The organism is Streptomyces chattanoogensis (assembly GCF_001294335.1).
Classification (GTDB): domain Bacteria; phylum Actinomycetota; class Actinomycetes; order Streptomycetales; family Streptomycetaceae; genus Streptomyces; species Streptomyces chattanoogensis.
Window position 1 is genome coordinate 1 of the sequence record NZ_LGKG01000165.1, and the last position, 46,822, is coordinate 46,822.

General features: G+C 72.8%; 38 protein-coding genes. 20 read left to right on the plus strand and 18 right to left on the minus strand.

The window, feature by feature from the left end:
* Window positions 1–405: 405 nt before the first annotated feature.
* The 3 genes from ADL29_RS31085 to ADL29_RS31095 all read left to right on the plus strand — a co-directional run bounded on the left by ADL29_RS31085 (window position 406) and on the right by ADL29_RS31095 (window position 7,749).
* Complete coding sequence (locus ADL29_RS31085; RefSeq protein WP_053926894.1) at window positions 406–1,944, plus strand: hypothetical protein; 1,539 nt, start codon at window positions 406–408, stop codon at window positions 1,942–1,944.
* Between the two features lie 163 nt (window positions 1,945–2,107).
* A complete protein-coding gene (locus ADL29_RS31090) occupies window positions 2,108–2,995 on the plus strand; it encodes a hypothetical protein (protein WP_046931525.1) in 888 nt (295 codons plus the stop codon).
* Between the two features lie 65 nt (window positions 2,996–3,060).
* Complete coding sequence (locus ADL29_RS31095; RefSeq protein ID WP_053926895.1) at window positions 3,061–7,749, plus strand: coiled-coil domain-containing protein; 4,689 nt, start codon at window positions 3,061–3,063, stop codon at window positions 7,747–7,749.
* A gap of 7 nt (window positions 7,750–7,756) precedes the next feature.
* On the opposite strand, the gene ADL29_RS31100 is transcribed toward ADL29_RS31095, so the two are convergent.
* Window positions 7,757–8,842: an S-(hydroxymethyl)mycothiol dehydrogenase gene (locus ADL29_RS31100; protein WP_053926896.1), complete on the minus strand. Its 1,086-nt coding sequence runs from the start codon at window positions 8,840–8,842 to the stop codon at window positions 7,757–7,759.
* A 150-nt stretch (window positions 8,843–8,992) separates the two neighbouring features.
* Entirely contained in the window at window positions 8,993–9,805 is an 813-nt protein-coding gene (locus ADL29_RS31105) for an IclR family transcriptional regulator (RefSeq protein ID WP_078971427.1), read from the minus strand.
* 168 nt (window positions 9,806–9,973) lie between these two features.
* On the opposite strand from ADL29_RS31105, the gene ADL29_RS31115 reads away from it, so the two are divergent.
* A complete protein-coding gene (locus ADL29_RS31115) occupies window positions 9,974–10,303 on the plus strand; it encodes a bifunctional 3-phenylpropionate/cinnamic acid dioxygenase ferredoxin subunit (protein WP_046929347.1) in 330 nt (109 codons plus the stop codon).
* Between the two features lie 162 nt (window positions 10,304–10,465).
* Here the strand turns inward: ADL29_RS31115 and ADL29_RS31120 are convergent, their stop codons facing one another.
* From ADL29_RS31120 to ADL29_RS31135, 4 genes are all read right to left on the minus strand, one after another.
* On the minus strand, window positions 10,466–11,065 hold the full coding sequence (locus ADL29_RS31120; RefSeq protein ID WP_053926899.1) for a hypothetical protein: 600 nt from the start codon (window positions 11,063–11,065) through the stop codon (window positions 10,466–10,468).
* Entirely contained in the window at window positions 11,062–11,364 is a 303-nt protein-coding gene (locus ADL29_RS31125) for a hypothetical protein (protein ID WP_053926900.1), read from the minus strand. Before ADL29_RS31125 ends, ADL29_RS31120 begins: the two co-directional genes overlap by 4 nt.
* A 43-nt stretch (window positions 11,365–11,407) precedes the next feature.
* Complete coding sequence (locus ADL29_RS31130; protein ID WP_053926901.1) at window positions 11,408–12,619, minus strand: hypothetical protein; 1,212 nt, start codon at window positions 12,617–12,619, stop codon at window positions 11,408–11,410.
* A gap of 257 nt (window positions 12,620–12,876) precedes the next feature.
* The gene (locus ADL29_RS31135; RefSeq protein ID WP_425424297.1) at window positions 12,877–13,413 is read right to left on the minus strand and encodes a hypothetical protein; all 537 of its coding nucleotides are present in this window, start codon (window positions 13,411–13,413) and stop codon (window positions 12,877–12,879) included.
* Between the two features lie 220 nt (window positions 13,414–13,633).
* Here ADL29_RS31135 and ADL29_RS31140 point away from each other — a divergent pair, with 220 nt between their 5' ends.
* The 3 genes from ADL29_RS31140 to ADL29_RS31150 are packed head-to-tail and all read left to right on the plus strand — an operon-like array spanning window position 13,634 to window position 17,362.
* The gene (locus tag ADL29_RS31140) at window positions 13,634–16,471 is read left to right on the plus strand and encodes a sensor histidine kinase (RefSeq protein WP_053926903.1); all 2,838 of its coding nucleotides are present in this window, start codon (window positions 13,634–13,636) and stop codon (window positions 16,469–16,471) included.
* Window positions 16,468–16,920: a roadblock/LC7 domain-containing protein gene (locus ADL29_RS31145; protein WP_046929353.1), complete on the plus strand. Its 453-nt coding sequence runs from the start codon at window positions 16,468–16,470 to the stop codon at window positions 16,918–16,920. Before ADL29_RS31140 ends, ADL29_RS31145 begins: the two co-directional genes overlap by 4 nt.
* Window positions 16,921–16,948: 28 nt before the next feature.
* Window positions 16,949–17,362: a DUF742 domain-containing protein gene (locus ADL29_RS31150; protein ID WP_053926904.1), complete on the plus strand. Its 414-nt coding sequence runs from the start codon at window positions 16,949–16,951 to the stop codon at window positions 17,360–17,362.
* A gap of 32 nt (window positions 17,363–17,394) precedes the next feature.
* On the opposite strand, the gene ADL29_RS31155 is transcribed toward ADL29_RS31150, so the two are convergent.
* Window positions 17,395–18,408: an MASE1 domain-containing protein gene (locus ADL29_RS31155; RefSeq protein ID WP_053926924.1), complete on the minus strand. Its 1,014-nt coding sequence runs from the start codon at window positions 18,406–18,408 to the stop codon at window positions 17,395–17,397.
* 12 nt (window positions 18,409–18,420) lie between these two features.
* Complete coding sequence (locus ADL29_RS31160; RefSeq protein WP_053926905.1) at window positions 18,421–19,245, minus strand: PP2C family protein-serine/threonine phosphatase; 825 nt, start codon at window positions 19,243–19,245, stop codon at window positions 18,421–18,423.
* A 253-nt stretch (window positions 19,246–19,498) separates the two neighbouring features.
* On the opposite strand from ADL29_RS31160, the gene ADL29_RS31165 reads away from it, so the two are divergent.
* The 3 genes from ADL29_RS31165 to ADL29_RS31175 all read left to right on the plus strand — a co-directional run bounded on the left by ADL29_RS31165 (window position 19,499) and on the right by ADL29_RS31175 (window position 21,843).
* Window positions 19,499–20,368, plus strand: coding sequence for an alpha/beta fold hydrolase (locus tag ADL29_RS31165; RefSeq protein WP_107095133.1), 870 nt, complete (start codon window positions 19,499–19,501; stop codon window positions 20,366–20,368).
* Window positions 20,369–20,432: 64 nt separating this feature from the next.
* Window positions 20,433–21,068: a TetR/AcrR family transcriptional regulator gene (locus tag ADL29_RS31170; protein WP_053926906.1), complete on the plus strand. Its 636-nt coding sequence runs from the start codon at window positions 20,433–20,435 to the stop codon at window positions 21,066–21,068.
* Window positions 21,069–21,231: 163 nt separating this feature from the next.
* Window positions 21,232–21,843, plus strand: coding sequence for a GTP-binding protein (locus ADL29_RS31175; RefSeq protein ID WP_046929357.1), 612 nt, complete (start codon window positions 21,232–21,234; stop codon window positions 21,841–21,843).
* A gap of 65 nt (window positions 21,844–21,908) precedes the next feature.
* On the opposite strand, the gene glpK is transcribed toward ADL29_RS31175, so the two are convergent.
* From glpK to ADL29_RS31200, 5 genes are all read right to left on the minus strand, one after another.
* Window positions 21,909–23,426 (minus strand): glycerol kinase GlpK, encoded by a 1,518-nt coding sequence (gene glpK, locus ADL29_RS31180; protein WP_053926907.1) that lies wholly within the window; start codon window positions 23,424–23,426, stop codon window positions 21,909–21,911.
* A 130-nt stretch (window positions 23,427–23,556) separates the two neighbouring features.
* Window positions 23,557–24,324, minus strand: coding sequence for an MIP/aquaporin family protein (locus ADL29_RS31185; RefSeq protein ID WP_053926908.1), 768 nt, complete (start codon window positions 24,322–24,324; stop codon window positions 23,557–23,559).
* A 173-nt stretch (window positions 24,325–24,497) separates the two neighbouring features.
* Complete coding sequence (locus tag ADL29_RS31190; RefSeq protein WP_053926926.1) at window positions 24,498–26,231, minus strand: GGDEF domain-containing protein; 1,734 nt, start codon at window positions 26,229–26,231, stop codon at window positions 24,498–24,500.
* A 156-nt stretch (window positions 26,232–26,387) separates the two neighbouring features.
* Complete coding sequence (locus ADL29_RS31195; RefSeq protein ID WP_053926909.1) at window positions 26,388–27,578, minus strand: lipid-transfer protein; 1,191 nt, start codon at window positions 27,576–27,578, stop codon at window positions 26,388–26,390.
* Window positions 27,575–28,039: a Zn-ribbon domain-containing OB-fold protein gene (locus tag ADL29_RS31200; RefSeq protein WP_053926910.1), complete on the minus strand. Its 465-nt coding sequence runs from the start codon at window positions 28,037–28,039 to the stop codon at window positions 27,575–27,577. Before ADL29_RS31200 ends, ADL29_RS31195 begins: the two co-directional genes overlap by 4 nt.
* 132 nt (window positions 28,040–28,171) lie before the next feature.
* On the opposite strand from ADL29_RS31200, the gene ADL29_RS31205 reads away from it, so the two are divergent.
* The 4 genes from ADL29_RS31205 to ADL29_RS31220 all read left to right on the plus strand — a co-directional run bounded on the left by ADL29_RS31205 (window position 28,172) and on the right by ADL29_RS31220 (window position 32,265).
* Window positions 28,172–29,239 carry an ABC transporter ATP-binding protein gene (locus tag ADL29_RS31205; protein WP_053926911.1) on the plus strand — a complete coding sequence of 356 codons (1,068 nt, stop codon included), beginning with the start codon at window positions 28,172–28,174 and terminating at the stop codon, window positions 29,237–29,239.
* A 176-nt stretch (window positions 29,240–29,415) separates the two neighbouring features.
* Window positions 29,416–30,591: an ABC transporter substrate-binding protein gene (locus ADL29_RS31210; RefSeq protein ID WP_053926912.1), complete on the plus strand. Its 1,176-nt coding sequence runs from the start codon at window positions 29,416–29,418 to the stop codon at window positions 30,589–30,591.
* A 6-nt stretch (window positions 30,592–30,597) separates the two neighbouring features.
* A complete protein-coding gene (locus ADL29_RS31215) occupies window positions 30,598–31,437 on the plus strand; it encodes an ABC transporter permease (RefSeq protein WP_053926913.1) in 840 nt (279 codons plus the stop codon).
* A gap of 15 nt (window positions 31,438–31,452) precedes the next feature.
* Entirely contained in the window at window positions 31,453–32,265 is an 813-nt protein-coding gene (locus ADL29_RS31220) for an ABC transporter permease (protein ID WP_053926914.1), read from the plus strand.
* Window positions 32,266–32,349: 84 nt separating this feature from the next.
* Here ADL29_RS31220 and ADL29_RS31225 read toward each other — a convergent pair whose 3' ends face one another.
* Window positions 32,350–32,721 (minus strand): Mpo1-like protein, encoded by a 372-nt coding sequence (locus tag ADL29_RS31225; protein WP_053926915.1) that lies wholly within the window; start codon window positions 32,719–32,721, stop codon window positions 32,350–32,352.
* Between the two features lie 163 nt (window positions 32,722–32,884).
* Between ADL29_RS31225 and ADL29_RS46385 the strand changes: the two genes are divergently transcribed.
* From ADL29_RS46385 to ADL29_RS31245, 4 genes are read left to right on the plus strand one after another with little or no spacing between them, the layout of a single operon-like run.
* Entirely contained in the window at window positions 32,885–33,913 is a 1,029-nt protein-coding gene (locus ADL29_RS46385; protein ID WP_053926916.1) for an NUDIX hydrolase, read from the plus strand.
* Window positions 33,910–34,968 carry a protein kinase family protein gene (locus ADL29_RS31235; RefSeq protein WP_053926917.1) on the plus strand — a complete coding sequence of 353 codons (1,059 nt, stop codon included), beginning with the start codon at window positions 33,910–33,912 and terminating at the stop codon, window positions 34,966–34,968. Before ADL29_RS46385 ends, ADL29_RS31235 begins: the two co-directional genes overlap by 4 nt.
* A gap of 39 nt (window positions 34,969–35,007) precedes the next feature.
* Window positions 35,008–36,024: a hypothetical protein gene (locus ADL29_RS31240; protein ID WP_053926918.1), complete on the plus strand. Its 1,017-nt coding sequence runs from the start codon at window positions 35,008–35,010 to the stop codon at window positions 36,022–36,024.
* A 9-nt stretch (window positions 36,025–36,033) separates the two neighbouring features.
* Window positions 36,034–37,404 (plus strand): adenylosuccinate synthetase, encoded by a 1,371-nt coding sequence (locus ADL29_RS31245; RefSeq protein ID WP_078971425.1) that lies wholly within the window; start codon window positions 36,034–36,036, stop codon window positions 37,402–37,404.
* Here ADL29_RS31245 and ADL29_RS31250 read toward each other — a convergent pair.
* Together ADL29_RS31250 and ADL29_RS31255 are read right to left on the minus strand one after the other, a co-directional pair.
* Window positions 37,355–38,161: a M15 family metallopeptidase gene (locus ADL29_RS31250; RefSeq protein WP_053926919.1), complete on the minus strand. Its 807-nt coding sequence runs from the start codon at window positions 38,159–38,161 to the stop codon at window positions 37,355–37,357. The two genes, ADL29_RS31245 and ADL29_RS31250, sit on opposite strands and share 50 nt — an antisense overlap.
* A 52-nt stretch (window positions 38,162–38,213) precedes the next feature.
* On the minus strand, window positions 38,214–40,589 hold the full coding sequence (locus tag ADL29_RS31255; protein WP_053926920.1) for a glycoside hydrolase family 31 protein: 2,376 nt from the start codon (window positions 40,587–40,589) through the stop codon (window positions 38,214–38,216).
* A 304-nt stretch (window positions 40,590–40,893) separates the two neighbouring features.
* Between ADL29_RS31255 and ADL29_RS31260 the strand changes: the two genes are divergently transcribed.
* Window positions 40,894–42,963, plus strand: coding sequence for an acetoacetate--CoA ligase (locus ADL29_RS31260; protein ID WP_053926921.1), 2,070 nt, complete (start codon window positions 40,894–40,896; stop codon window positions 42,961–42,963).
* A gap of 128 nt (window positions 42,964–43,091) precedes the next feature.
* On the plus strand, window positions 43,092–44,054 hold the full coding sequence (locus tag ADL29_RS31265) for a hypothetical protein (protein ID WP_053926922.1): 963 nt from the start codon (window positions 43,092–43,094) through the stop codon (window positions 44,052–44,054).
* Window positions 44,055–44,142: 88 nt separating this feature from the next.
* Here ADL29_RS31265 and ptsP read toward each other — a convergent pair whose 3' ends face one another.
* Together ptsP and ADL29_RS31275 are read right to left on the minus strand one after the other, a co-directional pair.
* Window positions 44,143–45,813 (minus strand): phosphoenolpyruvate--protein phosphotransferase, encoded by a 1,671-nt coding sequence (gene ptsP / locus ADL29_RS31270; RefSeq protein ID WP_046929369.1) that lies wholly within the window; start codon window positions 45,811–45,813, stop codon window positions 44,143–44,145.
* Between the two features lie 80 nt (window positions 45,814–45,893).
* A complete protein-coding gene (locus ADL29_RS31275) occupies window positions 45,894–46,343 on the minus strand; it encodes a PTS sugar transporter subunit IIA (RefSeq protein ID WP_053926923.1) in 450 nt (149 codons plus the stop codon).
* Window positions 46,344–46,822 lie beyond the last annotated feature (479 nt).

The window sequence follows — 46,822 nt, forward strand, 5'->3', positions numbered from 1 at the left end:
CCCCCGCCCCCACCCTGCCCTCCCCCCGAAGGGGGGAGGGCAGGGTGACGGGGGGTGGGGGCGGGGGCGCGCCGTGGTGCCGCCCGAAGGGCACGGGACGGGTCCGTGCAAGGGCACGAAGCCGGGCCGCCCAAAAGACATGAAGCCGGGGCGTCCGAAGGCCACGTAGCCGGGCTGCCCGTAGGGCGCGAAGCGGGGCCGTTTGAAGGGCACGGGGGGGGGGCTGTGTGAAGGGCACAGTGCGAGGCTGATTGAAGGGCACAGTCCGGGCCTGTGTGAAGAGTGCGGTGCGGGGCCGTTCGCAGGGTGCGGGACCGGTGCGGGCAGGGCGCGGATTGCCCGCCGAAGTGTTGCCGGCCCGTGCCGTTTCGTCCGTTGTCAGTGTGACCGCCTACTCTGTGCGACGTGACTTTTCCCGCCCAGGGGGCCGCTGCGCCCCAGCTCAACGGGCCGAACCGGCCCGCGCCGGGCCCGGCCGCCGACGAAGGCCTGGCCCGTCGGCTGCGCGCCCTGGCGTGCACCGCGCCGTTGCACGACCTCGATGCGCGCAAGGCCAATCTCGCGGGCGAGTACGGCGTCTATGCGATGGCGGAGGTGGCGCTCGCCGTCATCGACCTGGTCACGCTGAACATGGACTTCGACACCGGCGCCGATCATGAGGAGATAGTGGCGAAGGTGCTCCCCCGGGTCGCCGCCCAGGCGCCCCGGCGGCCCCAGGGCGAGCATGAGCGGGTGGCCCGCTGGGTGCTGGAGAATCTGATCAACGTCGGGAGCGTGGACCGCGGCTTCCGGGCCGTCTACGGCACTTTCACCACCGACGGTGAGTATGTCCGGCGGGACTACGACTTCAAGCTGATCGAGGAGGTTCCGGGCCCCGGCGGCACGGTGTACCTCCGGGCGACCGACGAGGCGGTCAACGTCCTGGTCGGTGCGCTCGACACGGATGTCACCAGCGCGCAGATCGCCGCCGAGGTCAAGCTCGAGGTGCTGATCAACCGCGGCCGGCTGGCCGACGCCCAGCTCGCCGCCGAGCAGGCCCGTTACCGCACCGTGCAGTACGCGGAGACCCTGCGCAGGACGCTCGACGCCACCCGGCGCAATGTCCGTGCCGTGGACTGGCTGCAGGCCGTGCCCGACATGATCGCCGAGGCGCTGGACCACGTAGCGGACCGCTACCGCCACGAGAACGCCATCCTGACCAACATCCGCAAGGCCCGTGACGAGGCCGAGGCCGTCGACCAGAAGACCGGTGAGCACAAGCGGCGCGCCGCCGAGCTGGTCGACATCGTCAAGGACTGCATCCGGCGGCACACCCAGCTCCAGTCCCGGCTGCTGGAGGCCGGTCCGCTGTTCCGCGCCGAGCAGGACCGGCAGGCTTTCGCGGCCCCCGCCGCCCGTTCCGGGCTCGACCTCTACGGCCAGCTGGTCGCGCCGCTGCTGCCGCTGCCCACCGAGCGCGCCATCCGCGTCACCGACGCCTTCTTCGCCCGCGGTACGGGCCTGCGCACCCCGTCGGCGGTCCGCGTCGGCGATCTCGTCGAGGTGCTGCTCACCCCGCCCCTGGAGCGCGAGCATCTCGGCGCGGAGATGCCCGACCCCGATCTGGTGGCCACGCCCGACGACAGCCGCTTCAGCGAGGAGCAGCTGGACGCCGCGATGGAGCTGCTCGACCTGCCCGCCGATGCGCCCCGCCGGCTGTCCGGTCTGCTGGCCGAGGCGCGCCGCAAGGATCCCGAACTCCCGTATCTCGTCGCCCTGCTGGCGGTGCATGCGGCCAGTCCGCCGGTCGGTACGGCCTACCGTCAGGGCGAGTCGCAGCTGCTGTTCGCCGTCGACGACGGTACGGAGCTGGCCGACCCCGAGTTCGGCGGCGCCGACCTCATCGTCGGTACGGCCCTGCTGGACGCGGCCGGTATGGCCGCCGACCGCTCGGAGGTGGCCTGATGCCCCGGCGCCGCACGATGCCGCCGAGCTTCCGGATAGGCCGGCCGCACATCCGCCCGGCCGTCGTCCGGGCCCTGTACGCCCCGCACGCCCCGCACAAGGAGCTTCAACCGTGACCGAGTCCCTTGGGCACAACGCCGCCGGCGCGGTGGTGCCGGAGTCCCTGGGCGACACCGCGTCCTGGGGCACGCCCGCGGAAGAGACGCCCGCTGCCACCGCCCCGGCGCCGCTGATCCCCGCCGACGCCGCGGACGCCGCACGCCTGGTCTCCTTCGGGCTTCAGCCCAAGCTGCTGCCCGCCCGCGACGCGGAGTACGCCGAGCTGCTGCGCCGCTATCGGGACGAGCCCGCCTTCGCCCGGCTCGCCGACGCGGTGGCCACCGGGCTGGGCCTGGTCGTCCTGGAGGTCTCCACCCGCGCCGGGATGGCCGTCACCGCCGCCGAGGACTCCGTCTTCGCCGTACGGATGGGCGATTACGCCCGCCGCGCCTCGGCCGACTCCGCCGACCGGTTCCTGCACGGCCTGGCGCATCTCGCGGTTGCCGCGCTGGCGTTCCCGCGCCCCGAGGATCTCGCCGACGACGGCTACATCGGCCGGATCACCGTCAACGGCGTCGATGCGTTCGTACGGCAGGCCTGCCGCCGTCTGGAGGAGCGTGCCGAGCAGGACGGCGAGAACACCGACCCGGTCAGCGATGCGCCCGGCCTGGAGTCCGCCTGGCGGGTCTACGCGCGGCGCAGCGCGACCGGCGCGACCAAGGACGCCCGGCGGCTGGCCGGTTCGACCACCGGCATCATCGCCAAGGCCGTCACCTTCCTCGTCGACTCCGGGTTCCTGCAGCGCACGGGCGACGATGCCGGAGGCGCGTACCGCACCACCGCCCGCTATCAGCTGCAGGTCCGTGACATGGCCGGCAGCGCCGCCATGGCCGAGCTGCTGGAGCTGGGGGTGGTCCCCGTCGCCGACGGCAGCGGCTCCCTGCTGCCCGGCGAGGACACCGACGACCTCGATCTGGTCTCCGACGCCGGGCTGCCCTTCCACTCCGGCTGAGACACGGCCACCGCACGACCGCCACCGCACGACCACCGCCCACGCCACGACAACGAAAGTCCGCCATGTACGAGCTGTCCCGGGTCCGCCTCTACTCCATCGGGCCCGCCGGTGCGCGCTATGCCGACACCGTGCTGGACCTGCGCGGAGTCGGTGCGCCCGTGCCCCGACCGGCCCCGGCCCAGGCGGACTTCTTCGAGGACGAGCCGGTCGGCCCGCCGCGCCGCCCGGCCCCGGCCGGGGTGCTCTTCCTGGAGAACGGCGGCGGCAAGTCCGTCCTGCTCAAGCTGATCTTCTCGGTGATGCTGCCCGGTCACCGCAACACCCTGGGCGGCGCCAGCTCCGGCGTACTGCGCAAGTTCCTGCTCGCCGACGACTGCGGGCATGTCGCCCTGGAGTGGCAGCATGTGCTGACCGGCGAGAGCATCGTCGTCGGCAAGGTCAGCGAATGGCGCGGCCGCCAGGTCTCCAACGACCCCCGTAAGTTCGCCGAGGCCTGGTACAGCTTCCGGCCGGGCCCGGGGATGAGCCTGGACTCCCTCCCGGTGGCCGAGGCCACCATCGTCCGGCCCCGCCAGGAGAGCAGCGAGGGGACCTCCGGCGCCCAGGGCCGCCGCCGCACGATGAAGGGTTTCCGCGACGTCCTCACCGAGGCCGGGAAGAACTACCCGAACCTGGACGTGGTCTGGGAAGAGATCCACGAGCGCTGGAACGAACACCTCGGTGTGCTGGGCCTGGACCCCGAACTGTTCCGCTATCAGCGCGAGATGAACGCCGACGAGGGCGAGGCCGCCGGCCTGTTCGCGGTCAAGAACGACTCCGACTTCACCGATCTGCTGCTGCGCGCCGTCACCGACACCCGTGACACGGACGGTCTCGCCGATCTCGTCCACGGTTTCGCCCACAAGCTCGGCCGGCGCGCCGAGCTGACCGCGGAGCGGGACTTCACGGCAGGGTCCCTTGATCTGCTGTCGCGCATTGCCGAGGCCGCCGAGCAGCGCGAACGCGCCCGTGAGGTGCATGCGGGGGCCGAGCGCCGCACCCGGGGCCTGGCGCAGCGGCTGCACGCGCGCGGTACCGAGGAGCGCGGCCGGGCCGCCGAGCTGGCGGAGCAGGTCGCCACCGCCGCACACCGCGTCACCGACGCCGAGCGCACCCGCGAGCGCCGTTCCCTGGTCTCCGCCGAGCTGGCCTACCGGCACGCCTCGCTGGCGCTGGCCGCCGCCGAGAAGGGCGCCGCCGCCCAGCGCCGCGAGCTCAATGACGCCCGTACGCTGCACAGCGCCTGGCAGGCCGCCGAGACCGCGCTGCGGCACCGCGCCGCCGCCGACCGCTCGGCGCGGGTCGCCGTGGCCATCCGGGAGGCCGAGCGGGATGCCGCCCCGGCGCTCGCCGCCCGCGCCACCGCCGCCGCCGACCTCGTACGGGCCCTGCACTCGGCCGCCGAGGCGGGTGAGCGGATCGCGAACGAGGAAGAAGAACGTTCCGCCGCTCTCCAGGAGGCGGGTGAATCGGCGCATCGCGACGCCACCGCCGCCGCCACGCATGCCCAGCGCGCCCGCAGTGAGGCCGATCACCTCAGGCAGCGCCTCGCCGAGGTCGCCGAGGAGACCGCCGAGGCCGTCCGGGCGGGCTGGCTGGACGACTCCGCCCCGGACGCCGACCCCGCCCGTGCCGCGCTCGCCGCCTCGGACGCCGAGAAGACCGCCGTGGCAGCGTGGGATGCGGCCCGCGAGGCCGCCCGGGGGACCACCGACCGCGCCCGGGAGGCCGCCGCCCGGCTCTCCGCCGCGGAGCTGGCCGCGGCCCGTGCCGAGGACGCCGCGCAGGCCGCGGGGCGCGCGTACGACGCCGAACGCCGCGCAGCGGAGTCGCTCGGCGCCGAGCCCCGGCTCGCCGACCTCCTCGGGCTCCCCGGGGCGAAGTCCGCGCTGCCCGGCCCCCGTACGGCGGACGCCACCTCCGACGGCGGGGCGCTCACCGCCGACGAGCTGGACCGCAGCGCCGAGGCGCTGCGCGAGCTCCTCGAGGACGGCGTCGCCACGGCCGAGCGGCAGCTGTTCGATCTGCGGACGGCCGCCGCCGACGACTCCCGGATCCTGGGGGCGCTGGGCGACGGCGGGCTGCTGCCCCCGGGGCCCGATGTGCTCGCGGCCGTGGAGTACTTGGGCGAGCACGGCGTCCCGGCGCTGCCCGGCTGGCGCTATCTCGCCCAGTCCGTCGACCCGGCCGATCACGCCAGGGTGCTCGCCGCCCGCCCCGAGCTGGTCGACGGCGTGATCATCACGGACCCCGACACCCATGCACGGGCCCGCGAGGTGCTGTCCCAGGCCGCGCTGCTGCCGCGCTCCGCGGTCGCCGTCGGCACCGCCGCCGCGCTGCTCGCCCCCACCCCCGCCCCCGACGGCCGGGACACCGGTGTCTTCCTTGTCCCGCCCAACCCGGCGATGCACGACGAATCGGCGGCCGACGAGGAGCGCCAGGCGCTGCGCACCCGCGCCGCCGAGCGCGACGAGGAGATCCGCCGGCTCGCCGCCCGGCTCGCCGGCGACCGTGCGCTGGCCGCCCGGCTCGCCTCCTGGCGTACGGGATGTCCCGAGGGCCGGCTCGCCGAGCTGGCGGCCGCCGCGGAAGGGACCCGTACGGCCGCCGATGAGGCCGCGGCCGAGCTGGCCGAGGCCCGTACGGTCCGCGCCGAGGCCGATGAGGTCGCCGCCGAGGCCACCCGGGTGCGGGACGAGCGGCAGGAGGCCGCGCAGCGCGCCCGCCGCGCCGCCGACCTGCTGGCCGGGCTCGCCCACCGGCTGCGCGAGCGCGCCACCTGGCAGTCGCGGCTGCGTGAACTGGCCGATGAGACGGCCGAGTTCGAGGCCCGCGCCGAGGAGTGCGTGGACCGTGCACGGGCCGCGGACGAGGACCGCCGGGCCGCCCAGCGCGCCGCCGACGACGCCCGCCGCACCGCCCGCGCGCTGCGCGCCGAGCGGGCCGAGATCGCCGGCGTACCGGACGATCTGGGCGATGCCCCCGAGGCTCCGAACGCCTCCCTGCCCGCGCTGCGCGAGGCCTACCGCGCCGCCTCCCAGCTCTACGAAAAGGTGGGCGTCGGCGCCGATCTGCGCGCCGAACAGGCCCGCGCCGAGGGCGATGAGTCCGCTGCCCTGGCCGAGCTGAACCGTCTCACCAACAAGGTCCGCACCCGCGCGGAGGCGCTCCTGGAGAGCCCGGACGCCGCCGACGGCCCGTCCCGGCAGGCCGCCGCGGCCCGTGCCGAATCGCTGGTGCAGATGCTGGAGAGCCGCGCGTCCGCCGCGAGCGAGCAGCTCGGCCGGCTGCGCGGCGAGGCCGAGCGGCTGGCGCCCACTGACGGCGAGGCGCACACCGAGCTGCCCGACGGGCTGGTCCCGGAGGACGCCGACCGCGCCAAGGAGCTGCTGCGCAGCGCCAACGCCGAACTCGCCACCGCCGCCGAGGCGCTGGAGGCCGCCCGCGCCCGGCACGACGAGCTGCTGCGCGGTCACCGTGCCGCCGAGGACGCGGCCGGTGGTTTCGACGAGACCGCGGCCCTGCTGCGCGATCTGCTCCGCGACCGCCAGGACACGGAGGACGCCGAGGACGCGGTGGACGGCGGCATCGAGCCGTACGCCGGCGGCCTGGCCGAGGCCCGGCAGGCCGCCGCCGAGTCCCGCCGCTCGCTGCGCGGCTGCGCCGCCGATCTCTCCGCCGCCGAGTCCGCGGTCCGTGAGGCCTCGGACATCCTCGTACGGCACGCCAACGCCACCCGCTACGAACAGGTCCGCACCCCCGCCCGCCAGCAGATCCGCGAGCTGCCCGCGGCCGCGCTGCCCGACCACGCCGCCAAGTGGGCCGAGGCCTTCGCGCCCCGGCTGCGCGTCCTCACCGACGAGCTGGCGCAGCTCGAGCGCAACCGCGACTCCATCGTCGACCGCCTGCGCGGACTGGTGGAGTCGTCCCTCACCACCCTGCGTTCCGCGCAGCGGCTGTCCCGGCTGCCCGAGGGACTGGGGGAGTGGTCGGGCCAGGAGTTCCTGCGGATCCGGTTCGAGGATCCCGACCAGGCCACCCTCACCGAGCGCCTCGGCGAGGTCATCGACGAGGCGACCCGTTCCGCCGTCCGGAAGAACAGCGATCTGCGCCGCGACGGCATGTCCCTTCTCCTGCGCGGGGTCGGCGCCGCCCTCCAGCCGCGCGGTGTGGCTGTCGAGATCCTCAAGCCGGACGCGGTGCTCCGGGCGGAGCGCGTCCCCGTCGGGCAGATGGGGGATGTGTTCTCCGGCGGTCAGCTGCTGACCGCTGCCATCGCCCTGTACTGCACGATGGCCGCGCTGCGCAGCAACGACCGGGGGCGTGACAAGCAGCGCCATGCCGGCACGCTGTTCCTGGACAATCCCATCGGCCGCGCCAACGCCACCTATCTCCTGGAACTGCAGCGGGCCGTGGCCGATGCCCTCGGCGTCCAGCTCCTTTACACCACGGGCCTGTTCGACACCACCGCGCTCGCCGAGTTCCCGCTGGTCATCCGGCTGCGCAATGACGCCGACCTGCGCGCGGGGCTGAAGTACATCAGTGTCGAGGAACATCTGCGGCCGGGTCTGCCGCAGCAGGACCCGGGCGGGGAGGCGGTGCACGGCCAGATCACCGCGACGCGGATGTACCGCCGCCCGGACGAGGCGCCCCAGGTTCCGGCGCAGCAGGAGACCGGGCCGGAGGACGCCGCGGAGGGGGCCGACGGCTGACGGGTCGTCAGAGCGTGACCACCGACCGCAGCACCTCACCGCGCTGCATCCTGGTGAACGCCGCTTCGAGGTCACCGAGGCCGACGGTCTCGGTGACGAACCGGTCCAGGTGGAGCTTGCCGCTCAGATAGAGGTCGATCAGGACGGGGAAGTCGCGGCTGGGCAGACAGTCGCCGTACCAGGAGGACTTCAGCGCGCCGCCGCGGGAGAAGAGGTCGAGGAGCGGCAGTTCGATCGTCGTCTCCGGTTCGGGGACGCCGACCTGCACCAGCGTTCCGGCCAGATCGCGCATGTAGAAGCCCTGCCGGTACGTCTCCGGGCGCCCGACGGCATCGATGACGACATCGGCGCCATGACCCCCGGTGAGCCCCCGGACCGCCTCGACGGGGTCCGTACCGCGGGAGTTGACGGTGTCGGTGGCGCCGAACCGCTCGGCGGCGTCCAGCTTGCCGTCGTCGAGGTCGATGGCGATGACCCGGCGCGCACCGGCCCGCGAGGCACCGGCGATGGCGGCGTTGCCCACTCCGCCGCAGCCGATGACGGCGACGGTGTCGCCGCTGCCGACGGCGCCGGTGTGGACGGCGGCGCCGTAACCCGCCATCACCCCGCACCCGATGAGCCCGGCCGCCTCGGGCCGTGCAGCGGGGTCGACCTTCACCGCCTGACCGGCCGCAACCAGCGTTTTCTCGGCGAAGGCACCGATGCCCAGGGCCGCGGTGAGGGGGGTGCCGTCCAGGAGCGTCATCGGCCGGGCGGCGTTACGGGAGTCGAAGCAGTACCAGGGCCGGCCGCGGCGGCAGGACCGGCAGCGGCCGCAGGGCGCCCGCCAGGCGAGGACGACATAGTCGCCGGGCGCGAGGCCGGTGACCTGGGGGCCGACGGCCTCCACGACGCCCGCCGCCTCGTGTCCGAGCAGATAGGGGAAGTCGTCCCCGACGGCGCCCTCCCGATAGTGCAGATCGGTATGGCAGACACCGCAGGCCTGCACGGCGACCAGCACGTCCTCCGGCCCGGGATCGGGCACCAGGATCGTGCGCACCTCGGCGGGCGCGCCCTTCTCGACGGCGACGGCGGCGCGGACTTCGTACGGCATGGCTCACTCCTCAACGGCGTCCGGACGGCACTCCGCCCACGCCCCAAAGTTGCCTATGGCGCGCCGAGTTGCGCCATGGGAGACATGCTGGAAGTCCGTCAGGGATCCGTCAAGGGGCGTTTTCGCCGCCCCCGCACGCGGCGCGACCGGTCACGCCGAGTACCCCATCCGCCGGGAGAGCTCGGCCGCCGCCTCCGCCGCCCGCTCCGCCAGCTCCGGAAGCAGCGCGCGCTCCATCCGGTACGCCGGGCCCGAGACGCCGATCGCCCCGATCACCCCGCCGTCGTGCGCCCGTACCGGCGCGGCGACCGCGTTCAGCCCGATCTCCAGCTCCTCGGTGGACTGCGCGAACCCGTCCTCGAACGCGGCCGTCAGCTGCGCGCGCAGCCCGGCCGCCGTGGTCAGGGTGTTCTCCGTGAACCGGGCGAGCTTGCGGGTCACCAGGGCCTCCCGGCGGTCCCGGGGCAGATGGGCCAGCAGTACCTTGCCGCTGGCGGTGGCGTGCAGTGGGGTACGGCGGCCCAGCCAGTTGTACGCGGTCACCGCGGCGGCGCCCCTGGCCTGCATGATGTTGACCGCCGCATCGCCGTCCAGCACCGCGATGTTGGCGGTCTCGCCGGTGTCGTCGGCGAGCGCCCGGCACACCGGCTGGCCCTCCTGCGAGATGTCCAGCCGGATCGCCGCGGCGCCCGCCAGCCGCAGCACCCCGGCGCCCAGGAAGTATTTCCCGCGCTCCTTCTCCTGCCCCACCAGTCCTCGGTTCTCCAGCACCCCGAGGATCCGGAACGCGGTCGACTTGTGGACGCCCAGCTCCTCGGAGATCTCGGTGACCCCGGCCTCGCCCAGCCGGGCCAGGATCTCCAGCACGCTCACCGCGCGGTCCACGGACTGGACGGACCCCGCCGATGTGCTGGACGTACTGGACGTACTGGATGTGCCGGATGTGCTGGACGTGTTCGGCATGTTCGACATAGGTCTTTGCGTCACCACCTGGCGGCCCCTGGGGCACGTCCGGGGCGTCTTTCCCCAAGCCCTTGACGGCCCGCTCCCCGACTTGGATTCTGTTGCGCATCATGCTCTGCAGTGCGCGATGAACAACGCCATGATACCGATCAGCGCGAGGGGGGCCAGATGATTCCCGTCTGCCGCATCGAGGACCTGCCGGAGGGCGAGTCCGTACGGATCGAGATCGACGAGACCACACCGGCGATCGCCGTCTTCCACACCGAGGACGGCCTCTACGCCGTCGACGACACCTGCAGCCACCAGGACGCCTCGCTCTCCGAGGGCTGGGCCGAGGGCTGTTTCGTCGAATGCCCGCTGCATGCGGCGCTGTTCGACCTGCGCACCGGCGAGCCGACCTGTCTGCCCGCCCGCCGGGCCGTGCGCACCCACGAGGTCAGCGTCATCGACGGGACGGTCCATGTCCGGCCCGCCGTGGGGGAAGAGGCGGTGGCGTGAACGGCGGTGTCCCACGTCCGATGACGAACAGTGTGGGGCATCGGACGTGGGACACCGGACGTTGGACAGCAGGCGTGGGATACCGGACGTGGGACATCCGACGTGAGATACCGGACGTGGGACGTCCGACGTCGGACTCCGCAGGGATCCGGGCCTTCGCCCTCAGCCCTTCAGAGGATTCGCCGTGACATCCACCGCGGCCTTCCGCGGATCCGACGCGGCATAGGTGTTGAACTGGGCCACACAGGCGAGGACGAGGAGCAGGCTCACCCGGGGGTCGTGCACCGTGATGCGGTAGCGCGCCCGGACCCCGGCGAGCCGGACGAACTCGAATCCCGCGGATTCGGCCGAACTGAACCGCAGCTTGAAGGAGAACAGGGCGTCCCCCCAGGCGTGGTCGAGGACGACGCGCAGCGGGGAGCCGTGCCGCAGCTTGTTCGCGCCGCCCTCCGGCAGCCCCGTCAGCACGCCCAGATCGTGCTGGGTGAACGTCCAGTCGTCGGGACGCAGCGTCCGCTCCCGGTGGCGCACGCTGCCCAGCTCGGCGCGCTCGGCCGTCATGGCGGCGAACGGTGTGACATAGCCGGCGAATTCATCCAGCCCGGCCCCTGTGTAGACGCGGTACGGGTACCGGGTGTCGTATCCCCCGTCCTTCTGCATACGGGCCACCGGCTCCTGCCGGCCGTCCGTATGGACATGGAAGGCGGTGTGGTTCCGGCTGTATTCGACGGAGACGGTGAACGCCTCGGGCGCCTGGATCACCGTCCGCCGCCCGCCTGCCGGACGGCGCCGCGGTCCTGGGCGTCCTCGGTGGCCGCCCGGCTCAGCTTCCCGATGAGATGTTTGATGTCGTCGACCTCCGAACCGGCCTTGAGCTGTTCGTAGATCTGGTGCGCCAGCTCGTCCTGCCGGGCGGTCCGGCCCGCCAGCAGCTCCTCCCCGAGCCGGTCGGCCGCTTCGGCCCGTTCCTCGGCGACGGGGTCAAGCGGTTCACCGCCCGCCGGGCCGTGGGTGTGCGGGGCAGGGCCGGCAGGGCCGTACGAGGATCCGTACGTGGACACGGGGCGCTCCAGGGGTGGGGTGGGTTCTGGGGGATTCGGGAACTCAGGCCGCAGGGAGCAGGCCGATACGGGCGGTGCCGGCGGCGGAGCTCCACCCGCCGCTCTTCTCGAATTCGAAGCCGCGCTGCTCGACATCATTGATCAGGCTGCCCACGCTCGGCATGGGAGAGCTGAGTGCCTCGCTGATTTTCTTGATATCGCTCTGAATAGCCTTCACCGCCTCCGAGATCTTCTGGAAGATCTCCTCGATGATGGTGATGGCCGTGATGATGGCGCGCACGATCTTGTAAATCTTGTAGAGCTTGTACGCCGTGTAGATACCCGCTCCGATATCGGCCAGCGGGTCCTCGGGTCCGAGTCCGACCGTTTCGATGGCCGCGTCGCCGGCCGCCATCTCCGCTGCCTGTTCGGCGAGTTGCTTGATCTCGTTCTTGATCAGTTTGTCGATCTCGCGCAATGCGGCGTGGACGAGAACGACGATGGCTTCATAACCGACCTTGAACGCCTTCGCCGCCTCCTTCGCGGCGTCCCCTATCCCGCCGATCCCCATGGTCCACCGGAACAGATACGAGTCGAATCCCTGGGCGGCCTGCCCCTGCCACTCGCTGCCCAGCGCCCACGAGCCCTTGCGCAGGGTCCCGGCCACCGTGTACACGGCGTCGCCCATCGCGTCGTAGGCCTCGTGGAGGTACTTCAGCCGGCCGTACTTGCCGACCAGGGGCTCCAGCAGCAGTTCGACCAGGCTCTGGCCGGTGCAGAACGTGAAGACCTTGTCCGCGCCGCGCAGTTCGCTGCCCCTGCCGAGCGCCAGCAGCTGGAGGTGGATGTTCTTCTCGGTGTCGTCCTCGGCGCTCGCCGGCTCCTTGAGGGTGACGTCCTCGTCGGTGTAATTGCCCACGCGGTGCGCGCCGGGCAGCGAGCCGAGGTCCGGGAAATGAGGGAGGGCATCGGGGTAAATGGTGCGCAGATCCGAGCGGGCCTGATCGTCGGCCTTGGCGTAGTCGGCGCTCGTACGGTGGATCTTGTCCTCGACCACGCCCATTCCCCGCCGGCACTGGGCGAGCTTCCCGGAGAAGAAATGCGAGACGTCCGGCACGATTTCACGCGCCAGGAGAAGCAGCCCGTCCAGTCCGTCGGTATGGGCGCACTGTGTCTCGCTCCACTGTGTGATCTTGTCGAGGTGCCCGGCCTGCTTCGCCGTGAGGTCGGCATACGAGTGAAAGTCGCCCTGCGGCGGCGCCTGGAAATGCGACATGCGTCCTCCCCGTGATGGTGCGCGTGGGTGATGCCGGCATCCATTCCGGAATGGGGAACGCACCGGCGCACCCCGTCCGCGCCACGAACGGGGATACTCCGGGGAGGCTATCCATGGAGGTTTGTGTCCTCGCCAATGAAACCCTTTGGGAATCTCTTGCGCGGGTCAACGTTTGTTTATCACCGCCTGTCGGCGGCGGCGGGCTTCCCGGGCGGTGAGCCGACGGGTCCGGCTGCGGCCGCCCGGAACCGTCGCCCTCAGGCCGCCGCGCGGTCGGCCGGCGCGGGGTCGTCCCGCGTCCCCCGTGCCGCCGCCCGGCGCGCCCGTCGCCGCTCGCGGCGCAACTCGCGTGCGGTACTGCTCGGCTGGGACTGCACGCCGTGCCGCTGCACCCACACCTGCCGGGTCACCCACACATCCAGGACCCCCCAGGTCGCTACCACAGTGCTGGCGACCGTGCTGAGCACCGCGGGAAAGGCAAGCCAGGAACCCGCCAGCGTGCACAGGAACGCCACCATGGCCTGAATCAGTGTGATCGCGACGATGATGACGGCGCGCACCGCGGCCGTACGCACCGGATCCGCCATCCGGCGCCGGGGCGCGGTCTCCTCCTGCCACAAGGGGCGCCTGCCGGTGTCCATGAAAGCGTCACACTCCCCGCACTCTCCCGCCTGTCCGACTCCTCGGCGGCTGCCCGGATTTCGCCGGATACATGCCCCTGGCGCCGTACCCCGTCCCCTCTTATCGTCACGCACCGTTCCGGCGAGGCGTTCCCCGGGGTAGGGGAATTCCAGCCAACCGCGGGACAGGCCGGTCACTGCCCGTACGGCACCGAAGACCCCTGGTCACGGGCGTGTCGCCCGCTCGGCGGCGGACCACAGGCGCGGGCGCCGCCGCGCCCCTCCTCCCCAACGCCCGTGCAGACCTTCGAGTTGATCCCCCGGCAGTAGTAGGCTCACGCCGTTTGTTGACGGAACACCGCCCCCGTGCGCCGGGGTTGACGTAGGGGAGGCCATGCGCTTTCGCGGTAAGTCGATCCGCCGGAAGATCGTGGCGTTGCTGCTCGTACCGCTGGTGTCCCTGACGGCCATGTGGACGTTCGCGACCTACCTCACCGGGCGCGAGGCCAATCAGCTGCTCGATGTCACCACCATCATGCGGAAGGTCGGCTATCCGGCCGAGGGGATGGTCCAGGCCCTGCAGCGCGAACGCCGCCAGAGCCTGCTGTATCTCGCGGACCGGCGCGGCGCCGACGCGCTCACCCGGCTGCGGCAGCAGACCCGTGCCACCGACGAGGCCATCACCCGGCTCAAGGCCAACGCCCAGAACCCCGATGCGCTCGACGAACTGCACGGAGATGCCGCCGGCCGGGCGCAGAGCGTCGTCAAGAGCCTGGCCGGGCTCCCCGAACTGCGCCGCCAGGTCGAGGACAACACCGTCAGCAACGACGAGGCCCTGGAGGCGTACAACTCCATGGTCGACCCCACCTACGACTTCCTCGCCTCCCTCAACGCCCTGGAGAGCGTGGAGATGGACAAGGAGGCCCGCGCGCTGGTGCAGGTCACCCGCGCCCGCGAGGCCTTCTCCCGCGAGGACGCGCTGATGTCCGCGGCGCTCGCCTCCGGCAGCATGACCCGGCGGGATCTGCGGATGTTCGCCGACCGGATCGCCGAACGCCGCATCCTGTACACCACCGGCCTCACCTTCCTGCCCGCCAAGGACCGCGGCATCTACGAGGACTACTGGCGCTCGGCCACGGCCCGCGAGGTGACCTCGTACGAGGACACGGCGATCGCGGCCGGCGCGCAGCGGGCGCCGCACGCCGTCAACGCCGAGCGCTGGAACACCGCCGCGGACAAGGTGCTCGACGACCTCACCCGGATGGGCAAGGACGCCGGCGAACGCTATATGCAGCGGGTCGATCCCTACGCCACCACGGTCGTCCTCAAGGCCGCCGTCGCCGGTGTCCTCGGCTTCGTCTCGCTGCTGGTCTCGGTCATCGTCTCGCTGCGGATCGGCAGCCGGCACGTCAAGGACCTGACCCGGCTGCGCAAGGCCGCGCACGAGGTCTCCGGCGTGCGGCTGCCGAGTGTGATGCGCCGGCTGGCGGCCGGTGAGCAGGTCGACGTGGAGACCGAGGCGCCCCGGCTCGAGTTCGGCCCGGACGAGACCGGCCAGGTCGGCCAGGCGCTCAACACCCTGCAGCGGGCCGCCGTCGAGGCCGCCGTCAAACAGGCCGATATGCGCCGCGGTGTCTCCGAGGTGTTCGTCAACCTCGCCCGCCGCAGCCAGGTCCTGCTGCACCGTCAGCTGACCCTCCTGGACGCCATGGAGCGGCGCACCGAGGACACCGACGAACTCGCCGACCTCTTCCGTCTCGACCACCTCACCACCCGGATGCGGCGGCACGCCGAGGGCCTGGTGATCCTCTCCGGCGCGGCTCCCTCCCGGCAGTGGCGCAAGCCCATCCAGCTGATGGACGTGGTGCGGGCGGCGGTCGCCGAGGTCGAGGACTACGAGCGGATCGAGGTGCGCCGGCTGCCACGGCTCGCGGTCGACGGCCCCGCCGTCTCCGACCTCACCCACCTGATCGCCGAACTCCTCGAAAACGCCACGGTCTTCTCGCCGCCGCACACCGCCGTCCAGGTACTGGGCGAGCGGGTCACCAACGGCTTCACCCTCGAGATCCACGACCGCGGCCTGGGCATGGCCGCCGACCTCCTGCTGGACGCCAACCTCCGGCTCGCCGAGACCGCCGAATTCGAACTCTCCGACACCGACCGGCTCGGTCTGTTCGTGGTCAGCCGGCTGGCGCAGCGGCAGGGCGTACGGGTGTCCCTGCAGACCTCGCCGTACGGCGGCACCACCGCCGTGGTCTTCCTCCCCGGCGCGATCCTGACCGAGACGCCCGAGGGCGGCCGTGACGACACCGGGCCGGGCGCCCTGGGGCCGGCGGACCCCGGCGGCAACGAACTGGAGCACGCCGCGGGCAAACTGGCCGCGCTGTCCCAGGGGCCGCCGGCGCTCCCGAAGGGCCGTACCCCGCGGGTCATCGACGGCCCGGTCGAACTGGAGGCGCCGTTCGGTCCGGACGAGCCGGGACTCGTGGACGACGAGGACAGCGTCTTCCGCGGCCGGGACCGCGGCCGGGAACGGGGCGGGGAACGGCCCTGGGAACGGAGCCGGGAGCGCGGCGGGGAGCAGGGCCGGGCGCGGGGCCGGGGCGACGGCCGGGAACGCGGCCCGGAACGCCCGGGGCCGTCCGCCCGGCCGACCGGCCCCACCGCCTCCCCGGCCGCACCGCCCGCCGTCGCACCGTTCCCGTCCGGCGAGCAGCACCAGCAGACCCGCGACCAGGCTCCCGGCGGCCTCGCGCCGCTGCCGCGCCGCCACAAGCCGCCGGTGCTGGTCTCCGACCACGGCCGGACGGTCGACGGCGGGGCGGCGCCCGGGAGCGCGGCACGGGGGAACGAGGCGCGGGGCAACGAGGCGCGCGGGAACGACCGGCCGGACCCGGAGCGCCGCGGTCCCCGCCGCCCCGAGCTCGCCGAGGAGACACCAGGTGGGACGCCGGACGTCCCACCTCCACAGACACCGGGCGGACTGCCCCGCCGGGTACGCCAGGCCAGCCTCGCGCCGCAGCTCAAGCAGGACCCCGGGCGGCCGGACGCGGAGCGCCGGGCGGAGGAGTCCGCGGACGACCGCGACGCCGAGGCCGTACGTGCCCGGATGGCCTCGCTCCAGCGGGGCTGGCAGCGCGGCCGCCGCGACACCGAGGACACCACGGCCGGGGACCGCCCCGGCGGCGACAGCACAGCACCGGGAAACACCACGGGAGGGGACGGTCCATGACCGCATCGAAGGCAGCAGCGTCCATTGCATCGGCCATAGCCTCGGCATCGGGGACCGGCGCCGGCGAGCTGAACTGGCTTTTGGACGAGCTGGTGGAGCGGGTCGGCTCGATCCGCAAGGCACTGATCCTCTCCAGCGACGGCCTGGCCACCGGCGCCTCCAAGGACCTGACCCGCGAGGACGGCGAGCATCTGGCCGCGGTCGCCTCCGGCTTCCACAGCCTGGCCAAGGGCATCGGCCGGCACTTCGACGCGGGCCGGGTCCGGCAGACCCTGGTGGAGCTGGACGATGCGTTCCTGTTCGTCAGCGCGGCCGGCGACGGCAGCTGCCTGGCCGTCCTGGCCGACGCCGACTCCGACGTGGGCCTGATCGCCTACGAGATGACGCTGCTGGTCAAGCGCGTCGGCACGCACCTGGGCACCGCGCCCAGGTCCGGTCCGGCCACCTGAGCGGCGACCGGCCGACGACGGTGACGCCATGAACGATCAGGACGGCCGCGCCGTACCGGGGCGGGGCGCGGCCCGTTGGTTCGACGACGACGCGGGACCGGTCGTGCGCCCGTACGCGATGACCCGCGGCCGCACCCGTACGGCCGCGGAGGGACGGCTGGACCTGATCGCGCAGGTGATCGCCGAGAGCCGCGCGGAACAGGCCGTGGCCGACCAGCTGCTGTCGCCCGAGCACGTCGAGATCGTCGAGCTGTGCCGTCAGGCACCGCTCTCGGTCGCCGAGCTGGCGGCCGAACTCGACCTGCCGGTGGGCGTGGTGCGGGTGTTCATCGGCGATCTGCTGGAGGCGGAGCTGGTGCACGTCAGCCGGCCCGTACCGCCCGCCGAGCTGCCGGACGAGAGCGTGCTGCGCGAGGTGATCGACGGGCTGCGGGCGCTGTGACGCGGCCGTGACGGTCCGTTGCCCCCGGCTCGTCACCCCGCTCGCTCGCCACGTCCGCCGTCCGGCTTGCGGTGCTGCGGCGGCGGCCACCCGCCCCTCGAGGCGTCCGCCTCCAGATCGGAGAGGGCCTCGCTGAGCTGGGCGACGATCCGCCGGATCTCGCGCTGGGTGTCGAGCCGCTCGGTGATCACCGCCGCGAGCAGCAGCGCGGTCAGCGCGGTGATCCCGTTGAAGGCCTGCAGGGTGACCATGTTGGTGAACAGGTCGTGATGGGCGAACGGCCCGTGCCGTTCGGCGGCGGCGACGATCGCGATCGTGGAAACCAGCAGGGCGCACGGCGCGGCGCCCGCGTGCCGGAAGCGGAACGCCGCCCAGATCAGGAAGGGGGAGACGAGGAAGAGCAGGTTCATGGCACTGCTCACGGCGAACTGGGTCACGGCGAAGGTACTGATGCCCAGGGCCGCCGCCTCCGCCACCCGCAGCGGACGGATCCGGGCCCGCCGGGACGGCCGCGCCGTGCCCAGGACCAGCAGAACGGGCGTGATCACCAGCACGCCCATCGCGTCACCGGTCCACCACACCGCCCAAGTCGGCCAGAAATCGGCCCTCGTCAGCGCCCCGGAGAGCACCAGCACGCCGCTGCCGACCGTCGAACTCACCAGCATCCCGGCCAGTGCACCGAGGAACACCAGTGCCACGGCGTCCCGCAGCCGGTCCATCCGTACCCGGAAGCCCGCGCACCGCAGCAGCAGACAGGAGAGCACCGGGCTGAGGGTGTTGCTCGCGGCGATCGCGAGGACCACCAGCAGCGAGGGCCCCAGCGTCACATTGACCAGGAAGGCGCCGAGGGCGATGCCCGGCCAGGTCCGCAGGCCCAGCAGGAGCAGCGCCGTCAGCGCGATACCGGTGGGTGGCCACAGGGGGGTGACCTGGCCGCGGACGAGTTCCTGGAGCAGCCCCAGCTTGGCGCCGCCGTAGTACGCCGCCGCGACGGAGAGGATCCGCACGGCCGTGGCGCCGTGCCGGCTCAGCCACTCGTTGTGCACCACATCGGCCTGCTAGGTGTAGGGACCGCCGTCGTGGCGGAGGACGAGGACCGCGGCGTCGTCGCGGTGTCCGGTCAGATCGGCCACCGCGATCACCTCGCAGGCCAGGTCGTCGGCGTCCGCGCGGTAGCGGCCGCCGACCAGTTCGGCCACCCGCGCCAGCCCCCGCTCGAGGGGGAACGTAGGACCTTCCACCACCCCGTCGGTGATCAGGACGAACGCGCCCCGGTGAGCCAGCCGGCGGTGGGTGACCGGATACTCCTCGTCCGGCAGGACCCCCAGCGGCAGGCCGCCCGCGTCGTGCAGGACCTCCGCGCCGTCGGCCGTGCCCCAGACCGCCGGGACATGTCCGGCGCGGGAGTCGGCAAGTTCGCCGCTGGCGGGGTCGAAGCGCAGAAAGGTGCAGGTGGCCATCAGGTCCGAACTCATCGACAGCAGGAGGTTGTTGGCCCGGCCCAGCACCTCGCCCGGGTCGGTGGTGGCGCCCGCGACGGCGCGCAGGCCGGTGCGGACCTGGCCCATGAAGGCCGCGGCCTCCACGTCATGGCCCTCGACGTCTCCGATGGCGAAGGCGAGCGAGCCGTCCGGCAGTGCGAAGCCGTCGTACCAGTCGCCGCCGATGTCCAGCCCGGTCTGCGCCGGTACGTAGCGGGCCGCGGTCTGCAGTCCGGGCAGTCCCGGCAGCTCGGGCGGCAGCATATGGCGCTGCAGTTCCACGGCCAGCGCCACCCGCGCCTGCTGCAGCTTGATCCCTTCCATGACCCGGCCGGTGAGCCGGCCGAGGAGGCGCAGCAGCTCTTCGGGTGGCGGGGTCGGGGTGGTGCGGTGCCGGTTCATTCCACGCTCTGCTTCGCAGCCTGATTCTCACGGTACCGCCGAACCGTGAGGGCGGCCTTCGGTCTTGTTGAGCATTACTCAACATGCGGGTACCGTGCTTGTTGAGCATTTGTCAGTACGTCCGCCGAGCAGTACGTCCGCCGAGCAGTACGTCCGCCGAGCAGGACGACCGCTGAGTGGTGCGGCCGCTGAGCGGTACGGGAACCGAGCAGTCCGAGCGACCAGCAGCACACCCCACGAGGAGAGCGCCGCCATGGCCATGGAATCCACACCGGCCCCCGTTGAACGCCTGGAACTCCAGGTCGGCCCGCACACCTACGACGCCCTGGCGGCCGGCCCGGCCGACGGTGAACCGGTCCTGCTGCTGCACGGCTGGCCAGAATTCGCCGACTCCTGGAGCGGTGTGCTGCCCGCCCTGGGCGCGGCCGGCTACCGCGCCGTCGCCGTCGACCAGCGCGGCTACTCCCCGGGCGCCCGCCCGCCGCGGATCGCCGACTACGCCGTACCCGAGCTCGTCGCCGACGCCCTCGCCTTCGCCGGATCCCAGGGCGCGGACCGCTTCCATGTGGTCGCGCACGACTGGGGCGGCATGGTCGCCTGGGCGCTGGCCGGGGCCCACCCCGAGCGGCTGAAGTCGCTGACCGTACTGGCCACCCCGCACCCCGAGGCGCTCAACCGCGCCGCCGCCGGGGACCCCGAACAGCACCACCGCCTCGACTACGTCCGCTTCTTCCGGCAGGACGGCCATGCGGCGGAGGCGGCCCTGCTCGCCGACGACGCGGCCCGGCTGCGCGCCGCGTACGGCGGCAGGGTCCCGGCCGCACTCGTCGAGGCCAATGTCCGCCGCCTGGCCGAGCCGGGCGCGCTGACCGCCACCCTCAACTGGTACCGGGCCCCCGCCTCGGTGATCTCCGTACCCGCGGGCCGCATCACCGTCCCCACCCTCTTCCTGTGGGGCAGCGAGGACGTCGCCCTGGGCCGCGGCGCCGCCGAGGCGACGGGGGAGTGGGTGGACGGCCCGTACACCTTCGAGGCGCTCGAGGGCGTCAGCCACTGGCTGCCCGAGGAGGTCCCGGACCTCGTCACGCCCAAGATCCTCGACCACCTGGGCACATACGCCTGACGGGCCGCCGGGGGCCGGTGCGCACCGAGATCGTTCCGGCCCCCGGTCCCCGTACACTGCGGGCATGTCCGGCAAGCGGGTCACCCGCCTCACCCCCGACCAGCGCAGGGACCAGCTGGTCGGCATCGGGCTGGAGATGCTCGCCGACCGCTCCCTGGACGAACTGTCCACCGACGAGGTCGCCCGCCGGGCCGGGATCTCCCGCGGACTGCTCTTCCACTACTTCGACTCCAAACGCGACTTCTTCCGCGCCGTCGTCCGCGCCGCGTGCGACCGCTTCACGGCCGCCACCGAACCGGACCCCGCGCTGGCACCCGTGCCCTGGATGCGGGCCTTCATCGCCGGCTTCGTCGCGTACGTCATGGAGCACCGCCGGATCTACCTCGCACTGGTCCGGGGCGCCGCGGGCAGCCATCCCGCGGTGACCGACATCCTCGACGAGACGCGTGAGACGCTCGCCCGCCGGGTCCGTGACGGGCAGCGGCGGCTGGGCATGCCGGACGCACCCCGGCTGGATCTGGCCTCCCGGGCCTGGATGGCCTTCGCCGAGGAGGCCGTCATCAGCTGGCCGGCCGGGAACGGCGACGGCCAGGACGAGACCCACGACGGCACCCGTGACGAACTGTGTGCCTTCGTGGAATCCAGCTTCGTCTCCTTCCTGGGGCTGCTCGACCGGCCCGAAGCGCTCGACCGGCGCTGACCGGGGCGGCGTTACCGGACGGGTCCGTACCTCAAGTGGGCGCCGCGCAGCGCACGTTGTACCGTTCCCTTGCGGCTGCCGAACGGTGTGCCGCCCCCTCGGGGGACACGCGCGGAAGAAGCGCGGGTGCCCCGCATCCCCGGCACTTCAGGAGACTGTATCCATGGCCTTCGGGCGTTCCGAGCGCCGCCGCCGGTCCCCTGCCGTCGACCCCATGACGCTCAAGATCCTGGTCGCGGGCGGATTCGGCGTGGGCAAGACCACCCTGGTGGGCGCCGTCAGTGAGATCAGACCGCTGCGTACCGAGGAGCGGCTGACCGAGGCGGGCCGGCCGGTCGACGACCTCGACGGGGTGGAGGCCAAGACCACCACGACCGTCGCGATGGACTTCGGCCGGATCACCCTCAACGACGAACTCGTCCTCTATCTCTTCGGCACCCCCGGCCAGGACCGCTTCTGGTTCCTGTGGGACGAGCTGGCACGCGGCGCCCTCGGCGCGGTGGTGCTCGCCGACACCCGCCGCCTCACGGACTGCTTCGCCGCGATCGACTACTTCGAGCGGAGCGGACTGCCGTTCACGGTCGCCGTCAACTGCTTCGACGGCGCCGAGCAGTACCCCGCCGAGACCGTCCGGGAAGCCCTGGACCTCGACCCCGGGGTGCCGGTGATGCTGTGCGACGCGCGGCACAAGGACTCCGCACGAGAGGTGCTGATCTCCGTCGTCGAGCATGCGCTGGAGGCCGACACCCGGCGGCGGGAGCCCGCGCTGCCCTGACCCCGGGCGTACGGCCCGCACCCCGCCGCCCGGGGCACGGGCCGTACGTCCGCGGCCGGTTCAGCTCACGACGTCCCGTCCAGCCAGCCGAAGCTGCGCTCCACGGCCTTGCGCCAGTTGCCGTACTCGCGCTCCCGGGCCTGACCGTCCATCCGCGGCGCCCACTCCCGGTCGCGCTTCCAGTGCGCCGTCAGCTCGTCCAGGTCCTGCCAGACGCCGGTCGCCAGGCCCGCCGCGTACGCCGCGCCCAGACACGTCGTCTCCGGGATCACCGGACGGATCACCGGCACGCCCAGCACATCCGCCTGATGCTGCATCAGCAGGTTGTTGGACGTCATGCCTCCGTCCACTTTGAGCCGGGTGATCCGCACCCCCGAGTCCTGGTACATGGCGTCCACGACCTCCCGGGTCTGCCAGCTGGTCGCCTCCAGGACGGCGCGGGCCAGATGCGCCTTGGTGACGAAACCGGTGAGCCCGGTGATCACCCCGCGCGCGTCGGAACGCCAGTACGGCGCGAACAGTCCGGAGAACGCCGGGACGACATACGCGCCGCCGTTGTCCGGGACGCTCGCCGCCAGCGGCTCGATCTCGGCCGCCGACGCGATGATGCCGAGCTGGTCGCGCAGCCACTGCACCAGGGCGCCGGTGATGGCGATGGAGCCCTCCAGGCAGTACACCGGCGCCTCGCCGCCGAGCTGGTAGCCCATGGTCGTCAGCAGCCCGCTCTTGGACGGGACCGGGCGGCTGCCGGTGTTCAGCAGCAGGAACGAGCCGGTGCCGTAGGTGTTCTTGGCCTCCCCGACGCCGTAACAGGTCTGGCCGAAGACGGCCGCCTGCTGATCGCCCAGCGCGGACGCCACGGGCACACCGTGCAGCTGCCCGACGGCCGTCCCGTACACCTCGGCCGACGAGCGGATCTCCGGCAGCATCGCCTCCGGCACCCGCATCGCCGACAGGATCGCCGGATCCCACTGGAGCGTGGTCAGGTTCATCAGCATGGTGCGGCCCGCGTTGGTCACATCCGTGACATGCACCCCGCCCTCGGTGCCGCCGGTCAGATTCCAGATCAGCCAGGAGTCGATGGTGCCGAACGCGATCTCGCCGCGCTCGGCGCGCTCCCGCAGTCCGGGGACCTCGTCCAGCAGCCAGGCCGCCTTGGGACCGGAGAAGTAGCTGGCCAGCGGCAGTCCGGTGGCGTCCCGGAAGCGGTCCTGGCCGTCCGCGCCGCCCAGTTCGGTGCACAGCCCGGCGGTACGGGTGTCCTGCCAGACGATCGCGTGGTGTACGGGGCGGCCGGTGGCCCGGTCCCACAGGACCGTGGTCTCGCGCTGGTTGGTGATGCCCAGCGCGCTCAGCTGGTCCGCGCGCAGCCCCGCCTTGGTCAGCGCGCCCGCCACCACGGCCTGCACCTTGGTCCAGATCTCGGTGGCGTCGTGCTCCACCCAGCCCGGCTGCGGGAAGATCTGGCGGTGCTCGCGCTGGTCGACGGCGACGATCGCCCCGTCGTGGTTGAAGATGATGCAGCGGCTCGACGTGGTGCCCTGGTCGATCGCGGCGACGTACTTCTCCGTGTGCTGCGTCATGCCGTCACGCCTCCTGAAGTCCTGTGTCCGAGTGGGTACGGGGCCTCGCCGGTGCCGGCCCGTGGCGTCCGGGCGGCGACGGGCCGGATCCCGTGCAGTCCGGATCCCGTGCGGTGGGGACGCCGTGCTGTCAGAACGCCGCCTGATACACCAGGCCGGAGAGCACCGCGCCGATCAGCGGACCGGCCACCGGGATCCAGGCGTAACCCCAGTCGGACGAGCCCTTGTTGGGGATCGGCAGCAGGGCGTGCGCGATCCGCGGGCCCAGATCGCGGGCGGGGTTGATGGCATAGCCGGTGGGCCCGCCGAGCGAGAGGCCGATGCCGACGACGAGCAGCGCGACGAGCAGCACGTTGATCCCGGAGCCGTAGACACCGGCCCGGTCACCGGGGACCTGCCCGATGCCGATGCCCTTGTTCTCGCCGAAGAACAGGATCGGCAGCACCAGCCCGACGGTGGCGATGATCTCGGTGACCAGGTTGGCGGCCGGATGGCGGATCTCCGGGCCGGTGGCGAAGATCCCCACCGTCGGCTGCGCCTTGTCCCGCTCGGAGTTGGCGGCGAACTGCGCGTAATACAGGGCCCAGGCCGCCGCGGCGCCGATCAGCGCGCCGGTCAGCTGCGCCCCGACGTACAGCGGCACCTTCGACCACTCGGTGCCGCCCGCGACGGCCGAGCCGACCGTCACCGCCGGGTTGAGGTGGCCCCCGGACAGCGGCGCGGCGGTATAGGCCCCGGCGAGCACGCCCAGACCCCAGCCGAAGGCGATCACCAGCCAGCCGGCGCCTCGGGCCTTCGAATGGTGCAGGGTGACGGCGGCGCACACACCGGCGCCGAACAGAATCAGGATCGCGGTGCCTATCACTTCACCGACGAAGATGTCCCCATTGGCATACATGGCGGCTCCTTGGCCCTCGCCCGGGGGCGTGCCCCGGTCCGGTCCTCCGTACAGGCATCCGGAAGTGTTCACCCGGGGTGACGGAGCGTCAAGGTCGCGTACCGCTGGGGATGTTGAGCGCCAGTGTGCGGGTCCGGGGAGGGCCTGTGACGCCATTACAGGTGTGACGGGCGTCAGGGGCAGATGCGTACGCCCTCCGCTCCGGCCGTGCCCGCGCAGGTCGGACCCGCCGGGGCGGCCGGTGACGGCACCCGCGCCATGGCTCCCCGCCGCACCTCCGTACCCGCCGAGCCCGGCCGGCCGACCACCCAGCTCGCCCCCGGCAGCGCCTTCGCCGCCTTCTTCAGCGGCGCCAGCGCGGCCGCCGCCTCGCCGTGACTGCGGACGCTGCCGGGCGGACAGTCGACCGTCGCCAGCGACAGCGTGACCGGCCGTCCGCCCGCCGACCACGGCACATCCAGCACCGCCTCAGCGAACGGCGTCGGCCCCTCGGGTCCGGCCAGCACCAGAAAGTCGTCCCCGCCGATGTGCCCCACCCGGGAGGACGGTTCGCGCGCCGCCACCTCCGCCAGCGCCCGCCCCACCGACCGGATCAGCTCATCGCCCGCCGCAAACCCCGCACCGTCGTTGACCTGTTTGAAACCGTCCACATCCAGCCAGCTGAGCGCGAACGCCCGGCCCTCGGCTATCCGCCGGTCCACCTCGCCGTTGACCGCGTCCGAACCGGGCAGCCGGGTCAGCGGGTTGAGCCGTGCCGCCTCCTCCACCCGGCTCTCGGCCAGCGCCCGCAGAATGTCCGCGAGATGCACCACGCCCATGCACCGGCCCCGCTCGTCGACCACCGCCACATCGTCGCCGGTACGGTCGCGTTCCCCGTCCGCTATCACATCCAGCACCTCCCAGGCGGTGGCGTCCGCGCCCACCGTCCGCGGCCGGTCGGCCAGCCGCAGCGCCGGCCGGTCGGCATACAGGGCATGCCCGTACCGCCCGGAGAGCGACAGCAGGAACCGGTCGCGGTCGATCGCCCGCACCGGCACCCCGTCGGTGTCCACCAGCAGCACCCCCGACACCCCCGGGAACCCGGTGAGATGGCTGCGCACCGCGCCCGCCGACGCGGACATCGGCAGCAGCGCCGCGGGCTGCAGAAACTGCGCGACCGGCGGTCCCGAGGGCGGACTGTACGGTGCGGGGCCGCGCGCCGCCGGCGGGCGGTCGGGCGGCAGATACACCTCGGCGGACGCGCGCCGGGCGGGCGGCGCGAACAGATGCCCCTGCGCCAGCTGCACCCCCGCCTCCCGCACCGCCGCATACTGCCGCTCGGTCTCCACGCCCTCGATCGCCAGCAGCCCGCCCACCTGCTCGCACAGCTGCCGCATCGCAGCCACCGCGGCCCGGCGGCCCCGGTCGGCGGCGAGCCCCGCGCACAGCGACCGGTCGAGCTTGACGAGGTCCGGCGCCAGTTCGCCGAGCAGCCGCAGCGGCAGATCGCCGTCCCCGACGCCGTCCGCGCAGATCCGGTAGCCCTCGTCGCGCAGCCCCGCCACCGCCTCCCGCAGCGAACGGTGCGGGACATGGGTGAAGGGCCCGCCGATGTCCAGGGTGATCTCCCACGGCCGACGTCCCACGTCCCGTACGGCCTTGCCGAGCGACGTCAGCGACGGCAGCTCGGCGACCGTTGCGGCGAAGACGTTCACATGCAGCGGCAGCATCGTCTCCTGGTGTGCCGCGGCCCGTACGGCGAGCGCCGCCAGCTCGGCGTCCAGGTCGGGACAGCGGTGCGCCGAGCCCAGGACATCGGTCCCGCCGTCCTCGGGGCGGGCGAGTATCTCCAGTGCGGCGATCGAGCCGGTCGCAAGGTTCACAACGGGCTGAAAGGCGAAGCGAAGCTGGTCCGTCCAGGCAGGCACCGCGCCAGCATGCCGCCCCCGGAGGCCGGGCGGCGCCCGGTTCACGCAGTGTTCACGCATCCTTCCGGAGCGTATGGGGGGCCGTCCTGCGATCCACACACGATCTTCGAGCGGGGCGTCGGGCGGGGCATTGTCGGACGTCCCACGTCCGGCCCTTCACCGCACGGCAACGACCGCCGACCCGTGCCCGAACAGCCCCTGATTGGCCGTCATACCCACTCGCGCACCCGGTACTTGACGCTCGCCCGCCTGCTCCCGCAGTTGCCAGGTCAGCTCGCAGACCTGGGCGATGGCCTGGGCCGGCACCGCCTCGCCGAAAGAGGCCAGCCCGCCGCCGGCGTTCACCGGCAGCCGTCCGCCGAGCGCCGTCGTCCCGTCCCGCAGCAGCTTTGCCGCCTCGCCGGCGCCGCACAGGCCCAGGTCCTCGTACCACTCCAGCTCCAGCGCGGTGGACAGGTCATAGACCTCGGCCAGCGAGAGGTCCTCGGGGCCCAGCCCCGCCTCCTCGTACGCATACCGCGCGATGGAGGACCGGAACCCGGCCTCCGGCGCCGGTACGGCGGCCGCGGAGTCGGTGGCGATATCGGGCAGGTCCAGTTCGGTCCGGGGGTACTGCGGGGTCGCCGTGGAGACCGCCCGGATCCGCACCGGGTCCGCGGCGCCGTGCCGCCGGGCGAAGTCCATGCTGCTCAGGACCAGTGCCGCGGCGCCGTCGGAGGTGGCACAGATGTCCAGCAGCCGCAGCGGATCACAGACCACGGCCGATGCGGCGACCTCCTCGGCGGTGACCCGCTTGCGGTAGCGGGCGTACGGATTGAGCGCGCCCGCCGCCGAGTTCTTCACCTTCACCCGGGCGAAATCGTCCGCCGTGTCGCCGTACAGCGCCATCCTCCGCCGCGCATACAGCCCGAAGTACGCCGGATTGGTCGCGCCCAGCACCCGGAACCGCAGCCAGTCGGGATCGTCGGGCCGCTCACCGCCGGCCGGGGCGAAGAACCCCTTGGGTGCGGCATCGGCGCCCACCACCAGCGCGACCTCCGCCATACCCGCCAGAATCTGCGCCCGCGCGGTGCCGATGGCCTGCGCACCGGACGCACAGGCCGCATAGACGCTGGTCACCCGCGCCCCCTGCCACCCCAGCGCCCGGGCGAAGGTCGCCCCCGCCACGTAACCGGGATAGCCGCCGCGCACCGTGCCGGCCCCCACCACGCTCTGCACGCGGTTCCACTCCAGCCCCGCGTCCGCCAGCGCATTCCGCGCCGCCTTCGTCCCGTATTCGACAAAGCTGCGGCCCCACTTGCCCCAGGGGTGCATCCCGGCGCCGAGCACCGCCACGTCGGACGTCATACGTCCCTCCTCCGGCCGGCGGCGACCGGCTTCCAGTGCCAGGTCCTCCAGGTGTGCTCCGCGTCCTCGTCGAGCACCCCCGGCACCAGTTCCACCTCCGCGCCCACCTCGAGGTCCGCGACGGTCACACCGGGCGCCGCCTGCCCGAGCACCACCATCCGCTCGGCCGCCAGCTCCACCGCGACCAGCGTGTACGGCTGCCATTCGGCGTCCGGATCGCTGACGTACGGAGCGGGCGGCCGATAGTGCGCGTCGGTGTACGACCAGACCGTGCCGTGGCGGGAGAGCGGCACCTCCACCAGCTCGCCGCCCGCGCAGCCGGGGTTGCGGCAGAAGCAGTCCTCGCGGGGGAAGAACACCGCATCGCAGGCCCGGCACCGCGTCCCCAGCAGCCGGAACTCCGCGGGGCCGGCGTCCGGATCGAACCACCCCGGCACCACGGGCTTGGGTGTGCGTGGCACGGCGCCTCCCGGAAAGCGTCACTGACGGACGTCATAACTGACGGTACGTCAGGAGTGTGGCATGCTGCCGCCCGGCGCGGAACCCCGGTACAGTCGCCGGCGCGATCAAGCCGTGCACGAGGGGGAGCGCCCGTGACCGAAGCCGCCCGCGCCGCTGCCGATGCCGCCCGTACGACCGCACCCCACGCCGTCCGGCTGACCGGCGTCGCCAAGGACTACGGCCCGGTCCGTGCCGTGAACGACGTCGAACTCACCGTCCACCAGGGCGAGTTCTTCTCCCTCCTCGGCCCCTCCGGCTCCGGCAAGACCACCCTGCTGCGTCTGATCGCCGGCTTCGAACGCCCCACCGCCGGCCGTATCGCGCTCGCCGGCCGGGATGTCACCGCCCTCCCGCCCAGCCGCCGCGACGTCCACACCGTCTTCCAGGACTACGCCCTCTTCCCGCATATGACCGTCGAGCAGAACGTCGCCTACGCGCTGACCGTGCGCGGGGTCCGCAAGGCCGAACGCCTCGCCCGCGCCCGCGAGGGCCTGGCGACCGTCCGGCTCGACGGCTACGGGCCGCGCCGCCCCGCACAGCTCTCCGGCGGCCAGCGCCAGCGCGTCGCCCTGGCCCGCGCCCTGATCGACAGCCCCGGACTGCTGCTGCTCGACGAACCCCTCGGTGCCCTCGACCTCGGACTGCGGCACGAGATGCAGGCGGAACTCAAGCGCATCCAGCGCGCCACCGGGGTCACCTTCCTCCTGGTCACCCACGACCAGGAGGAGGCGCTGACGCTCAGTGACCGCCTCGCCGTCCTCGACGGCGGCCGCATCGAGCAGACCGGCCCGCCGCTGGAGGTCTACGACCGCCCGGCCAGCGCGTTTGTCGCGGGCTTCGTCGGCACCACCAATCTGCTGCGGGACGAGGCGGCGGTGCGCGTCGTCGGCGCCCCGGGCACGTACAGTATCCGCCCCGAACGGATCCGCATCGCGCCGCCCGGCAGCGTCCCGGGCCCGGGGGAGCGGTGTCTGCCCGGCCGCATCGCCGAGATCGCCCACGCCGGCGCCCACACCCGTTTCACGGTCCGTCTCGAAGCCGGTGACGACCGCCTCACCGTGCTCCGGCAGCACACCGCACGACTGCCGGAGGCGGCCCGTACCGGGGCGGCGGTGAACCTCGTATGGGACACCGGCGATGCCTTCGCCGTGCCGGGCTGACCGCCCCCGCGCCGGGCCGGCCTCCCCGGTACCGGACTGTTGGACGTCGGATGTCGGATGTCGGATGTCGCATGCCGGGCTGTTGGACGTCGGACGTCCCACGCGCTCTGGTGGCGAATGGCTGGTTTCCGGATACTGGCGGGGCCCGACAGCCGTGTGCGACAGGGGAGTTCACCATGCGCTGCGCGAATCCGTGGAAGGCCGCCGTGGCGGCCGGTGTCCTGCTGCTGACCGCCGCGTGCGGATCCGGCGGCGGTGCGGGCGAGAAGGCCCCCGCCGAGCAGAAGACCCTCGGCAAGGGGGAGGGCCGGGTCGACATCATCGCCTGGGCCGGCTATGCCGAGGACGGTTCCAACGACCCCAGGACCGACTGGGTGCACCCCTTCGAGAAACGGACCGGCTGCAAGGTCAACACCAAGATCGCCGGGACCTCCGACGAAATGGTCTCGCTGATGAAGACCGGCCAGTACGACACCGTCTCCGCCTCCGGCGACGCCACCCTGCGGCTGATCGCCGCCAAGGACGTGGCCCCCGTCAACACCGGGCTGGTCCCGAACTACCGCGATGTCTTCCCCGGCCTGAAGATGCGCCCGTTCAACTCCAGGAACGGGCAGATGTACGGCATTCCGCACGGCCGCGGCGCCAATCTGCTGATGTACCGCACCGACAAGGTGTCCCCGGCCCCCGACTCCTGGAAGGCCGTCTTCGACGGCGCGGCGACGTACTCGGGCAAGGTGACCGCGTACGACTCGCCCATCTACATCGCCGATGCCGCGCTCTATCTGATGAAGACCAGGCCCGCGCTCGGCATCAAGGACCCGTACGCGCTGGACAGCAAGCAACTCGCCGCCGCTGTAAGCCTGTTGAAGAAACAGCGGCAGCACATCGGCGAGTACTGGAGCGACTACCAGAAGGAAGTCACCGCCTTCAAGGGCGGCGACAGTGTCATCGGCACCACCTGGCAGGTCATCGCCAACACCGCCGCGGCGGAAAAGGCGCCGGTCAAGGCCGTACTCCCCAAGGAAGGCGCGACCGGCTGGTCCGACACCTGGATGGTCTCTGCCAAGGCGAAGCATCCCAACTGCGCCTACAAATGGCTCGACTGGATCGTCTCCCCGAAGGTGAACGCCCAGGTGGCCGAGTATTTCGGCGAGGCACCGGCGAACGCCAGGGCCTGCCGCGAGACCACCGACCCGCACCACTGCGCGGTCTTCCACGCCGCCGACGAGCGCTACTACCGCCGTGTCCACTTCTGGACCACCCCCGTCCCGCAGTGCCTCGACGGGCGGAAGGGCGTCAAGTGCACGGACTACGCGGAATGGACCCGGGCCTGGACGGAGATCAAGGGCTGAGGGCCCATGCCCACGACGGACCGCGCCCGCGGCCGGCTCGCCGCCCTCCTCGCCCCGCCCCTCCTCTGGCTGGTCCTCGCCTACCTGGGCTCCCTCGCGGTGCTCCTCCTCTCCGCCTTCTGGACCACCGACCCCTTCACCTCCGACGTCGTCCGCTCCTTCACCACGGACAACTTCCGCGAGATCCTCGGCACCCCCGTCTACCGCACCGTCGCCCTGCGCACCCTGGGCATCGCCGTCACCGTCACCCTCCTCGACGCCGCCCTCGCCCTCCCGGTCGCCTTCTTCATGGCCCGGGTGGCGACCGGACGGCTGCGCCGCGCCCTCGTGGTGGCCGTCCTCACCCCGCTGTGGGCGGGCTACCTGGTCAAGGCGTACGCCTGGCGGGTGATGCTCGGCGAGCACGGCATCGTCAACGCAGCGCTCGAGCCGTTCGGTCTGCGCGGCCCGGGGTACGGAGTGAGTGCCGTCGTCATCGTGCTCGCCTACCTCTGGCTGCCGTACATGATCCTGCCGGTGTACGCGGCCCTGGAACGGCTGCCCGCCCGACAGCTGGAGGCCTCCGCCGACCTCGGGGCGGGCACGCTCAGAACGCTGGGATCCGTCGTCGCCCCGGCCGTCCGCCCGGCGCTCCTGGCCGGGTCCGTGTTCACCTTCTCCCTCTCCCTCGGTGACTACCTCACCGTGCAGATCGTCGGCGGCCGTACCCAGCTCCTGGGCAATGTCATCGCCTCCCAGGTCACCCTCGACCTGCCGCTCGCCGCGGCCCTGTCGGCCGTCCCCGTGGCGCTCATCGTCTGCTACCTCGCCGCCGTCCGCCGGGCGGGCGCCCTCGACTCCCTCTAGCCAGGAGGTGGTTCGGTGCATCTGTCGCGCACCGCCCGCGTCGTGCTCGGCTGCATCACGGCCGCCGGCCTCACCCTCGTCCATCTCCCCCTCCTCCTGGTCGTCCTCAACTCCGTCAACGCCGACCGCTCCTTCGCCTGGCCGCCCACCGCCCTCACCGGCGCCTGGTGGCACCGCGCCCTGCACAGCGCGGGCGCCCGCGACGCCCTGTGGACCTCAGTGCGGGCGGGCCTCGGCGCCACCGTCATCGCCCTGGTCCTCGGCTCGCTCGCCGCCTTCGCCGTGCACCGGCACCGCTTCTTCGGCCGCCGGACCGTCTCGTTCCTGATCGTGCTGCCGATCGCCCTCCCCGGCATCGTCACCGGCATTGCGCTCAACGCCGCGTTCCGCACCGTCCTGGAGCCGCTCGGCATCGGCTTCGGCCTGTTCACCGTCGTCGTCGGCCATGCGACCTTCTGCGTGGTCATCGTCTTCAACAACGTGGCCGCGCGGCTCCGCCGGATCGCCCCCTCCCAGGCCGAGGCCTCCGCCGACCTGGGCGCCCGCCCCTGGCAGACCCTGCGGTACGTCACCTTCCCGGCGCTGCGCCCGGCCTTCTTCGCGGGCGCCCTGCTGGCCTTCGCGCTCTCCTTCGACGAGGTCGTGGTGACCACGTTCACCGCGGGCGCGGGCACCAGGACGCTGCCCCTCTGGATCTACGAGAACCTCGCGCGCCCTCACCAGGCGCCGGTCGTCGATGTCGTCGCCACACTGCTGATCGCGCTGTCGGTGCTCCCCGTGTACGCGGCGCAGCGGCTGTCCGCGGACCCGGCGGGCGGACGGCTCTGAGGCGGCGTCACCACGCCACGCGCGCCGGACAGCCATGACGCGCCCGCCTGCCGGGCGCATGACGCGCCCGCCTGCCGGGTGCCGTCAGCGGCCGTTCTCCGCCAGCCACTTCGCGGCGGTCTCGGCCAGCTCCGCATCCCGCCCCGCCAGCATCATCCGGATCATCTGCGCATCCCCGCGCAGCGACCACGCGGGGTGCCCGAAGGTGGCGGGGTTGTTGCCCTCGATGAGGAAGTGCGCGGGCCAGGCCGTGCCGTAGCCGATGACGGGCAGCGCGAGCAGCAGCCCGGGCCGGCGCCGCAGCACCCCGTACGCGGACAGCGCCAGGCCGGTGAGCGTGCCGGTGAGGTGGATCCAGCGGGTGGCGGCCTTGGAATGCATCGCGACGTAGTAGGGCCAGAACTCCTCGTACGAGCCGAACTCCCGGGCGGTGCCTCGATCCGTCGTGTCGGTCATGCCCGAACGGTAGTGCCACCGCTGGACGCTGTCAGTACCCGGTGCTATGTTGTTCTCGCTTCGAGAAAGACTCAAAGTGAGAGAGACTCAAGTCGAGAAGAACTCGGGGCGAGAAGAACTCGGGGCGAGAATGGTGAGACCGGCGAAGGCGGGAGGCGTGACCATGGACGCGCAGCGGGGGAGCGGCACCGCGGCGGGCGACGGCGACGGCGAGTTCCTCGCGGCGTACGACCCGCGTGACTTTCCGGCCATCGCCGTGACCGTGGACATCGTGGTGCTGACGCTGCGTCAGGGAGCGCTGCACGTCCTGCTCGTGGAGCGCGGCGCCCGGCCGTTCAAGGGCGCCTGGGCGCTGCCCGGCGGTTTCGTCCGGGCCGGCCGGGAATCGCTCGACGAGGCGGCGGCCCGCGAACTGGCCGAGGAGACCGGGCTGGACGCCACGCACCTGGAGCGGGTGCACCTCGAGCAGCTGGGCTCGTACGGCGATCCCGGCCGCGACCCCCGGATGCCCGTCGTCACCGTCGCCTATCTGGCCTTCGCGCCGGACCTCCCCGAGGCGCGGGGCGGCAGCGACGCCTCGGCCGCCGCCTGGGTCCCGGTCGGCGATCTGCGGCTCGGCGCCGGCGAGGAGCTCTCCAAGGACCTCGCCGAGGGTCTTTCCGCGGATCTCCCTGCGGACCTTTCCGCAGAGCTTTCCGCAGACGTTTCCACGGACTTCGCTACAAGCGATACTCCGGCTTTCACCGAACCGGACGCGGCCCGCCCGCGTCCCCCAGAGCAGGGTCCGGGGCACGGGACCAACGGGGGTGATTCCGTGCCCCGGCCCGCAGACACCCAGCCGCCCGGCCGGTCGCTCCTCCTCGCCTTCGACCATGCGCGGATCGTCGCCGACGGCCTCGACCGCGCCCGCGCCAAGCTCGAATACACCCCGCTGGCCACGGCGTTCCTGGGCGAGGAATTCACCATCGTCGAACTCCGCGGCGTCTACGAAGCCATCTGGGGCAGCCCGCTGCACGCCGGGAACTTCCACCGCAAGGTGCTCTCGGTCCCCGGATTCGTCGAGTCCACGGGGGCGACCGCCGCCCGCGGAGGAGCCCGCGGCGGCCCCCGCGCCCGCCTCTACCGCGCGGGCGACGCCCGGCTGCTGCACCCGGCGCTGCTGCGGCCCGACCGCGAGGCCGGCGTCCGATGACCGGCGTCCCGGCGGCCGGCGCCGCGGGCAGCCGCGCCGAGGCCCGCGCCGCCCTGGCCGCCGCCCGCACGCCCGCCGACCTCTTCCCCGCCGACGACGCCACGGCCGTCCGCGTCCACCGCGCACTCGCCCGCCTGCTGCACCCGGACACCGTCCCGGTGGCACAACGCCCCGGCGCCGAGGCCGAGTTCGCCCGCCTCGAAGACCTCTGGCGGCGCCGTACCGCCGCCACCCGTCCCACGCTCACCACCCGCCACCGCACCTACACCCTCGGACCGGCCGTGGCCGGCGGCGATCTCGCCGTACTCCGGGAGGCGTCCTACACACAGGACGGCACCCGGCACCGCGCCCTGCTGAAGATCCCCCGCGCGGCCGCCGACAACGACCTGATGGAACGCGAGGCGCAAGCGCTGAACCGGCTGGCCCGGCGCGGCGAGGCACGCCACCGCGCCTACGCGCCCCGCCTCCTGGAATCCTTCCGGCACCGCGACCCGCACACCGGCACCGAACGCCGCGTCAACTCCCTCGCCCCGCTGGACGGCTGGCACACCCTGGCCGACGTCCGGTCCGCCCACCCCGACGGCCTCGACCCGCGCGACGCCGCCTGGATGTGGCGCCGCCTCCTGGCCGCCCTCGGCTGGGCGCACCGCACCGGCCTGGTGCACGGCGCCGTCCTGCCCGACCACGTCCTCATCCACCCCGGGAAGCACGGCCTGGTCCTCGTCGACTGGTGCTACAGCACGCCCCCCGGCGCCCGCGTCCCCGCACTCGTCGAACGCCACCGCGACAGCTACCCGCCCGAGATCACCGGCCGCCGCCCGGCGACCGAAGCCACCGACATCCACCTCGCGTCCCGCACCATGGCCGCCCTCATGGGCCCGCGCACTCCAGAGCCGATGCGCGCCTTCCTGCGCGGCTGCACCCTCCCGTCGGAGGCCCGGCGTCCGCACGACGCCTGGCGGCTGCTGGCCGAGCTGGACGAACTCCTCGACCGCCTCTACGGGCCGCGCACCTTCCGCCCGTTCACCATGCCGGAACCGGCCCGGCGGCCGTGACCACCCGTATCCACGCACCATCACTCAGGGGGAATCACCATGGGCAGCGGAACCTGGTCCACCAACGTCTACGGCGCCGCGGCGAGCTACCGCGCCGCCTCCGGTGCCAGCGCCTTCGACTACAGCGACCGCCTCACCACCTCGGCCCCGCGCCACACCTGGACGGCACACCCGTCGCTCGACCCCAAGGGCCTCACCACCCGCGAGAGCCGCGACTCCGACGAACACCCCGCCTCGCTGGCCGTCTCCGTCCTCTTCGACGTGACCGGATCCATGCGGACCGTCCCGCGCGTCCTGCAGACCAAGCTGCCCGAACTGTTCGGCCTGCTGCTGCGCAAGGGGTACGCCGCACACCCGCAGATCCTCTTCGGCGCGGTCGGCGACGCCACCTGCGACCGGGTGCCGCTCCAGCTCGGCCAGTTCGAGTCCGACAACCGCATGGACGACGACCTCGGCAACATCCTCCTGGAGGGCGGCGGAGGCGGCCAGCTCACCGAGTCGTACGAGCTCGCCCTCTACGCCATGGCCCGCCACACCGGCATCGACTGCCACGAGAAGCGCGGCCGTCGCGGCTATCTCTTCCTCATCGGCGACGAGATGCCCTACGGCAAGGTCAAGGCCCGCGAGGTCCGGGCGGTCTTCGGCGACGAGATCCACGAGGACATCCCGATCGCCGCCGTACTGGCCGAGGTACGGCAGAAGTTCGACGTCTACTTCATCGTCCCGGCGGGCGCCGCCCACGTCGGCAACACCGCCGTCCTGGGCACCTGGCGCAAGCTCCTCGGCCAGAACGTCATCGAACTCGACGACCTCGGCGCCGTCTGCGAGACCATCGCGCTGACCATCGGGCTCGGCGAGGAGGCCATCGACCTCGCGGCCGGACTCGACGACCTCACCGACATCGGCTCCGATGCGGGCGCCACCGTCGGCAAGGCGCTGGCCACGCTGGGCCGGGGGAGCGGCACCGTGGCCCGCTCGTCCGTACCGCTCATCGACCCCCACGCCGACACCGGCACCGACGCCGGCCCAGGGGCGGGCGACACCACCCGCCTGTAAGGACCCCTCGTGCACACCATCGTGGTCGATCTCGGCTACGGCGACGCCGGCAAGGGCACCGTCGTCGACCGGCTCTGCGTCCGCCCACCGGGCGCCGCGCCGGTCGCGGCGGTGGTCCGCTTCAACGGCGGCGCCCAGGCCGCCCACAACGTCGTCACCACCGACGGCCGCCATCACACCTTCGCCCAGTTCGGCTCCGGCACCTTCAGCGCGGTCCCCACCCACCTCTCCCGTCTGATGCTGGTCGACCCCCTGGCGCTCGCCTCCGAGGCCCGCCATCTGGCCGGCCTCGGCGTCCCCGACCCGCTCGCCCTCCTGACCGTCGACCGCCGCGCCCTGCTCACCACCCCGTACCACGCGGCCGCCAACCGGGCCCGCGAACGCGCCCGCGGCACCGCCCGGCACGGCTCCTGCGGCATGGGCATCGGCGAAACCGCCGCCTACGCCCTCGCGCACCCCGCCGACGCCCCCACGACGGGCGACTGCACCTCCCGTACGGCGCTGCGCCGCACACTCACCCTGCTCCGCGACCGGCTGACCGACGAACTCGGCCCGCTCGGTGCCCCGCCCGTCGACGCCTGCCTGGATGCCTTCGCCGCGTTCGCCGGCCATGTGCGGCTCGTCGACGGCGACCACCTGGCGCGGCTGCTGCGGTCCGGCCCGGTCGTCTTCGAGGGCGCCCAGGGCGTGCTCCTCGACGAATGGCACGGCTTCCACCCGTACACGACCTGGTCGACCACCACCTTCGCCGGGGCCGAGGACCTGCTCGCCGAGGCCGGGCAGCCGCACACGGCCCGGCGCCTGGGCGTCGTACGCACCTACACCACCCGGCACGGGCCCGGCCCCCTCGTCACGGAGGACCCGTCGCTGCCGGGCGTCCTCCCCGAGGCCCACAACGGTCACGGCCGCTGGCAGGGCGCCTTCCGGGCCGGGCACTTCGACGCGCCCGCGCACGCCTACGCCGTCGAGGTCTGCGGGGGAGTGGACGCACTGGCCGTCACCCATCTCGACGCCCCGGCGCGCCACCCCGGGCTGCGCATCGTCCGCGGCTACCGCACCGCCGACGGCGGCCTGATGGACCGCATCCCGGCCGCCGCCGGGCCGGACGGCCGGGACCTGTGCCGCCAACAGCGGCTCACCGAACGGCTGTTGACCGCCCGCCCGGCCTCCTGGCAGTCATCGGGCGACGACCCGCGCGCCTGGCCGGACGCCATCGCCGAGGCCCTGTCCGCCCCGGTCGCCCTGGAGTCGTACGGACCCACGGCAGCCGACAAGATCACTGATGGGCCCCTCACCGCCGAAGGGGCACGTACCACGGGACGAGGGAGGGTCATTCCACAGGGAAGTCGAAGTACGTGTCCGGAAAGGTCTCCGGCTTGAAGGTGTAGTGCCACCATTCCTCCGGGAGATTCTCGAATCCTGCCCGCTCCAGACCGTTCTTGAGCAGCAGCCGGTTCTTCCGCTGCTTCCCGTGGATCCGGGGATCGAGGGTGTGTGCAAGCGTGTCGAAGCAGTCGAATCCGGTGCCCATGTCGAGGGAGTTGTCCGGGAAGCGCGCCGCCTCGGGGCCGTAACACGGCGTCAGCGGCTCACCCGGCACATACGGGCGGGTGGGCACGGCCGGCAGCCGTACCAGCGTCACATCGAGGGTGCTGCCCCTGCTGTGGCCGGACTTGGCGGCGATATACCCGTCGTCGAACAGCCGCGTCTTGTCCACCCGCGGATAGAACTCGCCCTTCATCCGCTGGTCCCCGAGATCCTTGGCCCACCGGACGAAGTGGTCCACGGCGCGCTGCGGCCGGTAGCAGTCGTACACCTTGAGGGAGAAGCCCCGCTTCAGGAAGGACAGCTGGGCGCGGTGCAGCGCCCGCGCGGCGTCCCGCGTCAGGAGGCAGTTCGGCCGGAGGTAGCCGTCCACCGGTACGCCCATGAAGGTGTGCGGGGTGACATAGCGCATCTCCTGGATGACCGTGGGATCCACGTCCCGCAGCGCGACGAACTCCTTCGGCCGGGCGGACGGGCCCGCCGCCGTCCCCGCCTGCGTCCCCGCCGAGGCGCTCGACGGTACGACGGTGACGGTCAGCAGGGCGGCGGCAGCGACGGCGAGGCCGCGCAGCGCGGCAGCAAGTCTTGGCATGACCCTGATCTACCAGCCGCGGCGGGCGCAGGGAAAGAGCACGCGGCGCTCCCTACGCATCCAGCCCCCGCACCCGCACCGGATACCCCGCCGCGCCCCCGTCCTGCCGCTCCACGACCACCGCGCCGCCCTCCAGCCGCGAGGCGAAGCGCTCCACCTGCGGCCGCCGCCAGCCGTCCCCGGTGTCCGGCACCACCACGCCGCCGCCCCGCCGTCCGGCCGCCGGCGCCCACACCTCGAGCTCCGGCGCGCCGTCCGCGCCCGTCACCGGCAGCACCGCACCCGCCCGCGCCAGCACCGGGATCCGCGACAGCGGCGCATCCACCACCACCTGGCCGGGACCGTCGTACGCGCGCCCCGTGGCGGTGTCGTACCACCGCCCGCGCGGCAGCCGCACCGCCCGCCGGGTCACACCCCCCTCCAGCACCGGCGCCACCAGCAGCGCATCCCCCAGCAAGAACGCATCCTCACAGTCCCGGAGTTCCCGGTCCCGCGGCGCGTGCCACCACACCGGCCGGACATACGGCGCGCCGGTCAGCCGCGCCAGCTGCCCCAGCGTGTGGAAATACGGCAGCAGCCGGGCCCGCTCCCGCAGCGCCGTACGGGCGTGCTCCAGCACCTCGTCCCCGAATTCCCACGGCTCCCGCCGCCCCGCCCGGAGCGCCGAATGGGTACGGAACAGCGGCAGATACGCACCCAGCTGGAACCACCGCAGATACAGCTCCCGGGACGGCTCCGCCGAGAAGCCGCCGACATCGGGGCCGCTGTACGGCACCCCGCACAGCCCGAGCCCCAGCACCAGCGACAGCGAGGCCCGCAGCCCCGGCCAGCCCGTCGCCACATCCCCCGACCAGCTGCCGCCGTACCGCTGCAGCCCCGCCCACCCCGACCGCGAGAAGAGGAACGGGCGCTCCTCGGGCCGCAGTTCGCACAGCCCCTCGTAGCCGGCCCGGGCCATCGCCAGCGCGTAGACGTTGTGCGCCTCCCGGTGGTCGCCGCCCCGGCCCTCCAGGGCATGCCGGGCCGAACGGGGCAGCGTCGGCTCCCCGAACGCCGCGAAGGACACCGGCTCGTTCATGTCGTGCCAGACACCCGCGAAGCCCTGCTCGAGGCGCTCCGCATACAGCCCGCCCCACCACTTGCGCACCCGCCCGTCGGTGAAGTCCGGGTACACCGACTCGCCCGGCCACACCACCCCGCGCACTTCCTGCCCCCGCGCATCCCGCACGAAGGCATCGCCCGCCACCCCGCCGTCGTACACCGCGTCGCCCGGCTGCGCCTTCACCGCGGGATCGACGATCGACACCAGGCGCACCCCGTCGGCGCGCAGCTCCCGCGCCAGCCCCGGCAGATCCGGGTACCGCTCCCGGTCGACGGTGAAGACCCGGTGGCCGTCGTAGTGATCGATGTCCAAGTGGACCGCGGACAGCGGAAGTTCACGCCTCCGGTAGTCGGCCACCACCCGGCGCACCTCCTCCTGGCCGCCGAACCCCCACCGGGCGTGCTGATAGCCGAGCGCCCAACCGGGCGGCAGGGCGGGCGCACCGGTCAGCGCCGTCCACCCCAGCAGCACCCGGGAGGGCGTGCCGAGCAGCACCCAGTAGCGCAGCGGGCCGCCGTCCATCCGCAGCTCACAGGTGCCGGGCCGGTCGTGCCCGGAGCCCGCGCCCTCCGCGCCTTCGCGCAGCGTGACCCGGCCGTCCCAGGAGTTGTCGTGGAAGACCAGATGCGTCCCGGCGTCCGCCACCACCAGCTGCACCGGCATCGTCAGCGACAGGGGATCGTCACCGGGCTCGAACGCGCCGCCCGGATCGGTGTTCCACAGCCGGTACGTACCGTCCCGCAGCCGCGGCCCGTGCGCCCGGCCGCCCAGCCCGAAGACCCGGGCGTCGGCCGCCACCTCCGAGCGCTGCACCCATCGCGAGGCACCGCCCCCCTCCGCCGCGCCTCCCTGCTCCGTACGGTCCCACCAGCGCGGCGGCAGCTCCCGGCGCAGCGTCACCCCGCCCGGCGTCCGCACCTCGACCGCGCCGTGCCGCGACACCACCACCATCACCCGCTCCGAGACGACCCGCCAGCCGCCCTCCGTGTCCGGCTCCAGCACCGCCCTCGGATCCACCTCCGGACACGCCCCGGCCAGCGCGTACGAGGGCTCCGGCCCGGCGCCGTCCCAGCCGCAGAACACCGCTCCGCCGGACGCCACCCGCACCCGCAGCGACGACCGCGCGAAATGGATCAGCCCGCCGCCCGGCTGCGGCTCCGCGCCGCTCGCCGCCCCGGGCACCCGCGCCCGCTCCGCACCCTGCCGCGCGAACGCCCGCGCATCCGCCCTCCGCCGCCGCCACGCCGCGCGCACCGACCGCAGCCCCTGCGCCGGCCCGACCGCCTTGACCACCCGTACCGACCGCACCAGATCCCGCCCGTCCATGCAGGCCAGCCTGCCATTGCCGCCCCGCCGTGCGGGCGCCGTTCAACTGCCGTTCACCTGCGCGGGGTCACGCTCGGCCACGTTCAGGCCCGGGGACCGGCGGCCGATGGCTTGATACGACCGGGCCATCGGACGGTCACCGGCCCGGCGGCCGCGGCCCCGCCCCGAATCTCACGGCCGACCCTGGTGCACAAGACGATCACATGGCATCGTCCAGACAAGCCGTGTCACGCGTACGCCCCGGGAGACCCCCAACGCCGTGCGCGCCCGACGCACACGACGCGTACCGCCCGGGAGCCGCATCATGACCACCGCACCGCAGTCCGACGCCCAGCCGGAACCGCAGCCGGAACCCCTCTGGCAGCCCGGCCCGGACCGCATCGCCGGCGCTCAGATCACCCGCTTCCACACCTGGGCCGCCGACCACCACGGCGCGCCCGCCCCCACCCCCGGCGACCCGGCCGCAAGCTACGCCGACCTGCACCGCTGGTCCGTGGACGACCTCGCCGCCTTCTGGCAGGCCACCGCCGAATGGTTCGACGTCCGCTTCACCACCCCCTACGAAACCGTCCTCGCCGACCGAACGATGCCCGGCGCCCGCTGGTTCCCCGGCACCACCCTCAACTACGCCGAACACGCCCTGCGCACCGCCCAGGACCCGGCCCGCGCCGACACCCCCGCGCTGCTTTACGTCGACGAGACCCACGAGCCCACCCCCGTCACCTGGGCCGAGCTGCGCGCCCAGGTCGGCTCGCTGGCCGGCGAACTCCGCCGCCTCGGCGTCCGCCCCGGCGACCGCGTCAGCGGCTACGTCCCCAACATCCCGCAGGCCGTCGTCGCCCTCCTGGCCACCGCCGCGGTCGGCGCCGTATGGACCTCCTGCGCCCCCGACTTCGGCGCCCGCAGCGTCCTCGACCGCTTCCAGCAGATCGAACCGGTCGTCCTGTTCACCGTCGACGGCTACCGCTACGGCGGCAAGGAACACGACCGCCGCGACACCGTCACCGAACTCCGCGCCGAACTCCCCACCCTCCGCGCCGTCGTCCACATCCCCCTGCTCGGCACCCCCGCCCCCGAAGGCGCGCTGAACTGGTCGGATCTGACCACCCACGGCACTGCAACAGAAGGCGGAACCGACGGCGGAACCGACACCGAACCGGTCGTCTTCGAACAGGTCCCCTTCGACCACCCCCTGTGGGTCCTGTACTCCTCCGGCACCACCGGCCTGCCCAAGGCCATCGTCCAGTCCCAGGGCGGCATCCTCCTCGAACACCTCAAGCAGACCGGCCTGCACTGCGACCTCGGCCCCGGCGACCGCTTCTTCTGGTACACCTCCACCGGCTGGATGATGTGGAACTTCCTCGTCGGCGGCCTCCTGACGGGCGCCACGATCGTCCTCTACGACGGCAGCCCCGGCCACCCCGACATCGCCGCCCAGTGGCGGGTCGCCGAAACCACCCGCGCCACCGTCTTCGGCACCTCCGCCGCCTACGTCATGGCCTGCCGCAAGGCCGGCATCCACCCGGCCCGCGACCTCGACCTCTCCGCCATCACCTGCGTCGCCACCACCGGCTCACCGCTCCCGCCCGACGGCTTCCGCTGGCTGCACGACTGCTTCGCGGAGAGCGGCGCCGACCTGTGGACCGCCTCCGTCAGCGGCGGCACCGACGTCTGCAGCTGCTTCGCCGGCGCCGTCCCCACCCTCCCCGTGCACATCGGCGAACTCCAGGCCGCCTGCCTCGGCACCGACCTGCAGGCCTGGGACCCCCAGGGCAAGCCCCTCACCGACGACGTCGGCGAGCTCGTCGTCACCAAGCCCATGCCGTCCATGCCCGTCCGCTTCTGGAACGACCCCGACGGCAGCCGCTACCACGACAGCTACTTCGACATGTACCCCGGCGTCTGGCGGCACGGCGACTGGATCACCCTCACCTCCCGCGGCAGCGTCGTCATCCACGGCCGCTCCGACTCCACCCTCAACCGCCAGGGCGTCCGGATGGGCTCCGCCGACATCTACGAGGCCGTCGAACGCCTCCCCGAGATCCGCGAATCCCTCGTCATCGGCCTCGAACTCCCCGACGGCGGCTACTGGATGCCGCTCTTCGTCCACCTCGCCCCCGGCGCCACCCTCGACGACGCCCTCCGCGAGCGCATCAAGCGCACCATCCGCACCGACCTCTCCCCCCGCCACGTCCCCGACGACATCGTCGAGGCGCCCGGCATCCCGCACACCCTCACCGGCAAGCGCCTCGAGGTCCCCGTCAAACGCCTCCTCCAGGGCACCCCGCTCGACAAGGCCGTCAACCCCGGCTCCGTCGACAGCCTCGAACTGCTCCGCTTCTACGAGCGAGTGGCCCGCGACCGCGCCGAGTAGGCCCGGCAGCCACGGCCCGGGCCCAGGTCAGCGGCGGTCCGGCGGGCGCCGGACGGCCATTGTCAGACCCCCCGCTTACTCTCAGTGACAAGTGACGTACGACCGACGCACCTCACTGAGGGGGAACCATGACATCCACCACCCGGTACACCGACCGGTCCGCCGCCCGCCGCACGCTGCGCCGCGAAGTCCCCAGCACCGCCGCCGTCCTGGCCGACGAACGGGACTTCGCGGCCATGCGCCGCTACCGCACCTTCCCGTTCGACGACCACCGCAGCTACCTCCAGCAGATGGAAACCCTGCTGCGCACCCTCACCGCCGAGGGCGTGCTGACGACCCTGAGCCTCTTCGACCCGGCCGCCTACGAGGAATACTGCGCGGACCACGACCTGGACCCGGACCACCCCGACAGCCGCACGCGCTACACGGCCGAACTGGCCTGCACGGGCCCGACGCTGACCTACGCGGGCGAGCCACTGACCCAGCTCCTCCCGCTGCTCGTCGAGGAAGCCGACCGCCGGGCGACGTGGAACCAGGCATCCGCACTCCTGGCCCGCGCGGGACACTGCGAGGACTGCGGCACCGACCTCGGCCATGCCGCCTTCGCCCGCGCCACCGACGCCCTCCAGCAACTCCTCGACGCCCTGGGCAACGGCACCCATCACCTCGTCTGCAGCATCCCCGCCGGGGACCCACCGCTCCTGGCGGTCCTGCACACCACCGCCGGCGACAGCGGCCGCCCCCAGCTCTCCGAATCCGAGACCCTCATCTTCTGTACGGTCCTCGCCGCGGGACTCGCCCTGCGCACCCCGGGCGGCATCGTCGCCCGGACCATGACCGCCGGCCCCACCGACACCGGCGACCCCACGAACACCGGCGGCGCAGCCGACATCACCGATGCCGCCCTCCGCTCCACCGTCCGCGGCTGGTCGCTGCGCGACGCCTGGCCCTGCCCGCTCACCGAGGCCGAGGTCTTCACCGCCTACTGCACCGACGCCGACACCGGCGAGCCCATCGCCCCCGAGCACGGCGTCGACTACGCCCCCGGCCTCGCCCTGACACCCCCGCCGGACGAACACCGCCACCGCTGAGGCCCCGGCCACGCCCGGCCAACGGCAGATGGCCGCCCCGCCACAGGGGCGGGACGGCCATCTGCCACTCCTCGGGGCGTTCCCGGGCCTACTCCCCGGACAGCACCGCCCGCGCCGCGGCCCGCGCGTCATCGGCGGTGTCCGCGGCCCGCGCCGCGGCCGCCGCACGCTCACACTGCGCCAGCGTGTGCTTCGCCAGCGTCGCGCGCACATACGGAATCGACGCCGCACCCATCGAAAGGCTGGTGACACCGAGCCCTGTCAGCACACACGCCAGCTCCGGATCGGAGGCCGCCTCACCACAGACACCACAGCTCTTGCCCTCGGCCTTCGCGGCCTCGGCCGAAGCCGCCACCAGGTCCAGCAGCGCCGGCTGCCACGGGTCCTGCAGCCGCGACACCGCACCCACCTGACGGTCGGCGGCGAAGGTGTACTGCGCCAGGTCATTGGTCCCCAGGGAAAGGAACTCCACCTCTTGCAGAATCGACCGTGCGCGAAGTGCCGCGGACGGAATCTCCACCATCGCGCCGAACTTCGCCTGCAGCCCGGCCTCCCGGCACGCATCCGCGAACGCCTTGGCGTCGATCCGGTCCGCCACCATCGGGGCCATGACCTCGAGATAGACGGGCAGCCCCTCGGCCGCCTCGGCCAGCGCGGTCAGCTGCGTCCGCAGCACGTCCGGGTGGTCCAGCAGCGTCCGCAGACCCCGCACGCCCAGCGCCGGGTTCGGCTCGTCGGCCGGCGTCAGAAAATCCAGCGGCTTGTCGGCACCGGCGTCGAGCACCCGCACGACCACGCGTCCCTCGGGGAAGGCCTCCAGCACCTTCCGGTACGCCTCGACCTGCTTGTCGTGAGCCGGCGCCTTCTTGCTGTCGTCCAGGAACAGGAACTCCGTACGGAAGAGACCGACCCCCTCCGCCCCGGCCTCGACCGCAGCGGCCACATCCCCCGGGCCGCCGACGTTCGCCAGCAGCGGCACCTTGTGACCGTCGGACGTGGCACCCGGACCGGACGACGCAGCCAGCGCCGCCTTCCGCTCCGCCGCGGCCTTCTCCAGCGCCGCCCGCTTGTCCGCATCCGGCTCGACGAACACCTCACCGGTGCTGCCGTCCACCGCGATCACGGTGCCCTCGACGATCTCACCGGCACCCGGCAGCGCCACCACGGCCGGCACCCCCAGCGCCCGCGCGAGAATCGCGCTGTGGCTGGTCGGCCCGCCCTCCTCGGTCACAAAACCGAGCACCAACGCCGGGTCCAGCAGCGCCGTGTCGGCCGGCGCCAGATCCCGGGCGATCAGCACATACGGCTCATCGCTGTCCGGCACACCCGGCATCGGCACACCCAGCAGCCGCGCCACGATCCGGTTCCGCACATCATCAAGGTCGGCGACCCGCCCGGCCAGATACTCGCCGGCCCCCGCCAGCAGCGCGCGATACGCGGCGAACGCGTCGTACACACCCCGCTCGGCGGTGCTGCCCACGGCGATCCGCCGCTCCACATCGGCGATCAGCTCGGGGTCCTGCGCCATCATGGCCTGCGCTTCCAGCACGGCCTGAGCCTCGCCGCCCGCCAGGTTCCCCCGTGCGACCAGATCGGCGGCAACGGCCTCGACGGCCTGACGGGCGCGCCCCTGCTCGCGCTCCGCTTCATCCGCCGGAATCTGCTTGGCCGGCGGCTCGAGCACGGCCGTACCCATGTGCCGCACCTCGCCTATGGCCACACCGTGGCTCACACCGACGCCCCGCAGCGTTGTCTCCATGTCACCCGTCTCCCTTGATGCGGCGAATCGCTGCCGCCGCGGTGGATGTCGTACCTGCCGTCCAGGACGGCGTTGTGCTGCTACTGCCAGGAGAAGAGCGTGTCGCCCGCCTTGACGTCGCCGTCCTCGCGCACATCACCGAGCGAGTCTGCGGCTGCCTCCAGCGCGACAACCGGGCACACCGCCGACTTGCCGGCCTCTTCGACCGCGGCGGGGTTCCAGCGCACGACCGCCTGGCCGCGGGAAACGTTGTCGCCCTTGTTGACGAGCAGCTCGAAGCCCTCGCCGTTGAGCTGAACGGTGTCGATACCGAGGTGCGTCAGCACCCCGTGCCCGGCGGCGTCGACGACGACGAACGCATGCGGGTGCAGCGAAACAACAACACCGTCCACAGGCGAAACAGCCTCGGACGGCTCGCGAACGGGGTCGATGGCGGTACCCGGACCCACCATCGCTCCGGAAAACACCGGGTCGGGCACTGCCGCGAGTCCGATGGCGCGTCCTGCAAGAGGGGACGTCACGGTGGTCATGGGAAGCCTCCCAGGGGTGAAGATTCATCAGGCCGCCATCGCTACCTGTCCTGGACGGCGCACCGTTCAGAAGCGTAAGTCATAAGAACGGCCGATTCCGCATGTGCGACACCGTGCCGAACGGCCGTGGAGTCCCGCTGAATCGATTTGCCTCGCCCACAGCAGGCCTGTACTGTCTGAGACCTGCCCCAGACAACCAGGCCGCAATCAACTGCGGCCTGGACGGCCGTGGGCGGCACTCCCTCAGAGTCGTGATCGATCTCTTCGAATTGCGCGCTTCTGCATGTCTGCAGAAAAACGCCGGTTCGAAAGCCCGAAAAAGGCCTGATAGAGTGTGAAACACCGAAGGGAAGCGCCCGGAGGAAACCCGAGAGGGAATCCAAAGGAAGCGTCCGTTCCTTGAGAACTCAACAGCGTGCCAAAAGTCAACGCCAGATATGTTGATACCCCGTCTCCATCACGGAGATGAGGTTCCTTTG

What these genes read in the sequence shown, in the direction of transcription:
- ADL29_RS31095 (WP_053926895.1), top strand. Translation starts at nt 3,061, where the DNA reads ATGTACGAGCTGTCCCGGGTCCGCCTCTACTCCATCGGGCCCGCCGGT.
- ADL29_RS31100 (WP_053926896.1), bottom strand. Translation starts at nt 8,842, where the DNA reads ATGCCGTACGAAGTCCGCGCCGCCGTCGCCGTCGAGAAGGGCGCGCCC.
- ADL29_RS31105 (WP_078971427.1), bottom strand. Translation starts at nt 9,805, where the DNA reads ATGCCGAACACGTCCAGCACATCCGGCACATCCAGTACGTCCAGTACG.
- ADL29_RS31115 (WP_046929347.1), top strand. Translation starts at nt 9,974, where the DNA reads ATGATTCCCGTCTGCCGCATCGAGGACCTGCCGGAGGGCGAGTCCGTA.
- ADL29_RS31130 (WP_053926901.1), bottom strand. Translation starts at nt 12,619, where the DNA reads ATGTCGCATTTCCAGGCGCCGCCGCAGGGCGACTTTCACTCGTATGCC.
- ADL29_RS31140 (WP_053926903.1), top strand. Translation starts at nt 13,634, where the DNA reads ATGCGCTTTCGCGGTAAGTCGATCCGCCGGAAGATCGTGGCGTTGCTG.
- ADL29_RS31145 (WP_046929353.1), top strand. Translation starts at nt 16,468, where the DNA reads ATGACCGCATCGAAGGCAGCAGCGTCCATTGCATCGGCCATAGCCTCG.
- ADL29_RS31150 (WP_053926904.1), top strand. Translation starts at nt 16,949, where the DNA reads ATGAACGATCAGGACGGCCGCGCCGTACCGGGGCGGGGCGCGGCCCGT.
- ADL29_RS31160 (WP_053926905.1), bottom strand. Translation starts at nt 19,245, where the DNA reads ATGAACCGGCACCGCACCACCCCGACCCCGCCACCCGAAGAGCTGCTG.
- ADL29_RS31165 (WP_107095133.1), top strand. Translation starts at nt 19,499, where the DNA reads ATGGCCATGGAATCCACACCGGCCCCCGTTGAACGCCTGGAACTCCAG.
- ADL29_RS31170 (WP_053926906.1), top strand. Translation starts at nt 20,433, where the DNA reads ATGTCCGGCAAGCGGGTCACCCGCCTCACCCCCGACCAGCGCAGGGAC.
- ADL29_RS31175 (WP_046929357.1), top strand. Translation starts at nt 21,232, where the DNA reads ATGGCCTTCGGGCGTTCCGAGCGCCGCCGCCGGTCCCCTGCCGTCGAC.
- glpK (WP_053926907.1), bottom strand. Translation starts at nt 23,426, where the DNA reads ATGACGCAGCACACGGAGAAGTACGTCGCCGCGATCGACCAGGGCACC.
- ADL29_RS31185 (WP_053926908.1), bottom strand. Translation starts at nt 24,324, where the DNA reads ATGTATGCCAATGGGGACATCTTCGTCGGTGAAGTGATAGGCACCGCG.
- ADL29_RS31195 (WP_053926909.1), bottom strand. Translation starts at nt 27,578, where the DNA reads ATGACGTCCGACGTGGCGGTGCTCGGCGCCGGGATGCACCCCTGGGGC.
- ADL29_RS31210 (WP_053926912.1), top strand. Translation starts at nt 29,416, where the DNA reads ATGCGCTGCGCGAATCCGTGGAAGGCCGCCGTGGCGGCCGGTGTCCTG.
- ADL29_RS31215 (WP_053926913.1), top strand. Translation starts at nt 30,598, where the DNA reads ATGCCCACGACGGACCGCGCCCGCGGCCGGCTCGCCGCCCTCCTCGCC.
- ADL29_RS31225 (WP_053926915.1), bottom strand. Translation starts at nt 32,721, where the DNA reads ATGACCGACACGACGGATCGAGGCACCGCCCGGGAGTTCGGCTCGTAC.
- ADL29_RS46385 (WP_053926916.1), top strand. Translation starts at nt 32,885, where the DNA reads ATGGACGCGCAGCGGGGGAGCGGCACCGCGGCGGGCGACGGCGACGGC.
- ADL29_RS31235 (WP_053926917.1), top strand. Translation starts at nt 33,910, where the DNA reads ATGACCGGCGTCCCGGCGGCCGGCGCCGCGGGCAGCCGCGCCGAGGCC.
- ADL29_RS31240 (WP_053926918.1), top strand. Translation starts at nt 35,008, where the DNA reads ATGGGCAGCGGAACCTGGTCCACCAACGTCTACGGCGCCGCGGCGAGC.
- ADL29_RS31250 (WP_053926919.1), bottom strand. Translation starts at nt 38,161, where the DNA reads ATGCCAAGACTTGCTGCCGCGCTGCGCGGCCTCGCCGTCGCTGCCGCC.
- ADL29_RS31255 (WP_053926920.1), bottom strand. Translation starts at nt 40,589, where the DNA reads ATGGACGGGCGGGATCTGGTGCGGTCGGTACGGGTGGTCAAGGCGGTC.
- ADL29_RS31260 (WP_053926921.1), top strand. Translation starts at nt 40,894, where the DNA reads ATGACCACCGCACCGCAGTCCGACGCCCAGCCGGAACCGCAGCCGGAA.
- ADL29_RS31265 (WP_053926922.1), top strand. Translation starts at nt 43,092, where the DNA reads ATGACATCCACCACCCGGTACACCGACCGGTCCGCCGCCCGCCGCACG.
- ptsP (WP_046929369.1), bottom strand. Translation starts at nt 45,813, where the DNA reads ATGGAGACAACGCTGCGGGGCGTCGGTGTGAGCCACGGTGTGGCCATA.
- ADL29_RS31275 (WP_053926923.1), bottom strand. Translation starts at nt 46,343, where the DNA reads ATGACCACCGTGACGTCCCCTCTTGCAGGACGCGCCATCGGACTCGCG.